The 57,671-nt window shown below is 38.0% G+C and carries 52 protein-coding genes and 3 pseudogenes (1 of these 55 running past the window's edge); 49 read left to right on the forward strand and 6 right to left on the reverse strand.

Going from position 1 to position 57,671, the window contains the following annotated elements:
• The first annotated feature begins 683 nt into the window (after positions 1–683).
• The 4 genes from ACIFOT_RS15600 (at position 684) to ACIFOT_RS15615 (ending at position 4,965) form a co-directional block, all read left to right on the forward strand.
• Positions 684–2,771, forward strand: a complete 2,088-nt coding sequence (locus ACIFOT_RS15600; RefSeq protein WP_430066076.1) for a beta-glucosidase — start codon at positions 684–686, stop codon at positions 2,769–2,771.
• Between the two features lie 64 nt (positions 2,772–2,835).
• Positions 2,836–3,357 carry a sugar phosphate isomerase/epimerase family protein gene (locus ACIFOT_RS15605; RefSeq protein WP_430066078.1) on the forward strand — a complete coding sequence of 174 codons (522 nt, stop codon included), beginning with the start codon at positions 2,836–2,838 and terminating at the stop codon, positions 3,355–3,357.
• A gap of 19 nt (positions 3,358–3,376) precedes the next feature.
• Positions 3,377–3,547 (forward strand): VOC family protein, encoded by a 171-nt coding sequence (locus tag ACIFOT_RS15610; RefSeq protein WP_430066080.1) that lies wholly within the window; start codon positions 3,377–3,379, stop codon positions 3,545–3,547.
• 149 nt (positions 3,548–3,696) lie between these two features.
• A complete protein-coding gene (locus tag ACIFOT_RS15615; RefSeq protein WP_430066082.1) occupies positions 3,697–4,965 on the forward strand; it encodes a Gfo/Idh/MocA family protein in 1,269 nt (422 codons plus the stop codon).
• Positions 4,966–5,181: 216 nt separating this feature from the next.
• Here the strand turns inward: ACIFOT_RS15615 and ACIFOT_RS15620 are convergent.
• Positions 5,182–5,259: pseudogene (locus ACIFOT_RS15620) on the reverse strand (IS3 family transposase); the annotation flags it as partial.
• A 166-nt stretch (positions 5,260–5,425) separates the two neighbouring features.
• On the opposite strand from ACIFOT_RS15620, the gene ACIFOT_RS15625 reads away from it, so the two are divergent.
• The 12 genes and pseudogenes from ACIFOT_RS15625 (at position 5,426) to ACIFOT_RS15680 (ending at position 16,957) form a co-directional block, all read left to right on the forward strand.
• Positions 5,426–5,839, forward strand: coding sequence for an alcohol dehydrogenase catalytic domain-containing protein (locus ACIFOT_RS15625; RefSeq protein ID WP_430066084.1), 414 nt, complete (start codon positions 5,426–5,428; stop codon positions 5,837–5,839).
• A gap of 13 nt (positions 5,840–5,852) precedes the next feature.
• Complete coding sequence (locus ACIFOT_RS15630; RefSeq protein ID WP_430066086.1) at positions 5,853–6,386, forward strand: zinc-binding dehydrogenase; 534 nt, start codon at positions 5,853–5,855, stop codon at positions 6,384–6,386.
• A 232-nt stretch (positions 6,387–6,618) separates the two neighbouring features.
• Complete coding sequence (locus ACIFOT_RS15635; RefSeq protein WP_430066088.1) at positions 6,619–7,380, forward strand: alpha/beta fold hydrolase; 762 nt, start codon at positions 6,619–6,621, stop codon at positions 7,378–7,380.
• 1,247 nt (positions 7,381–8,627) lie between these two features.
• The gene (locus ACIFOT_RS15640) at positions 8,628–8,894 is read left to right on the forward strand and encodes a hypothetical protein (protein WP_430066090.1); all 267 of its coding nucleotides are present in this window, start codon (positions 8,628–8,630) and stop codon (positions 8,892–8,894) included.
• Between the two features lie 137 nt (positions 8,895–9,031).
• Positions 9,032–9,244 (forward strand): AMP-binding protein, encoded by a 213-nt coding sequence (locus tag ACIFOT_RS15645; protein ID WP_430066092.1) that lies wholly within the window; start codon positions 9,032–9,034, stop codon positions 9,242–9,244.
• A gap of 162 nt (positions 9,245–9,406) precedes the next feature.
• Positions 9,407–11,779: pseudogene (locus ACIFOT_RS15650) on the forward strand (cytochrome P450); the annotation flags it as partial.
• 61 nt (positions 11,780–11,840) lie between these two features.
• Positions 11,841–12,416 (forward strand): polyhydroxyalkanoate biosynthesis repressor PhaR, encoded by a 576-nt coding sequence (locus ACIFOT_RS15655; RefSeq protein ID WP_430066094.1) that lies wholly within the window; start codon positions 11,841–11,843, stop codon positions 12,414–12,416.
• Positions 12,417–12,431: 15 nt separating this feature from the next.
• Positions 12,432–13,502: an alpha/beta fold hydrolase gene (locus tag ACIFOT_RS15660; protein ID WP_430066096.1), complete on the forward strand. Its 1,071-nt coding sequence runs from the start codon at positions 12,432–12,434 to the stop codon at positions 13,500–13,502.
• Between the two features lie 93 nt (positions 13,503–13,595).
• On the forward strand, positions 13,596–15,128 hold the full coding sequence (locus ACIFOT_RS15665) for a class I adenylate-forming enzyme family protein (protein ID WP_430066098.1): 1,533 nt from the start codon (positions 13,596–13,598) through the stop codon (positions 15,126–15,128).
• Positions 15,129–15,217: 89 nt separating this feature from the next.
• The gene (locus ACIFOT_RS15670) at positions 15,218–15,604 is read left to right on the forward strand and encodes a hypothetical protein (RefSeq protein ID WP_430066100.1); all 387 of its coding nucleotides are present in this window, start codon (positions 15,218–15,220) and stop codon (positions 15,602–15,604) included.
• A gap of 40 nt (positions 15,605–15,644) precedes the next feature.
• The gene (locus tag ACIFOT_RS15675) at positions 15,645–16,226 is read left to right on the forward strand and encodes a polyhydroxyalkanoate biosynthesis repressor PhaR (protein WP_430066102.1); all 582 of its coding nucleotides are present in this window, start codon (positions 15,645–15,647) and stop codon (positions 16,224–16,226) included.
• 149 nt (positions 16,227–16,375) lie between these two features.
• The gene (locus ACIFOT_RS15680) at positions 16,376–16,957 is read left to right on the forward strand and encodes a hypothetical protein (protein ID WP_430066104.1); all 582 of its coding nucleotides are present in this window, start codon (positions 16,376–16,378) and stop codon (positions 16,955–16,957) included.
• Positions 16,958–17,014: 57 nt separating this feature from the next.
• Here ACIFOT_RS15680 and ACIFOT_RS15685 read toward each other — a convergent pair whose 3' ends face one another.
• Complete coding sequence (locus ACIFOT_RS15685; protein WP_430066106.1) at positions 17,015–17,800, reverse strand: alpha/beta fold hydrolase; 786 nt, start codon at positions 17,798–17,800, stop codon at positions 17,015–17,017.
• 498 nt (positions 17,801–18,298) lie between these two features.
• Here ACIFOT_RS15685 and ACIFOT_RS15690 point away from each other — a divergent pair, with 498 nt between their 5' ends.
• The 3 genes from ACIFOT_RS15690 to ACIFOT_RS15700 all read left to right on the forward strand — a co-directional run bounded on the left by ACIFOT_RS15690 (position 18,299) and on the right by ACIFOT_RS15700 (position 21,096).
• The gene (locus ACIFOT_RS15690) at positions 18,299–19,102 is read left to right on the forward strand and encodes an enoyl-CoA hydratase-related protein (RefSeq protein WP_430066108.1); all 804 of its coding nucleotides are present in this window, start codon (positions 18,299–18,301) and stop codon (positions 19,100–19,102) included.
• A 17-nt stretch (positions 19,103–19,119) separates the two neighbouring features.
• Entirely contained in the window at positions 19,120–20,262 is a 1,143-nt protein-coding gene (locus ACIFOT_RS15695; protein ID WP_430066110.1) for an acyl-CoA dehydrogenase family protein, read from the forward strand.
• A 75-nt stretch (positions 20,263–20,337) separates the two neighbouring features.
• On the forward strand, positions 20,338–21,096 hold the full coding sequence (locus ACIFOT_RS15700; RefSeq protein WP_430066112.1) for an SDR family NAD(P)-dependent oxidoreductase: 759 nt from the start codon (positions 20,338–20,340) through the stop codon (positions 21,094–21,096).
• Positions 21,097–21,147: 51 nt separating this feature from the next.
• Here ACIFOT_RS15700 and ACIFOT_RS15705 read toward each other — a convergent pair whose 3' ends face one another.
• Positions 21,148–22,620, reverse strand: coding sequence for a sigma-54 interaction domain-containing protein (locus ACIFOT_RS15705; protein WP_430066114.1), 1,473 nt, complete (start codon positions 22,618–22,620; stop codon positions 21,148–21,150).
• A gap of 299 nt (positions 22,621–22,919) precedes the next feature.
• Positions 22,920–23,807 carry a LysR family transcriptional regulator gene (locus ACIFOT_RS15710; protein ID WP_430066116.1) on the reverse strand — a complete coding sequence of 296 codons (888 nt, stop codon included), beginning with the start codon at positions 23,805–23,807 and terminating at the stop codon, positions 22,920–22,922.
• Between the two features lie 484 nt (positions 23,808–24,291).
• Here ACIFOT_RS15710 and ACIFOT_RS15715 point away from each other — a divergent pair, with 484 nt between their 5' ends.
• The 16 genes from ACIFOT_RS15715 to ACIFOT_RS15790 all read left to right on the forward strand — a co-directional run bounded on the left by ACIFOT_RS15715 (position 24,292) and on the right by ACIFOT_RS15790 (position 40,782).
• Positions 24,292–25,068 (forward strand): enoyl-CoA hydratase/isomerase family protein, encoded by a 777-nt coding sequence (locus ACIFOT_RS15715; RefSeq protein WP_430066118.1) that lies wholly within the window; start codon positions 24,292–24,294, stop codon positions 25,066–25,068.
• Between the two features lie 61 nt (positions 25,069–25,129).
• On the forward strand, positions 25,130–26,272 hold the full coding sequence (locus ACIFOT_RS15720) for a CaiB/BaiF CoA transferase family protein (RefSeq protein WP_430066120.1): 1,143 nt from the start codon (positions 25,130–25,132) through the stop codon (positions 26,270–26,272).
• Positions 26,273–26,393: 121 nt separating this feature from the next.
• Positions 26,394–27,425: a phosphotransferase family protein gene (locus ACIFOT_RS15725; RefSeq protein WP_430066121.1), complete on the forward strand. Its 1,032-nt coding sequence runs from the start codon at positions 26,394–26,396 to the stop codon at positions 27,423–27,425.
• Between the two features lie 10 nt (positions 27,426–27,435).
• The gene (locus tag ACIFOT_RS15730) at positions 27,436–27,879 is read left to right on the forward strand and encodes a hypothetical protein (protein ID WP_430066123.1); all 444 of its coding nucleotides are present in this window, start codon (positions 27,436–27,438) and stop codon (positions 27,877–27,879) included.
• Between the two features lie 66 nt (positions 27,880–27,945).
• Entirely contained in the window at positions 27,946–29,166 is a 1,221-nt protein-coding gene (locus ACIFOT_RS15735) for an acyl-CoA dehydrogenase family protein (protein WP_430066125.1), read from the forward strand.
• 185 nt (positions 29,167–29,351) lie between these two features.
• Entirely contained in the window at positions 29,352–30,878 is a 1,527-nt protein-coding gene (locus ACIFOT_RS15740) for a class I adenylate-forming enzyme family protein (RefSeq protein WP_430066127.1), read from the forward strand.
• A 176-nt stretch (positions 30,879–31,054) separates the two neighbouring features.
• Positions 31,055–31,921: a branched-chain amino acid ABC transporter permease gene (locus ACIFOT_RS15745; protein WP_430066129.1), complete on the forward strand. Its 867-nt coding sequence runs from the start codon at positions 31,055–31,057 to the stop codon at positions 31,919–31,921.
• A gap of 12 nt (positions 31,922–31,933) precedes the next feature.
• Positions 31,934–32,902: a branched-chain amino acid ABC transporter permease gene (locus tag ACIFOT_RS15750; protein ID WP_430066201.1), complete on the forward strand. Its 969-nt coding sequence runs from the start codon at positions 31,934–31,936 to the stop codon at positions 32,900–32,902.
• A 21-nt stretch (positions 32,903–32,923) separates the two neighbouring features.
• A complete protein-coding gene (locus ACIFOT_RS15755) occupies positions 32,924–33,691 on the forward strand; it encodes an ABC transporter ATP-binding protein (protein ID WP_430066131.1) in 768 nt (255 codons plus the stop codon).
• Positions 33,684–34,385, forward strand: a complete 702-nt coding sequence (locus ACIFOT_RS15760; protein ID WP_430066133.1) for an ABC transporter ATP-binding protein — start codon at positions 33,684–33,686, stop codon at positions 34,383–34,385. Before ACIFOT_RS15755 ends, ACIFOT_RS15760 begins: the two co-directional genes overlap by 8 nt.
• A 53-nt stretch (positions 34,386–34,438) precedes the next feature.
• The gene (locus ACIFOT_RS15765) at positions 34,439–35,704 is read left to right on the forward strand and encodes an ABC transporter substrate-binding protein (RefSeq protein ID WP_430066135.1); all 1,266 of its coding nucleotides are present in this window, start codon (positions 34,439–34,441) and stop codon (positions 35,702–35,704) included.
• Positions 35,705–35,774: 70 nt separating this feature from the next.
• Complete coding sequence (locus tag ACIFOT_RS15770; protein ID WP_430066137.1) at positions 35,775–37,301, forward strand: class I adenylate-forming enzyme family protein; 1,527 nt, start codon at positions 35,775–35,777, stop codon at positions 37,299–37,301.
• A gap of 125 nt (positions 37,302–37,426) precedes the next feature.
• Positions 37,427–37,636 carry a hypothetical protein gene (locus ACIFOT_RS15775; protein WP_430066139.1) on the forward strand — a complete coding sequence of 70 codons (210 nt, stop codon included), beginning with the start codon at positions 37,427–37,429 and terminating at the stop codon, positions 37,634–37,636.
• Positions 37,637–38,017: 381 nt separating this feature from the next.
• Positions 38,018–39,157, forward strand: coding sequence for a thiolase family protein (locus ACIFOT_RS15780; protein ID WP_430066141.1), 1,140 nt, complete (start codon positions 38,018–38,020; stop codon positions 39,155–39,157).
• Positions 39,158–39,197: 40 nt separating this feature from the next.
• Positions 39,198–39,968 carry a 3-hydroxyacyl-CoA dehydrogenase gene (locus tag ACIFOT_RS15785; RefSeq protein ID WP_430066143.1) on the forward strand — a complete coding sequence of 257 codons (771 nt, stop codon included), beginning with the start codon at positions 39,198–39,200 and terminating at the stop codon, positions 39,966–39,968.
• Between the two features lie 37 nt (positions 39,969–40,005).
• Entirely contained in the window at positions 40,006–40,782 is a 777-nt protein-coding gene (locus ACIFOT_RS15790; RefSeq protein WP_430066145.1) for an enoyl-CoA hydratase/isomerase family protein, read from the forward strand.
• 304 nt (positions 40,783–41,086) lie between these two features.
• Here the strand turns inward: ACIFOT_RS15790 and ACIFOT_RS15795 are convergent, their stop codons facing one another.
• Both ACIFOT_RS15795 and ACIFOT_RS15800 read right to left on the reverse strand, forming a co-directional pair.
• A complete protein-coding gene (locus tag ACIFOT_RS15795) occupies positions 41,087–41,968 on the reverse strand; it encodes a LysR family transcriptional regulator (protein ID WP_430066147.1) in 882 nt (293 codons plus the stop codon).
• A gap of 18 nt (positions 41,969–41,986) precedes the next feature.
• Entirely contained in the window at positions 41,987–42,853 is an 867-nt protein-coding gene (locus ACIFOT_RS15800) for a LysR family transcriptional regulator (protein ID WP_430066149.1), read from the reverse strand.
• Positions 42,854–43,010: 157 nt separating this feature from the next.
• Between ACIFOT_RS15800 and ACIFOT_RS15805 the strand changes: the two genes are divergently transcribed.
• From ACIFOT_RS15805 to ACIFOT_RS15870, 14 genes and pseudogenes are all read left to right on the forward strand, one after another.
• Complete coding sequence (locus ACIFOT_RS15805; protein WP_430066151.1) at positions 43,011–44,225, forward strand: CaiB/BaiF CoA transferase family protein; 1,215 nt, start codon at positions 43,011–43,013, stop codon at positions 44,223–44,225.
• 25 nt (positions 44,226–44,250) lie between these two features.
• Positions 44,251–45,849, forward strand: coding sequence for a UGSC family (seleno)protein (locus ACIFOT_RS15810; RefSeq protein WP_430066153.1), 1,599 nt, complete (start codon positions 44,251–44,253; stop codon positions 45,847–45,849).
• A 74-nt stretch (positions 45,850–45,923) separates the two neighbouring features.
• Positions 45,924–47,051: an MFS transporter gene (locus ACIFOT_RS15815; RefSeq protein WP_430066155.1), complete on the forward strand. Its 1,128-nt coding sequence runs from the start codon at positions 45,924–45,926 to the stop codon at positions 47,049–47,051.
• Positions 47,052–47,188: 137 nt separating this feature from the next.
• Positions 47,189–47,428 (forward strand): hypothetical protein, encoded by a 240-nt coding sequence (locus ACIFOT_RS15820; RefSeq protein WP_430066157.1) that lies wholly within the window; start codon positions 47,189–47,191, stop codon positions 47,426–47,428.
• 14 nt (positions 47,429–47,442) lie between these two features.
• Positions 47,443–48,612 carry a CaiB/BaiF CoA transferase family protein gene (locus ACIFOT_RS15825; RefSeq protein WP_430066159.1) on the forward strand — a complete coding sequence of 390 codons (1,170 nt, stop codon included), beginning with the start codon at positions 47,443–47,445 and terminating at the stop codon, positions 48,610–48,612.
• 38 nt (positions 48,613–48,650) lie between these two features.
• Complete coding sequence (locus tag ACIFOT_RS15830; RefSeq protein WP_430066161.1) at positions 48,651–49,427, forward strand: enoyl-CoA hydratase/isomerase family protein; 777 nt, start codon at positions 48,651–48,653, stop codon at positions 49,425–49,427.
• 31 nt (positions 49,428–49,458) lie between these two features.
• Positions 49,459–49,941 (forward strand): annotated as a pseudogene (locus ACIFOT_RS15835) (NAD(P)/FAD-dependent oxidoreductase); the annotation flags it as partial.
• Between the two features lie 157 nt (positions 49,942–50,098).
• On the forward strand, positions 50,099–51,673 hold the full coding sequence (locus ACIFOT_RS15840; RefSeq protein WP_430066163.1) for a long-chain-fatty-acid--CoA ligase: 1,575 nt from the start codon (positions 50,099–50,101) through the stop codon (positions 51,671–51,673).
• A 476-nt stretch (positions 51,674–52,149) separates the two neighbouring features.
• A complete protein-coding gene (locus ACIFOT_RS15845) occupies positions 52,150–53,724 on the forward strand; it encodes a long-chain-fatty-acid--CoA ligase (protein WP_430066165.1) in 1,575 nt (524 codons plus the stop codon).
• A 69-nt stretch (positions 53,725–53,793) separates the two neighbouring features.
• Positions 53,794–54,369, forward strand: coding sequence for a hypothetical protein (locus ACIFOT_RS15850; protein WP_430066166.1), 576 nt, complete (start codon positions 53,794–53,796; stop codon positions 54,367–54,369).
• A 24-nt stretch (positions 54,370–54,393) separates the two neighbouring features.
• A complete protein-coding gene (locus ACIFOT_RS15855; protein WP_430066168.1) occupies positions 54,394–55,458 on the forward strand; it encodes an alpha/beta fold hydrolase in 1,065 nt (354 codons plus the stop codon).
• Positions 55,459–55,722: 264 nt separating this feature from the next.
• Positions 55,723–56,913: an acyl-CoA dehydrogenase family protein gene (locus ACIFOT_RS15860; RefSeq protein WP_430066170.1), complete on the forward strand. Its 1,191-nt coding sequence runs from the start codon at positions 55,723–55,725 to the stop codon at positions 56,911–56,913.
• Positions 56,914–56,968: 55 nt separating this feature from the next.
• Positions 56,969–57,430, forward strand: a complete 462-nt coding sequence (locus tag ACIFOT_RS15865; RefSeq protein ID WP_430066172.1) for an FAS1-like dehydratase domain-containing protein — start codon at positions 56,969–56,971, stop codon at positions 57,428–57,430.
• A 27-nt stretch (positions 57,431–57,457) separates the two neighbouring features.
• A protein-coding gene (locus tag ACIFOT_RS15870; RefSeq protein ID WP_430066174.1) for a MaoC/PaaZ C-terminal domain-containing protein crosses the window boundary here: on the forward strand, positions 57,458–57,671 show its 5' portion. It continues 197 nt past the right edge of the window; the window shows 214 of its 411 coding nt (coding positions 1–214); it begins with the start codon at positions 57,458–57,460; the stop codon falls past the right edge of the window.

The following is a 57,671-nucleotide window of genomic DNA, read 5'->3' on the forward strand; positions in this document are numbered from 1 at the left end:
TAAATATAGCTATTTTCGCACAGATTGTTATTTTCGAATAAGTTTATCACCCGTATACCTAGAAATTAGTAAATGAACCTTATTACGTTCCAAATCCAACAAAATTTATGAAAAGAGCCATAAATATATAACCCTTTATATTACGACAGGAGATGGAGTTCTCCTGTCGTGTTTTTTTCTAAAATAGAGATTTTGTATAATAAAGAAGTTCCTGCAACTATATTTGATATGTTGCCAAATACACTATGCTTACGTTTTAGAAGCAACTCTTGCGCACGACCCTTCCGCTTGCGGCGAATTATTCCTGTTTGAGAGGCGAGAGATAATAAAAATGGAATAGAAAATGTCACTTAACTAAGCATGCATTAGTTGAAGAAAAAACAATTATAGGTGAGATTTTGATGAATTCTTATATTAGTTAATTGAGGGAAAATTCACAATTCTAAGTAAAGTTTGTTTATCCTTTATACAAAGTAAACAGCTTTCCTATTATCAAATTCACTGAAAATTAACCGAAAGTTAAGTATTATTAAGGATAATTCAACGATGAAGTTCTCATAATTCGTTGACAACGTTTACACGCGTATATAAACTTAGTTTAAAGGTTAAACAAAGAAATGGTTTTGCGATATAACTTTAAATGAAGATTCGGAATTAAAAAGGACTACCAGGAGGGATATATTGTGAAAGTCAACAAGCAATATCGATTATCTTATACAGCCAAGGCTCAAGAAATAGTCGACAAGATGTCATTAGAAGAAAAAGTTTTTTTAATGAGCGGGAATATCACGAATGAAGAATTAGTTAAAGGTGCTAAAGAACATCATTACAATTATAAACCATATCCAGCAGGTGGAAATAAACGCTTTGGGGTACCTGCAATGAAATTTGTTGATGGACCACGCGGTGCTGTTAGTGGAAATAGCAGCACTTGCTTTCCGGTTTCAATGGCAAGAGGAGCGACCTTTGATAAAGATCTTGAAGAACGTATTGGAAATGCGATTGGTAAAGAAGTTAGAGCACATGGTGGAAATTATTTCGGCGGGGTATGTATTAACCTTCCTCGGAATCCTGGCTGGGGAAGAAGTCAAGAGGTTTATGGTGAAGATTCCTTCCATTTGGGTGTAATGGGGTCTGCTTTGGTTAAAGGAGTTCAAGAAGAAAATGTTATTGCTTGCCTGAAACACTATGCGTTTAATAGTATGGAAAACTCACGTTTTAAAGTGAATGTGAAAGCAACTGATAAACGTACTGAACGTGAAGTATACTTAGCTCATTTTGAAGATTGTGTCAAGGCAGGCGCCGCAAGTATCATGAGCTCTTACAACGCATATGAAGGTACTCCTTGTGGACATCATGATTATTTGTTAAATGAGGTCTTAAAAAAAGAGTGGGACTTTGATGGCTTTGTTTCTAGTGACTTTGTTTTGGGTGTTAAAGACACAGTTGATGCAGCGAATGGCGGTCAAGATGTTGAAATGTGTACCACTATGTTTTTCGGTGATAAATTAGTTCAAGCTGTTCAAGAAGGAAAAGTTAGTGAGGATAAAATTAATGAAGCTGCATTAAGAATTGTTCGTACGTTACTGGCATTTACGGAAGCAGATGATAAAGAATACAGTGAAGATTTGATTGGCAGCAAAGAACATATAGCATTAGCTCTTGAGGCAGCACATAAAGCAATGACATTGATAAAGAATGATAAAAATGTGTTGCCATTCTCTAAAGAAAAGAGTAAAAAAGTTGCGGTTATTGGAAAACTGGCGAATCAAGCAAATATTGGGGACCACGGATCAAGTCGTGTGCGTTCAGAATATGTGATAACCCCACTTCAAGGAATTCAAAAAGTTATGCCAAATGCGGAAATTGTTTTTGAAGAGGGTTCAGATTTAGATAAAGCTAAAGAAGTGGCGAAAGCTGCAGATGCTGTAGTGTTTGTTGTTGGATTTAACCATAATGACGAAGGTGAGTACGTTAAATTGGATGATCATCCTGATCCTGAGATTTCAGCAATTGGTGCAGAGTCAGATACTTGGGGTGGAGACCGTATACAATCACTAGGTTTGCATCCAGATGAAGTCGATTTAATTAAGGCAGTTGGTCCAATTAACCAAAATTCTGCTGTTGTTTTAATCGGTGGAAACATGATTATGCTTGAAGATTGGAAAGATGAAGTATCTTCGATCTTAATGGCTTATTATCCAGGTATGGAAGGCGGGACGGCAATTGCTGAAACCCTATTTGGTGATGTAAACCCAGGTGGAAAATTACCATTCGTAGTTCCGACTAAAGAAGAACATCTTCCACAAATTGATTGGGAAGCCAAAGAAATTACTTATGATTACTATCATGGCTATGCCAAATTAGATAAAGATGGAATCGAACCATCCTTACCATATGGCTTCGGTTTATCTTACACAACATTTAATTTATCAAATGCGACCTTTGATGTCATTGAAGACAAAGTGGTAGCAACAGTGGATGTTGAAAATACTGGTGACCGTGAAGGTGACGAAGTTGTGCAACTATACATTGGCTTCAGCGATTCTAAAGTTGATCGTCCAATCAAATCATTACGTGGATTTGAACGTGTAACTCTTCAGCCAGGCGAAAAACAAACGGTTAGCGTTTCCTGTCCAATCGAAAAATTAAGATGGTTCAACCCTGACACAAACCAATGGGAACTAGAATTTATGGATTATGAAGTGTATATCGGAAATAGCAGTGCAAGCAAAGATTTAATTAAAGGTAAGGTAAGTGATGGCGCTTAATTAAGCTGAAAGCTGTCAATCGATTGTTTTCCCGATAGCATTTATTTCTGGGTGGGAAGATACCTTGAAAACAGCAGAACAACTAAATGGTATCGGCAAACAGTGTAAAGGTGCGGGACTAGATTGTTATTATCATAACCATGTACATGAGTTTAAGAGAATTGGAGAATCAACTTTATTTGACCTGTTAATAGAAAATACAGATCCTGAGTTTGTGAAATTTGAGCTAGACCTTATTTGGGTGATGAGAGCTGGATATGATCCACTTTCCGTGCTTGAAAAACTAGGGAATCGCTGTGACATGATTCATCAAAAGGATTTAGGGACACATGTTGATCCTGTCAACATTAGTGCTGCACTAAAGGAAAATTACAAAGAAGATACGATGAAACTATATAGAGAAATTGTAAAGTCGAATGATTTTGTCAATCTTGGTACAGGAATCGTGAATTTTGAAGAAACATATAAGAAGCTAAATTTATTAGGAAGTGTCCGCTTTGCCATTGTTGAAAATGAAGGACAGCAGGGAAATAAGTTCACTAATATTGCAAGTGATTTAAAAGTCATGGAGCAATACATTCAATGACTAAAAAAAATTAAGGGTAATGAATAATGCTTTTACAGTTGAAAACATTGAGGACGAAATCAACAGACTGAAGTCTTTTGGAGTAACCTTTGATTCAGAAGAGTACTTTACTCTGTCTAACGGAACGAAGTTAATTTTCTTTAAAGGGCCAGAAGGAGAAAAGCTTGAGCTATTTCAGCCCGGAGTTTAACGATTGATCAAAAGGGGCCCGTTCTTTTTGAACTGCACCACTATCGGGCCATATATGACAGTCTTCAAAAATGCTTGAGACCAGCGTGCCAGGTCTGGTGGGTTCGATTCCTATGCAGTCCCGACAACAAAACTAGGAGGGTGTATTTTATGTCATTTTCAGAAAATACAAGATTAAGCGAATTACTAAAAAGTGAAGCTGCAAAAGCTGTTTTGGAAAAACATTTTCCAGGTTTTACGTCAAATCCTGGATTGGAATTAGCTAAAGGATTTTCTCTTAAAGTGATGTCACATTTTCCACAATTCAACATTACACCTGACCAACTCACAGCATGTGTAAATGACCTGGCAAAAATAGAAGAACAAGGAATAGAGACTATAACCGTTAATAGTGTACAAAATTACAAAAGGGAAGGTTTTAAAAATGCTTTGAGATGGGGTATTATCGGTCCCGGGAGCATTGCAAAACAATTAGCGGAAGCAATAAATGGGACTGAGGGCTCAGAGGTTTACGCAGTTGCATCAAGCTCATTGGACAGGGCAAGGATTTTTTCGGAGAATTTTCATGTTCAAAAAATTTATGGTTCATATGAGGAGTTAGTCGAGGACCCTGCTGTGGATATTGTTTATATAGCTAATCTCCATTCCCAGCATTTTGAATCAGCTAAGCTGGCACTCAATAAAGAAAAAGCAGTGTTATGTGAAAAGCCTCTTACGTTAAATGCAGATCAAGCTGAAGAGTTGATATCCATTGCAAGAGAAAAAAATGTATTTTTAATGGAGGCAATGTGGATGAAATTTAACCCAACTTTAAACAAGCTAAAGGAATTAATAAATGAAGGCAGTATAGGCAGGATGGAAAAAATAGAGGCTGATTTTTCAGTAGAGTTTGCCCCTGATTCATTCCGTAGATTACCTGAGTTCGGAGGAGGTGCCCTTTTGGATCTTGGAATCTATCCAATAACCTTTGCAAATTGGATTACGGGAAGATTCCCGGATACTATCACATCAAATTGTATGCTGACAACAACAGGAGTAGATGGAGTGGTTTCAGTCACATTCCAGTGGAACACTGGAGAGAAGGCAGATTTGAGCTTTGGAATTGATCGCTTTGGAACGATGAGTGCAAAGGTTACAGGGACCGACGGTTATATTGATGTAAATTCCCCCTTTCATGGCGCACAAGTGATTTATCTTCATACTTCTCAGGGTGTGAAGGAAATTTCCATTCCCTTCAGGATAAACGGTTTTGAATATGAGGTAGAAGAGGTCATGCGCTGTCTTGATATGGGGGAGAAAGAAAGTCCTATAATGCCGCTTGAAGAAACCCTTAAAACCATGAAGCTTATGGATGGACTGCGTTCTCAGTGGGGAGTGATTTTTCCAGGTGAAAATGCGATAACTAGTATCAAGCTCTGAGAAAGAGTTTATCCGTGAAGATGTTAAATTGAAAGGAAGCATAAGTTAACTCGACAGATTCGGTCTGTCGGGTTTCTTCTAGTTAAAAGGGTTAGCAGGTTATAAAGAAGCTGTAAATATTGATCGGCCTGAACAGCCCATTTTCAGTTTATAGGTGAGTGAAAAATAATCCCCACCTGTTAAACTGAAGTGAACTCAAAAAGTTAGACTATAATATTATGCAGCAATCAAGGATTGAACTCTGTATGGCATAGGGCTCAATCCTTTTAGTTTTGCTTTGATTCGTGTGTGATTGTTGATCCGAGTTTAAATTAACTACCATCCCTTAATTGTTGCTTAATCCTCTATTTAGTAAGTATCAATATATATTAACCTCATATTTGTATTATACTGGTCAGGGGATAACGCGACTATTTATCCAAATTTACTATAAATGGATGCAGATAAAGGGGTAGAAGAAATGAAAGCATGGTTGTTTGAAAATGTGGGAGAAAAAATGAAGCAGGTTGACCAGCCTAATCCGAAAGCTAAACCCGGCTGGGTTGTCATCAATGTTGGGGCTGCCGGAATGTGTCATTCGGACGTTGGAATAGTGGATGGTACAATGAGTTATGCTCTTGACCATAGACCCATAGTGCTTGGTCACGAAGTTGCTGCTACTGTTGCAGAGATAGGTGAAGGTGTCATCGGATTTAAGGTCGGCGACCGAGTTGGTGTTTCTCTTAGAGAAGGTCATGATGAGGATGATGTCGGATTAGGTGCCGGGACCGCAAAAGGCCCATGTGGCGGCAGCGCACCTGGTCTTCATGTAGACGGAGGTTACGCAGAGCAAATGTTGGTTCGCGCATCCCCGTCTTATTCCGCTTCCAGATAGTGTATCATTCGAGATGGGAGCCGTTGCTACAGACGCTATTACCACCGCTTACAGTGCGGTTATGACAGCAGGGGAAGTAAAGGCTGGTAATGTAGTAGGCATAATAGGACTCGGTGGTCTGGGCATGAATGGACTTCGTACTGCTGCCTTTGCTGGGACTACAGTATATGGTGTTGATATTAATGAAGAACTATTTGATGAAGCCATCAAAAATGGCGCTGCGGGTTGTTTCAAAGATGTTTCAGAACTTAGCTCTTTGAAACCATCCGTTATTATCGATTTTGCCGGATTTGGCACTACAACAGCCGATGCTATCAAAGCTGTTGCCAAATACGGACGCGTTGTTCAAGTCGGCCTCGGAAAAATTGAGTCTACAATCAGTACAAATCTACTCGTTACTAAAAAAATCCAATTAGTAGGATCGTCGGGCGGGACTCAGGAAGATCTTAAAAGAGTTTACGAATTGATTACCGAAGGAATCTACACGCCGGAGCTCACTGAATTTCCTTTTGACAAATTAGACGAAGTATTGGAACAAGTTGTTTAAAGTGCATAGAATTTCTCTCTAAGATTTAACTGGTGCTTAACGATAGGTAACTAGCATATATTTTACACTATTATCGGCAAAAGTTAAAATAAAGTAAATATTATGAATTTAAATCAATTTGTAATTACAAAATTTCATTTTTGACTATTGTTTTTCATGTTCAAATAGGGCTGCAATTTTTAAGATGTTGGTAAATTTAATTTTTTGTTGCAATAAAAAGGGAGGGAAATTTATGCATTATTTGGATATAGGACAAGGTGACGCATTAGTTTTTATTCATGGATTTACAAGTAACAAAGAATCCTGGACGTGCCAATTTGATTTATCTCAAAAGTATCGATTGATCATACCTGATTTAAGAGGTCATGGGGAATCAGAAGTATATGATAGTATTTCATTGCAGCAATTTGCTAAGGATGTTCTTGCTATTTTAGATCATTTAAAGATTGAAAAAGCTCATTTTTGCGGACTTTCCATGGGGGGATTAGTTGTTCAAGAAATCTATAAACAACAGCCGCATCGCGTTAAATCCCTCATATTATCAAATACCTTCTCTAAATTGAGTACAAAACTAAATTTCTTGTTTACATGGGTATTTAGACTGAGGTTGAAAAAATATTTAAAATTGACTCATGAGGAACGACTGACGGCAACTGCTAAAAGACTATTATATAATGCTGAAAATGAAGAAATAGTGAATCATACGAAGAAAGCCATTACATTTAAGGCTAAAGGATTTGAGAATACATTTAAAGCGCTTTCGAAAGGTTTTAATTACTACGATGTTTTGTCCGCTGTACAAGTTCCTGTGTTAATTATTGGAAGTAAAAATGATCGGCAAGCGCCAATTAGGTACACAAAGAGATTTTATAAACAAGCTAACAAATCACAAACAGAGCTTTTCTTATTTGAAGAAGCTGGTCATATGCCAAATATTGAATATCAAGATAAATACAATCAATTACTCTTAGAGTTTTTGTCTCGTGTCAGTTAACTACTTAAATTGGGTACCCTAGTATAGTAAATAGAATGTAATTCTCCGAATTCAATGAGAAAAGGAAACCCCCACTTCAAATCCCCTAAGGATGGAGGAGGGGTTACTTACTTAATGGGGATTTTTTAATTTAGTGGAAATATTTAACTTAACAGAACCCGTTATGATGTAATGTTGTTAATCCCCACTTTCTTGACATTACCTATATTTTTAATAAATAATCCTCGTATTTTTCTATATTTTTATATAAGCCTGAACGACTAATCCCCAAGAGCCACGAATAAGGATTGTAAAAGAACCCTTTGCAGCTTTTTTTGCGCTTTTATTTATTTTTTATATATATTGATTCTTGCTTACAAAATCTCCTCATGTGAAGCGTGAAAATCCAGCAGTATATATTAATCTTGTATTACGTTCATCTTTTTCGAGCTTTTTGAATAATTGCCAGACTTTGTGAAGTTGCCGGAAATTATCGTTTTCAATAGCGGTAAAAAGAATTGTTTTTATTTACTAACCGTTTTAAGCTCTAGGGCCATTTTCTCAATTTCAGATGTATCTTGAAACAAAACAAGGCAATAATTCCGTCTTTTGATCCTAATGTCTTATAATAAGATATTTGAGTCATTGATTGATAGTTTCCAATTTTTATCCGCTTCAAAAATACCGAATCAGAAAAGGTGAAATCATTATCGGGAATCATTTCTTCTATATTTTGGTTTAATAGTTTGCCCTCATGAATTCCAATCATTTCGACAAAACGACCGTAAACAAAAACCACACTTTTTTTGATTCATCGGTCATAATTACTCCCAATTGAGAAGTTTGTAAGCTAATTTCTAACTGTTCTTGATATGAACGTGTGGTACTAAATAGCGTATAGATTAAATTTTTTTTGACCCACTGGTCTTTTTTGTTCGTCTATTATTAACTCAAAGTTAATAATAATTGAATATCATGTAGTATACATTAATATACTGAAAAAAATATAATAAAAATATAAATTTTCAAATTAATCACATTTAACAAAAATTAAGAAAATTTGTAAGCGATTACGAGAAAGGAAGGTGATTATGTTAGTAACGAAGGGATTAAGCCATGCGCACGTAATTTTCCCAAAATACGGCTATTGTCGACGGTCACCATGTACTTACTTATGCAGAATTGGCCACTCGAACAGAGAAACTAAAGGGCTCCTTGATTCATCACCAAGATAAAAAAAGGTGATCGAGATGCCCTACTCATGTTAAATGATTTCGTTACTTAGAAATTATGTATGGAGTAATGGTGTCTGGTGCTATCATCGTTCCGCGCTTAATACACGGCTCAGTCATGCAGAAATAACCGATATGTTAAATGTTGCAGGAGCAGAAGATTTATTTATACATAAGGAATTTTTAACAGGGAGAACTAGAGGGATTGAAAATAGCAATATTCATTCTTATGAACATCTCCTAAAAACACAGCCAGATAATGACTTATCTACTGTAGATTTACATGAAGAGGATGCTTTATAAACCTTAAATTCAAAATATATTAATATAACTTCGGTTGTTCAAGGTAAAAAAGTGTTGCTTGACTACTTTCATAGTTTACTATGGTTAAGTATTTAACGCAGTGAGCAAAATCACACTTTTGTAAAGAGGATTATCTAGTGAAAGCATTGATAGAAAAGTATGAGGAGGTAAATCTCAAAAGGATGGTTCTAGTGGCAGGACTCTTTTACACAGGAGGAACTAAAGGCCGCTCTAAGGGAGTAATGCTTTCCCATAAAAATCTTGTCTCGAATGCTTATCACGCGCTAATAAATACACAATATACAGAAAATGATACGTATTTACATGCTGGATCGATGTTGACATTTTGATTATTGTCAAAATTTTGATTCAATGTAGAAATTTCTTCATGCTGCTACCTAGCATGCCATTCGGTCCATAGCAAAAAATGAGATGAAGATCATATGAAGCGTAGAAAGCGAGTCAACCTCGCTGATATACATTAAGAATATTAAAAACAGAGGAGAATATTTATGGAAAACTTGAAGTCTATCCCACAGCCCAAAACGTTTGGTCCGCTTGGCAACTTGCCTTTAATTGACAAGGAACAGCCCACCGCATCTCTTTGTAAGATCGCAGAAGAGTACGGTCCGATTTTTCGTTTTGTGTACGGTGGTGGAGGCTCAACTCTTTATCTTTCTAGCCAAGATTTAGTAGCCGAGGCTTGTGATGAATCAAAATTTGAAAAGAGCCTTGCAGGTACTTTATATAAGTCACGAGATGTAGCTGGAGATGGATTACTTACCAGTAAGCAACATGAACCTAACTGGCAAAAAGCTCATAACATCCTGATGCCTGCATTTAGTCAAAACGCGATGAAAGGGTACCATTCTATGATGGTGGATATAGCCTTGCAGATGGTCGAAAAATGGGCACGACTAAACGCGAATGAAAGTATTAATGTACCAGAAGATATGACTAAGCTTACTCTTGATACCATTGGTTTATGCGGTTTTAACTATCGAATGAACAATTTCTATAAAGAAACAATGGATCCTTTTGTTACTCACATAATTAATGCTTTGGAAGAGATTATGCTTCAAACTTCACGTCTTCCGATTCAAAATAAATTAATGTGGAATACAAGACGACAGTACGAGAATGACATTCAATCAATGAATTCCTTAGTAGACAAACTGATTGCCGAGCGGAAAGAAAGTGGAGATCAGGGTGAAACCGATTTGCTCGGACTAATGCTGAATGCTAAGGACCCGGAAACAAGGGAGAAACTTTCTGATGAAAATATTCGATATCAAATCATCACCTTCTTGATTGCAGGGCATGAAACAACAAGTGGTTTATTATCCTTTACTCTTTACCTGCTATTAAAGCACCCTGAGGTACTTAAAAAAGCTTATGAAGAAGTGGACCAAATCTTAACAAGTCCGATTCCAACCTATAAACAAGTGAAGGAACTCAAATATATTCGAATGATATTAAATGAATCGCTGCGTTTATATCCTCCGATTCCATCCATAATCCTTTCTGCTAAGGAAGATACGGTCCTTGGAGGTAAATATGCGGTTAAAAAGAAGCAGCCTGTCGCGGTTCTTATACCTTTGCTTCATAAAGATAAAGAGGCATGGGGTATGGATGCGGAGGAGTTTCTTCCTGAGAGGTTTGAAGATGAAAGTAAAATTCCTTACGATGCCTATAAACCATTTGGCAATGGGGTCCGGGCTTGTTTGGGGATGCAGTTCGCACTCCACGAAGCTACCTTAGCGATAGGCATGATTCTTCAAAGGTTTAAGTTAATGGATCATACGAACTACCAGATGAAAATAAAACAAACTTTGACAATGAAACCCGATCAATTTACGATGCAAGTTCAATTAAGAGACAACAAAATTGTAGATTCTCTTACTGCAGATTTGGAAGAAAAGAATCCTTTCGATTTGAATAAGGTAAACCGAGTTCAGAATTCTACCCTAATAGGAGTAAACAATCGCCCGCTACTTGTCCTTTATGGCTCTAATTTGGGGACATCAGAAGGGGTTGCTAAGGATCTTGCGGAAAGGGCTGCCATGTACGGTATCAGGAGTGAAGTGGCGACACTTGATGAAAGGATTGGCAATTTACCAACAGAAGGGGCCGTATTGATTGTTACCTCTTCCTATAATGGAAAAGCGCCAAAAAATGCACGAAAGTTCGTGAAATGGCTGGAGGAGCTTGAACCAGGCAGCCTTAATGGCGTTCATTATGCGGTTTTTGGCTGTGGGGATCGCAACTGGGAAAAAACCTATCAAGATGTACCAAAATTCATTGATGAACAGCTAGCTGTTAAAGGAGCTACTAGGTTTTCGGATCGTGGTGAGGCTGATGTGAGTGAAGATCTTGGAATGCAGCTTGAAGCTTGGAAAAAAAGCATGTTGTTTGATGCCATGGAAGCTTTTGGGTTAACACGAATTGATAAAGATGAGTTGAAACAAAGTACACTTACAATTCGATATGTTAATCCTGCAGGTGATTTGCTTGGAGTATCATCCGGTAATAGCAGAGAGAATGTCAACCGTGTTTTACGTCGCTATTCTTTGAATGGTAATGATTTAGTGATTTTAAGTGGGAATCATTCATCCTTTCTTTCTTCAGATTATCCAATAAGCCTTTACGAGCTTCTTACTGATCGGGTAGATCTACAGGCAGTGGTAACTCAAAGTCAATTACGTGAACTTGCGGACTTAACGGTTTGTCCTCCGCATAAGAGAGAATTAGAATTTATGCTGCAGGAAGGGGTTTACGAAGAAGAGATAGTGAAGAAAAATATTTCGATACTGGACCTTCTTGAAAAATACGAAGCATGTGAAATGACATTTGAAAGATATCTAGAGCTATTACCTCCATTAAAAATAATGGCAGAAATGGTTTAAAAATATAAAAGCATTATTAAACAGGCTAGGGGGACTATCCATGAATAAGCAAAAGACATTCGATCCGTATAATGAATTTACGAAATTAAGTACTCAATGGGAAAAAGAGTTGAATGACATGTTTCGATTAAATTCAAATAATGAAGGATTTCTTCGATTTGCTATAGCTTCTTCTGATTCCGACACTCTATATAAAGAGTATTTTAATAAATACCAAGAGATAATCAGCAGTCAATTAAACTTACCCACTAAAAACGATGTTGCTAATATAGCAGCATTATCCGTTCAAACAGAAGAAAAGATTGATTCTCTAGAAGAGCAAATCTGGAAATTACAACATTCCGTTCAATCCACTAATAAAGAAATAGAAGCCATTGAAGACGTTGCTCAAGAAATAGTGAAACTAACAAAACAGCTAAAATCAGATGTTTCGAAAACAAAAGTAGAATCATCTGATACAAAAGTGCTGCGAAAAGAATTACAAGAAATGAAAAAAGAATTAGAGGGAATTCATCAATTAAAAGAAGAGCTTTCTATTCTTATAGAAATGATGAACGAAAAAAATGCTCAACAAACAAATAGAGAACCGGAATTGTCCTTAAACAATTCTAAATAATAAGGAGGAACAGTTATGTTAACCAATATCTTAAAAAATACTATACCATCATACGATTTAGAAAAAGAACGGGACCGATGGAATCAATTTCTAACCATTAGAAATCAACCAAAGCCAAAAATTAATCAAACCCCAAAGCAAGCGGTTTGGAAAAAAAATAAAGCAACTTTATGGTACTATCCAGCAGTTGAAAAAAAGTATGATATTCCCATCTTCTTTGTTTTTTCCTTAATGAATCGCGCCTATATTTTAGATTTAGCGCCTGGGACAAGCACGATCGAAAGCTTAGTAAATGAAGGCTACGATGTATATTTATTAGATTGGGGTATTCCCGGCCACGAAGATAAAGACTTAAATCTGGAAGATTATGTTGAAAACTACATAAAAAAAGGTGTTCAACGAGCATTACGGCATTCGGGTGCCAAAGAAATTTCCTTGGTCGGGTATTGTCTAGGCGGAGTGCTGGCGTCTCTTTATGCGTCGATTGCAGAAGAACCGATCAAAAATTTAGTTGCGATAACGATTCCTATTGATTATAGTGTCAGCGTAGCTCCTGACAGTTGGTCAAAAGCATTCAAAAATGGATCTTTAAATTTAGATCGCTTCATTGATGTTAATGGCTTAGTTCCTGCAAAATTCATCGAAACGATGGTTAAAGGTATCGTTGGTCCAATAGCATTTACCTCAAAGGTTTCATTGTTAAACAACGCACACAATAAGGGTTTTGTAGAAAAATGGCGGCTCATGGACCATTGGTTATACGACCAAATTCCAGTCTCTGGTGGAGCTTTCCGTCAATTATTTAATGATATTGTCAAGGATAATAAGATTGTGAAAGGTGAATTTACGGTTCATGGTAAAAATGCAGATTTAAGTAATATTAAAGCTAACCTGCTAGTAATTACCTCTAAAAATGATACGCTCGTTCGGGAGGAACAAACTCGTCCAATAATGGAATTGGTTTCAAGTGAAGATAAAACCTATCAGTTGCTAGAGGCTGGACATATAAATATAGCATTAACGGGTAAGCTTGCCGGTGAATTAATACCTTGGTTAGCAACTCGTTCTGACCTTAGACAAGGATAATGGTAATAGAAGAAAATTTTTTTTCAGAAAGGCTACAAAAATCATCGTGAATCTATAGGTAAACAAAACATTCATTAAATTGGGGGAATCATCATGAATATTGGATCAACTCTAGCAACACATGCACGCTGTACTCCGGAAAAAATCGCAGTTTATTATAAGGATAATAGTTATACATTTGACCGGTTAAATCGTGAAGTAAACCGTCTCACCCATTCTTTGATTGCTGAAGGCGTTAACAAGGGTGACAAGGTAGCAATCATGATGAAAAATTCAGATATGTATATGATTGTATTCTACGCCGTTATGAAAGCTGGCGGAGTAGCAGTTCCGGTAAATTATCGTCTAACACCACGAGAAGTAGCATTTATTTTGGATAATTCAGATTCAAAAGTTGTGTTTTTTGATGACGAATACGCGGAAATCATTCATCAAGCTATCCAAGGAAACCAAAAGATTTCCTCTTCCATTTCAGTTGGAATACGAACAGAAGAAGGTCAAAAGAGATTAGATGAAGTGATGACAAACAATGAATTCGACCCATCCGTTTCCGTTGAGGAAAGTGATGTTGCCGAAATAATATACACTTCAGGTACAACTGGCAAACCAAAAGGAGTAGTAATCGATCATCACCGTCTTCTCCATGTCGCGATCGGTGGGGGGGTTAATTTAGGACTTAACCATCAAGATAATTTAATACACCTTGCACCGCTTATTCATGCAGCCCAATTAAACTGCTTTATGGTCGGAGGAACTTTTTATGGTTGTACTCAAGTCATCCATGAATCATTTGAGCCTGTAGAGGTGCTAAAGGCGATTGAAAAGTATAAAATCACACTCTTTTTTGGAGTCCCGACAATGTACAACTTCCTTCTTCAAGTTGAGGATAAAGAAAAATATGATTTATCTTCTGTAACTCGATGTGGTTACGGGGCTGCACCGATGCCTGTTCCCCTACTTGAGAAGGCAATGGAATTGTTTAATACCGACCAATTTTTTAATATGCTCGGACAAACGGAAGGAGGGCCAAATGGGATTATCCTTTATCCAGAAGATCACAAAACAAAAATGGGTGCCAGCGGCAAATCCAGATTTATGATGGAAGCCAGAGTCGTTGATCAGCAAGGAAGAGACGTTGCACATGGAGAAGTTGGTGAACTTATTCTTCGTGGAGAAACAGTTATGAAGGGGTATTATAAAAATCCGGAGGCAACGGCGGAAACACTTCGTGATGGCTGGTTGTATACGGGTGATCTTTGCACCATTGATGAAGATGGATATATCACGCTTGTTGATCGCAGCAAGGACATGATTATCAGCGGAGGGGTCAATATTTATTCAACTGAAGTGGAACAGGTTCTTTATATGCACCCAGATATCCTTGAGGCAGCTGTCATTGGTGTGCCTGATGGTGTGTGGGGAGAAAAGGTGACGGCCGTCATCGTTCCTAAAAACGGCAAAAAAATTAACCAAGAAGAAATTATTGCATTTTGCCGAAATGAATTGGCTGGATATAAAATTCCTCGTTTGGTAATTGAATTCCAGATACTCCCAAGAAATGCATCAGGGAAAGTGTTGAAATATCAATTGAGGGACGAAATTAAAGCGGTTACATCAATTAAATAAAACACATTTATTATTTCAGATTGTTGATATAAGGCATTCCGAGTTACCCATTCGGGTGCCTTTTGCCCATAAATTATTTAAGGAATTGTATGAAATTTGAGCACTATTACAAACAACTTGAAGAGAAGCTTAATAGAAAAATAAAACAGTTATTTAATTGCCATCAATTTATTGTAATCGTAAAAATGATGTTAAGTTTACATCTGAGGCGGGTCCGAAATCAAAGAATTCTTGTGAACAATTGGTTGGATTCCAAAGACTATGCCAATAAAGAAGAGATTGCTAATGTAGCAAAGAATTATATTTCTAATGAAGCGAAGGTAGACGAATTAGATGACTTACTTTTTAGCATGACAAAAAAATGGAACAAACAAAAAAAATCACTTATTACCATAAATGAAGTTCTGAATGAGTTAAAAACTTTAATAGAACAGGAATGCACTAAAGAAGAAAATAATATCCATCAAAAGAATTGATTAATTTCCTTTCATATAAATAAATCTAGGGGGACTAACAATGCCAGAGAACAAAACATATGATCCGTATGATATGTTTACTAAATTTAGTACACAATGGGAAAAACAACTGAATGAGCTATTTCGTACAGGAACTAATAATCGTGATTTTCTTCGATTCGCTAGAATTTCTTCGGATTCGAATACATTATATCAAGAGATGTTTAAAAAATATCAAGAGACTGTTGAAAGTCAATTTAATTTACCAACAAAAAATGATCTAGTAAATATAGCGAAATTATCCATTCAAACGGAAGAAAAACTTGATTTAATGGAGGAAGAAATTTGGAAATTACAAGATTCATTCCACTCTTCTAGTAAGGAAATCGAAGGAATAGGAAAAGTTTCGCGTGACATTATTAACCTGGCAAAAGAGCTAAAAACAGATATTTCTAAAACAAAAATAGACCAAGCTGAAATAAAAGAACTACATTCTGAGTTCCAAGAAATAAAAAAAGGATTAGCTGACTTAAAGGTATTAAAAGAGGAGATCTCGAAACTACCAGAAATATTGGCGGTTAATAAAAATAAGAAAAATCAGCAAAAAAAAGAATTACAATTAACTAATTCTACAAAAAAATAAGGATGAATTTGGTTGCCAAAAAAGGAGGTGAAATGGAGAGCACCTATGATTTTAGTGGACAACCTGTCTTCATTTATTATGCACCAATTCTTCTAAGCTATTAAAAAAATAGCTGTGTGACCTATTTTATAAAATTTGGAGGTAGTACAATGTCAGAAAACTATGGAAACGAAAAAAATTTATCGAGTTTAGAACTATTATGGAACCAAGCTTTTCAAAAATTAGAGGCATGGGTAGAACAAGAAACAAAACGAGAGGATCTTCATCTTCAAACTGCTAGACAATTTGCAGATAAAGTGAAAGTAAATAATAGCAATATAAAGGAAATTACAAATCAATTTTCAAAAGAACTTCGACAATGGGAAAAGACTTCAAGAGAAGAATTATTTACAGCGACAACACCATTAATGGCTCTATTTCCACTTAAATCTTATGAAGAAATTAATAATAATCTTGATCAACTATGGAATAAATCCACAGAATCAGCTGCCAAACCATTCAATCAACTCTTCAATTGTAGATATGGGGATAATATAGTTGCCAATTTAGAAAAATTTATTGAGTTTAGAAGATATAATAGAAATTTATATGTGACAAATTTAAAAGAAAAAGCTTCTTTTTTCCAAACGAATCAACTAGCTTTTCTTAAAACAGTGAATAATCAAGTGAAAAATGTGCTCTTTCCATTTCATAATTATATGGAACGAGCTAAAGTGAAACTCAAAGCTTAATACCAGGAAAAATAAAGGAGGAAGGCGATGATCTTCCTCCTATAATTCGTTATAAACTCAAAGGATAGGATGTTTTCTTAAAAAATCACGCAATGTTTGATTAAATTCTTGTGGATATTCAATCTTTGCAATATGACCGGAATTTTTAAATATTGCTAGCTCAGAGTTTGGGATTAGTTGGTGCATTTGAACCTGAATACGTAGGGGGAGTAATACATCATATTGACAGCCAACAATAAGTGTAGGTACCTTTATCTTTGGTAATAATTCTCGATTATCAATTTTCATACAGGCTTCTGCAACTTGATCGAATGTTTCTCTGTTTGAACTCAATACTTTACCAAACAGCGCTTCCGTGTTTTCTTTGCTACAAGAATAAAGAGACATTCTTGCTTGTATATTTTGTAGTTGACCAGAAGTAAAAAAGCTGTTTCGTGCTTTACGAAATAGGTTAGCGAATTTCCCTAGTTTATTTACTATAAAGTAATAATGAAAAGTGCTCACTAATAGTAAGGATTGGCATCTTTCTGGGGCTTGACGATAAATTTCTTGAGCAACTGTTCCTCCCATTGATAAACCACAGATGTGGGCATTCTCAATATTTAGCTCATCAAGTAATGATAATATATCCTTTGCATAATTTGGAATTGAAATTCCATCCGTTGTAGGATTAGCACCATGTCCTCTTAAATCAGGAATAATTAGATCATACTCCTTAGCTAACTCAAATTGTTTGAACCAGCCCTCTTTTCTTTCACCTGCTCCATGAATTAATACTAGTGGCTCCCCGCTTCCCATACGTAAATATGGCATTGAATTTTTCCTGCAAATAGATTCTACCAAACTCAGGTACCTCCCATAATAGAAATAGTTGATTTTATATCCGTATTCCCAAGAGGCAAACATTGCGAAAATTGAACTGGATGTAAAATGATTTATAACAAGAAAAAGTTTTAATCGACATCAAAAAATTATGATGCTGAGTGATTTAATTATAAAATCGGCAAGAGTAGAAATTTGTCAATTTACTAGCCAAATTCATAATAATCGTTCGACTTTTCTCGCTATTAATCTCCGAAAAATTTTTAGAAATTCGATTATCTATATTCAACTATTAATATGGACAATAATAAAAATTCTTTCTTATCTCATATGTACAAATTACTAGACGGTTTCTAATTTCCTAGACACATAAAAATGAATTGTACAGAAAAATAGACACCCTTCTTCCTTTTTTGAATATTAAAACAATTATCCCCCTAAGGGAATGATATTTTGGCATGGTTCTTGCAACTGAAATGAGTGTATTCATTTTTATCTGTGTAAAGGAGGAAGGAATCTATGAAAACAATTTGCCTTGAACAAAATGGTCCAATATTTGAAATCGTATTAAATCGTCCGGAAAAAAGAAATGCAATTGACCACACCATGATTATGGAAATTGATGCTGCTCTTCGGACAGCCGAACAGGACTTAAATGTACGGGTTGTACTTTTTCGTGCTGAAAGCCAAGTATTTTCGGCTGGACATGATTTATCCGGAACAGCTGAAAGGCCCCTTGCTGAAGAGCGTTTGGATCAAGAGTTAGAAGAATACTATAAAAAAACACTATATATTCGTGATTATTCCAAACCTACCATAGCGGTTGTTCAGGGGGCTTGTATTGCCGCAGGTCTTATGATTTCACAAGCATGTGACTTGGTAATTGCTACTCCTAATGCTTACTTTTCCAATCCTGTAGCCCGAATGGGAGGAGTAGCTGCAGAGGTGTTGTTTGAGCCATGGGATATGGGTATTCGAAGAGCAAAACAGTTTTTATTTACAGGCGATCCTTTGCCTGCTCACGTTGCGATGCAGTTTGGGATGGTTAATGAAGTGGTAGATTCAGAGAAAGCTTTAGACCGAGCACGGGAGCTAGCCGCTAAAATCGCAGCGATTCCGCCTATTACTTTAAGATTACTTAAGAAGTCACTCAATCATACTCAAGATATCATGGGAGCTCGCGAATCCTTCGAGTATCATTTCATCATGCATGAATTGGGACATACGACAGAGGAATCGCAGCGTCTTTTATATGATGCACGTAAAGACAAAAATAATCTAAAGCAGTTTTTAAAGCAAAGAGACGAAAAATATGTTAAGTAATGAAAGGTTGGGAAACGATGTTCGATAAATACATACAACATGAACATAACATTTTCCGTGATTCGCTTCGTAAATTTTTAAATAAAGAAGCATTACCCCATTTTGAACAATGGGAAAAGGAAGGTCTAGTACCACGAGAATTTTGGAGAAAAATGGGTGACAATGGTTTTCTATGTTCGTGGGTAGACGAAAAATATGGTGGATTAAGTACCGATTTTCTATATTCAGCTATTTTAGCTGAGGAGTTAGAGCGTATAGGCACTGGACTATGTGGGATATCTTTGCACGACGGCATTGTTGTACCATATTTGTCTACCTATGGATCGGAAGAACAGAAGCATCGCTGGTTATCAGGCTGTATTAGTGGGGATCTCATCACTGCAGTAGCGATGACAGAGCCAGGGACAGGATCAGATCTTTCAGCTATTAAAACAACAGCGATAAAAGACGGTGATGAATATGTTATTAATGGGGAAAAAATCTTTATTTCAAATGGAATTCATTCTGATGTAATCATTGTTGCGTGTAAAACCAATCCAAAAGCGGTCCCGGCTCATAAAGGAATAAGTCTTATCGTAGTAGAACGGGATACTCCAGGTTTTAAACGTGGGAAAAAGTTAGACAAAATAGGATTTCACTCACAAGATACTGCCGAATTAATATTTGAAGACGCGCGTGTCCCAGTCGCCAATTTATTAGGTGAAGAGGGACAAGGTTTTTATTACTTAATGAATAAATTGCAGCAGGAGCGGCTGGTCATTACGATTCAAGCAATAACAGCTGCAGAAGAAATGCTAAAGACGACGGTTGATTATGTGAAAAGCCGAAAAGCATTTGGAAAATCCATCAGCCAATTTCAAAATACAGAATTTAAAATTGCTGAAATGGCCACCGAAATTGAGATTGGTCGAAACTTCGTAGACCAATTGATTATTAGTCACTTGAAAGGAAAGAAAGTAGTGACCAAGGTTTCAATGGCAAAATGGTGGATGTCCGAAATGGCTCAGCGAGTAGCCAAGCAGTGCTTACAATTGCATGGAGGGTATGGTTTTATTGAAGAGTATCCGATAGCGAGAAGATACCGTGATATTACAGTGCTTTCTATCGTAGCTGGAACGAATGAAATTATGAAGACCATCATTGCCAAAAGTGTGCTTTAGCTAAAAAACAAGGAATTGTTTGCATCTAATATGTGAAGATAGCTATTTAATAACTCATATAAAGGGGAAATTATTATGTTATTAAATAATAAAGTGGCTGTTATTACAGGCGGTGCTTCAGGTATTGGCAGGGCGACAGCTCTAAAATATACAAACGAGGGTGCAAAAGTTGTTGTTGCTGACTACAATGAAGAGGGTGCGAACGAAACAGTAGAACTCATAAGATCATTTGGTGGGGAAGCAGTGACTTATAAGGTTGATGTGTCAAAATTTGGTGAAGTCAAAGCACTGGTTGATTTTGCTGTAGACACATATAAAACGATTGACATCATGTTTAATAATGCCGGAATTAGTAGAGCGAATCTCATTAACGAACTAAATGAAGAGCTTTACCATCAGACTCTTGGTGTAAATCAACATGGGGTAGCGTATGGCATAGCAGCCGCAAGTAATAAAATGATTGGACTTGGTGTAAAAGGCGTCATCATTAATACTGCGTCGGTGTATGGAATTATGGCATCTCGTGGTTTTTTTCCTTATCACGTCTCTAAAGGTGCCGTTGTGATGATGACTAAATCTGCTGCACTTGACCTTGCACCTTATGGAATTCGTGTCATAGGTGTTGCTCCTGGTTTTGTAAGCACACCACTGATTAAGGGGATAAGAGAAGTTGAGCAGCATAAAAATTATCATATGAGAAAAGAATTTATTACACCTGAAGAAATTGCAGATACTGTATGTATTTTAGCGATGAAAGAAGCTAATGTGGTAAATGGAAGCGTTGTTATGCTGGATGATGGGCTAACAAGCTTTAAAGGACATTTAAGCAAATGAATGGGAGAGGCCCTTATGCATCACGTGCATAAGGGTTTTTAATAATCATTCTCATAGTTTTATATTAAGGGATTTTAATTTATTGTAAAATTGAGCACGGCTAATTCCTAAGATTTTTGCTGCAGCTGTACGGTTCCCTTTTGCAAGTTGAATGGCAGCTTGAAATGCTTCTTTTTCCACATCGCTTACCATTTTTTTATAATTGACTGTGGCATTCTGTTCGCTTTCTTGTTCTTCCATTATATCCTTGGGTGTTGATAATTCTTTTCCAGGATCCTTCTTGATACCTGTGTTTATATTTTTTATATAATCTGGGAGATGCCTAGATTCTAAGACTGTTCCATTCATACAATTCATTGCACGTTCAATTACGTTTTCCAACTCTCTTACATTTCCAGGCCACTGGTAAGTTAATAGAAGGGAGAAAGCATCCTGACTGATTGTAATAGGCTTTACCCCCATAAAATGACTAAACTTTTTGGAAATTGAGCTGGCAAGCAGGGGAATATCTTCGGTACGATTACGTAAGGGTGGAATTTTAAGCGGAATGACGTGAAGGCGATAAAATAGGTCTTTGCGAAACTCCCCGGACGCTACCATTTGTTCAAGGTTTTTGTTTGTTGCCGCTATAATACGTACGTTTACTTGAACGGTTTTATTTTCACCAATCCGCTCAAATTCCTTATCTTGTAAGACACGGAGTAGTTTTACCTGTATGGATAAAGGCATGTCCCCAATTTCATCAAGGAACAATGTGCCATTGTTGGCCTCCTCAAACTTACCTTTTTTTCCTCCCCGCCTGGCACCAGTAAATGCCCCCTCTGCATATCCAAAAAACTCTGATTCCCATAGTTCAAAAGGTATAGCTGCACAATTAATTTTTACAAACCGCCCGCTCCTCCATGAAGCATTATGAATTCCTTGAGCAAAAAGCTCTTTACCTGTCCCGCTTTCACCTAAAAGAAGAATGTTAGAATAGCCTGGCGCCGCTTGACGGGCCATATATTTAAGCCGGTTCATTTCTTCATTCTTTGACAGAATATCGTCGATGTCAAACTTTGATCCGCTAATTTTTCCTGGTGGGTCAACGGCTAAGGCTCCAGAATGCATATGTTTGTGAAGTGAATTTAAAGAGTTGATTACTACCCTATATTCACTTTCAATTGCACGGGTAATTTCTGCTTGACCGAGAATTCCCAAAACACGATTGTCCTGTGAAATAACGACGGCATGAGCAGTATTACGCTTCTTTAAGTACCTGCCTGCTTCACTTATACTTACATTTTCGGAAATGGTCACGACATCATGAATTAGATATGTTTCAATCAAAGTGTTTATAGAACAATCATTTAATAATGCTCGGTAAAGGGAATAGCGGCTGAAGGCACCAAGAAGTTTATTGTTGCCATCAACAACGGGAAGGAGACCGATTTTTTCATTTTCGAAAACCTGGATTGCCTCACGTAAAGTGCTTTTTAAAGAGAGCGCTTTAATTTCACGAGTCATTTCTTCTCGAACGAACATCAAATCACTCCTTGTTTTGTATCTTAAAATAAGATATTTTTTAATAGGTTTATAGTTTGAATTTAAATAATTGTATAAAAATTAACTTGTATTGAATAGTGAATTATATTTTGCTTGTGTTAACTAAATATTAAACATACAACGGGATGATAGAAGTGAATCTCATTTTGGGTGATTTTTGAACATTAAATAATTTATTTCCTTTTAAAATGCAAAACTTTAATAACTTACAAAAGCAGCCATGGATTATAAAAATCTTGGCTGCTTTTATATTTAATCAATGTAAGGTTTTATTTTTTTCATTCCCAAAAATCTTGTACATATTTTAAAAATTTGCGGGCAAAGGGCGAAGGCAGTCTTTCATTAACATAAATGGCACTAATTGGTTTAGGAAGTTCACAATTTTTCAATGGAACAATAATGATATCTCCGTTTAGCACATCGGCATCATTTTTAAAAATTTCTTCAAAAGCAAATGCATTTCCTACTCCGTCTTTAATTGCTTTTCTAATGATTTCTATATTGTTGGTTCGGATTACTACTCGATTTTTAGAAAAATAGGTTTTCAGTAAGGCATTAGTATATTCTCCCTTAATATATGAAACAAAACATTCGTTTTGTAAATCTTCTGGGGTTACAAACTCATGGAAAGCAAATGGAGAATTTTTTCCGACGCATATGCAAGGACTTCCTTTACCCAATTTTTCATATATTATGTTTATTTCATCTTTTAAGTCTGTTTTGGCTGCTGGAAATAAACCGATATCACAATTTCCATTTTTTACATCCTTCAATATCTGATTAGTTGCCATTTCGTGGATTTCAATGATTGCTTCTGGAAATTCGATGTGAAGTTTTATTAAAGAGTTATAGGCACTATAAGTCAAACCAGGCACACATGATATCTTCAACTTGGTTTTAGCTAATCCTTCTTGATATTTTGCTTCTTCCATTAGCTCATCAATTTTTGAAATCACTTCGAATGCTTTTTTGATTACGGCTTTCCCTTGGTGAGTCGGTACCATTCCCGTTTTTGAACGCTTGAAAATTTGAATACCAAGTTCTTTTTCTAACTTCGAAATGGATTTGCTGATGGCAGGTGGAGAAACGTGAAGCTTTTCTGCAGCAGTTATAATCGAGCCTTGTTTTCCTATTTCTGCAATGTACTGAAGTTGCTCAAAATGCATAAAATTCCCTCCAAGAATTAACTCGTATTCAACAATAGGTGTCTATCATGTATTTTACATTAATATTAGTAAAAGTTAAAATAAAATAAATATTATGAATTTTCATAAAAAAATTTTTTTCAAAAAAGGGGGAATTTATTTGGCAAAAACATTAACAGTAAAAACAAATCATTCTGGCAAAGGGTATTAGGAAGAAGAGCATCACATATTCAGAAAAGCTTTTGCAAAATTTTTGGAAAAAGAGGCTGTCCCGTTTGGAGACCAATGGGAATAAGACCAGTTAATCCTCTAGCATTTAGGAGAAAATTAGGTGAACAAGGGTATTTATGCCCTTGGCCCATGCGACCGAGGTATGGCGAGTAATGATATATGATACAGGAAAGATAAGTAAGGATTTATAGCAATTTATTGATAATAGAGACGGAAAATTCTAAAAAGTATTTCTTAAATGAAACATAAGGAAAAAATTAGGAGGAATCCTTTTATGGCTGTAGTTAATACCCGTTTGAAGGACGGGGTATTCGAAATCGAATTAAATCGCCCAGAAGCGCTTAACTCCTTAAATGATGAATTAGCTTTAGGGTTGCAAGAAGCAGTATTCGAGGCGAGGGATAACTCATCTGTTCGAACTGTTTTAATTTACGGAATTGGCAGAGGGTTCTGTGCTGGGGGAGATTTGAAACAATTATCGAATTCCACTGGTGCGATTGAAAATAAGGAATTCCTGCAGAAATGTCATCAATCGGTTTTAGGGATTTATAATTTGGAAAAGCCAGTGATAGCAGCAGTACACGGATCAGCGGTAGGAGCGGGTTGTAATTTAGCATTAGCCTGTGACATCGTCATTGCGGAAGAAAATGCAGTATTCTCAGAAGTGTTTGCGAAAGTTGGTGCAATACCAGATTTTGGTGGACTTTATTTTCTCCCCCAAAAAATTGGCATGCATAAAGCAGCTGAATTAATTTTTACAGGAAAAAATTTAAGTGCTCAAGAAGCTTTGGACTATGGGTTAATAAATGAAGTTGTATCAGATGGACAGGCTTTAGAAAAAGGCAGGGAATTAGCAATGTTATTGGCAAATGGACCAACAAAAACATTCGGAATAGCAAAACGGATCCTGCATCAAGCACCTCATTTATCACTAGAAAATGTTTTAGATTTAGAGGCATTAGGTCAATCTGTCATTTTTCAAACTCGGGATTTAAAAGAAGGAATAGAGGCATTTATCGAAAAACGAATTCCGAAATTTGAGGGTTATTAAATTCAGGATGATAACCTTAGTAGATTGATAGATAACAAATTGTGAGAATGGAGAGAAGTTTATGACATTACTAAAAGGGTTGAAAATTTTAGATTTTTCTACGTTGCTTCCTGGTCCCTATGCAACGATGATGCTAGCAGACCTTGGAGCTGAAGTTTTGCATGTGGAATCAGCTACTAGGCCGGATATGCTCAGAGAAGTGTTACCACTCGATGGAAAAGATTCTGTCAATCATGGTTATATCAATCGCTCTAAAAAGTCGATTACCCTAGATTTAAAAAAGGCGGATGCCATTGAGATCGTGAAAAAATTAGTTGCAGAATACGACATTGTATTAGAGCAATTTCGTCCAGGTGTAATGGAACGCTTAAGATTAGGCTATGACGTCTTAAAAGAGGTAAACCCCAAATTAATTTACTGTTCGATCACAGGTTTTGGACAAACCGGGCCGTACCGTCATCGCCCAGGACATGATAACAACTATTTGTCCATTTCTGGTATAGCAAGTTATTCGGGTCGTCAAAAAGGGGGGCCTGCGCCTGCGGGAATTCAAATTGCGGATGTTGCTGGCGGCTCCTTACATGGGGTTATTGGAATATTGTCTGCTGTCATCTATCGAGATCGTACAGGTGAAGGACAATGGATTGATATCAGTATGACTGATTGTAGTTTTGCCCTGAATGCTACGGTTGCACCGAGTTATTTGATGGCAGGTATTAACCCTAAGCTTGAGAGGACGATGCTAAATGGAGGTACCTTTTATGACTATTATGAAACAAAAGATGGCCGATATTTTTCTGTCGGAAGTCTGGAGCCGCAATTCCGTAAACTTCTTTGTGAGGGTATAGGACGTCCAGACTTGATTGAACTTAGCTTTAGTGAGAAGCAGGAGGATATTCATGCTTTTAAAAATGAAGTTAAGAACGCTTTTCTTTCAAAAACATTTGCAGAGTGGCAAAAGGTCTTTGCTGAAATTGAAGCCTGTGTAGAACCAGTCCTTACCTTTGCCGAGGCCTGTGAGCACCCGCAAATTGAGGGTCGCGGAATGATTGTAGAAGTTCCGAGGCCAAATGGGGGCTATCAAAAACAAATCGCCTGCCCGATTAAGTCAACTGTCTTTAAACCCGAGTATAAACATATCGGAGTGGAACTTGGCGAGAATAACGAAGAAATACTAAAACCCCTTGAACAACGGCAAATATAAAACATATACAAATGGATTTAAGTAACGGCTCAAACACTTTTTATTAAAGGAGGTGTTTTGACAAAATACTAGACTTGGGAACACTCAATCCTTAGAGCTATCGAAATGGAGGTATTTGAATTTGATCCATTCATTGGATTCGCTCCAAGATTCTTTATGTCATTATCTTCAAAAAAAGCTTTTTTCCGGAAAACAAGTGGTAATCGAGGATTTTCAACAAGCTTCTGCGGGCTGGTCCGATGATACATTTATCTTATCTCTTAAGATTGGCCAACAACGTAAGGGGTTAGTCATAAGAAAATTAAAAAAAACTGGTTTATTGGCAGTGGAACGAAATCTCTCAAAGCAATATCAGCTCCTGAAAATACTAGGGGAGTCATCGGATTTACCGGTTCCTAAGGTCTATTTGCTTGAAGAAGACCCGAACATTATCGGCGGTGAATTTATGGTCATGGAAAAGATTGAAGGAGTTAGTTATGTTCCATGGTCAAAGGAAGGACAAGCTTTTTTATTAAAGGCTTCCAGCGAAAAAGAGATTCCCAAACAATTTGCCGATTACTTAATTTCTTTACACACCTTAAATTTACAACAAATTGGATTGGATGAGGTATTTGAAGTTCCGAGTGATGGGACAGGGTATATTGACCGAATACTGGCAGAAATAACAGAACAGTATTTAAAATATAAAATTATTTACGATCCGGTTATGACGGATGCCCTTGAATGGCTTAAGAAACATCGGCCAGTTGCGCAAAGACTTTCGCTTCTTCATGGTGACTACCGGACGGGCAACATGCTTTATAAGGACAAACGGATTACGGGGATCTTAGATTGGGAACTGGCTGAAATTGGTGATCCGCTTATGGATGTTGCTTATATTTGTGCAAAAGCCAACCGGATGGAATCTCCGCTGCTATGTTATTTGTTGGATAAAGATTGGTTTCTTGATTATTACTCAGAAAAAACAGGATTAACAGTAAATCAAAAGACGTTACATTATTTTGAAGTTTTGCATCAAGTACGGTTTCTATTAATTTCTCTTTCTGCTGCTCATATGTTTGTGAACAAAAATACCTCTGACCTGAGGATGGGTAGACAAGGATTCAGATGGACGTTAATGCGGAATTTGCTTGCTGAAACGATTGGATATTGAGGTGAAGGAAATGCTGGATAAGTCATGTACCTTTCAAGCAATTATACAGGTGCTTAAGAATGACATCCTTCCTTTCATTACAAATGATGTGGCAAAGGAACAGGCTGTGGCTCTACTGTCATTATTAAAGAATCTGGATGCTAATACGATTCAAAATGAAGAAATTTTTAAAAAGGTTAATTGCCATTTGCTCGAGCAATTAGAGATCAGCCTTAACCAATTAAATGAATTAACAGCTGGTTCCTTCAAAGCTGATCTGGTGAAATTTCAAGAGAACTTAACTAGTATTCTACAAAAATCTCAAAGTGAGCGGTATAAATGGGAATCCGTTAATCAATTATTTTCAGAGTTCATTCAGTTTGTATATCAAAATCCCGAGCTTAATTATTATATTGATGATTTAAGAAAGATTGTGAGAAATCAAATTGATATGGAATTGACCATCGTTCATTAAGCCATTAATTAGAAAAAGCTGATGTAATTTTAAAGAAAAATAATTTATTTTGGAGGTGTCTTGAAAATGAAGGTTACGGGCATTCAAACTTATGATAGAACGATTTCACCTGAATTAAAGGAATTGAGGCAAAGGGTCAAAAAATTTATTGATGAAAAAGTGATTCCGGCCGAAAGCATTTTTGAGAAGGGCGGACCAGAGTCAGATCAGATTATTTTGGAGCTGCAGGCACTTGCTAAGAAAGAAAATCTTTGGGCGCCTGGACTGCCAAAGGATATTGGCGGCGGCGGGTTATCGTTTAAGGAATATGCGCTCATCAATGAGTTGGTAGGCGTGTCGGATTTAGCATGGTTTGCCCTTGGGACTTTCACCACACAGGATGCAATTATGCTAAATCTTTATGGAACTACCGAACTAAAAGAAAAGTGGCTGCTTCCGATGGTCCGCGGCGAAATCTATCAATCTGCTGCACTTACAGAGCCGGAGGTGGCAGGATCGGATCCCACGTTAATTCAAACCACCGCCGTTTTAGAAGGTGATGAATGGGTTATCAATGGACACAAATGGTTTATTACAGGGGCAAACCGGGCCGCCTTTTCAACTGTTTTTTGTGTAACCGATCCCGATGCACCTCGACATCGCAGAGCTTCGATGATTATTGTACCTACCGATACACCCGGATATGAAATCATCAGGAATGTTCCGACAATGGCGAAATCTTTTGGTGGATCCCACTGTGAAATAAAGTTAACGAATGTCCGTGTTCCGAAAGAAAATCTGCTGGGAAAGCGAGGCGAAGGTTTCTTAATTGCCCAAAAACGACTCGGTCCAGGCAGAATTTTTCATAGTATGAGGTGGCTTGGGCAGGCCCAAAGGGCTTTTGATTTAATGTGTCAACGAGCCTTAACGAGATACTCTCACGGCTCGTTACTTTCTGAAAAACAAATGATACAAAAATTTATTGCGGATTCGGCAACTGAAATTCAAGCGGCTCGATTGATGACACTTGAAGCGGCTAAAAAAATCGACCAAGGGGACGATGCTCGAGTAGAAATTGCCATGATTAAAGTATTTGGTGCAAAAGTCCTTCATGACGTCATCGATCGGTCCATCCAAGTACACGGGGCACTGGGGGTTTCAGGTGATACTCCATTAGAAAACATGTATCGGAAAGCCCGTTATGCTCGGATATACGACGGACCCGATGAGGTCCATACCGTTTCTATTGCACGAAATATATTAAAAAAATATCAAGAAGGTGAAACCTGGAGCCCTGATGGATATTAGTAGTAAAATTCATATTATTAAATAGCGTAGAGGTATAACAGAAAGTTGTAGGGTTAGGTAAAAAATCACTAATGAATTCTCAAAAAATAAAGACAGTTTATTAAAAAGTACATTAATTCGGAAGCCATAGCCTTAAATTTTATAGGGCTATGGCGATTTCAATATAAAAGAAAGGGAGATGATAAATGAATATTGGAAATTTGCATGAACGCTTACCACTGTATGCGAAAAACAAGCCAAATGAAGTAGCTGTTGTTTACGGTGAAACAACAAGAACATTTCAGGAACTGTCTGATAGGGTACATGCGTTAGCTAATTCACTCATTGAAGCAGGGGTAAAAAAAGGTGCTCACGTTGTATTATACATGAGAAACCGAATAGAAATGCTGGAGGTTTTTTATGCGCTATCAGCAGCTGGTGCGGTTGCAGTACCTATTAATTATATGATTGAAGGGAATGATTTACGCACATTAGTGAACAGTTCGGATGCTACTCATGCGATCGTAGAGGTGGAAAAGCTAGAAGCCTTTGAAACGATTTTAGACGTACTTCACACAGTTAACTCAAGTACGATGATCATCATCGGTGGAACTCCTTCAACTTCAACATACTTCGATTATGAGGTCCTTATTCACAACGGATCAACAGAGCCTCCTAACATTGAAGTAACAGGGAAAGACGTCGCGGCAATGATCTATTCCTCAGGTACTACTTCTCTGCCAAAAGGGATTATATTTACACATGAAACAATGATTTACAGGATATTAATTGGGGCAAATGAATGGAAATTAAATTACAGTGATAACATATTGATTTCTGTTCCAATGTATCATAGTTCTGGACATTTATTTTCATTTTTTTTAGGTTTGGTTGGCACTCAACTTGTCATTACTAGAGACTTTGATCCGAAAAGTACATTAACCTTGATTCAGAATGAAAAGGTAACTTCAGCGTTTTTTGTACCTACACAATATGTAATGATGCTCTCGGTCCCAGATTTCGAAAAATTCGATTTATCTTCATTACATTTGTTGCTTTCTGCAGGAGCTCCACTTGCTGAGTCTATTAAAAAGCGAATTATCGAGAAGTTTCAGACTAATTTATCAGAATTTTTCGGTTGTTCAGAAAGCTATTTGTTTACTAATCTTCGTCCTAATGATGTCATCCGTAAAACAAGTAGTATTGGTCAGCAGAGTGAGGTGTTTCAAGTAAGACTTGTTGATGATGATGGCATGGATGTAGGTATTGGGGAAGCAGGTGAGTTTGCAGTTCGGGGAACTGCTTTATTTACTGAGTATTATAAGCTGCCGGAAGAGATGGAAAAATCATTTTTACCTGGCGGTTGGTTCAAGACTGGGGATATGGGCAAAGAGGATGATGAAGGATTCTACTACTTGCTGGACCGCAAAAAAGATATGATTATTAGCGGTGGTGTAAATATTTATCCAAAGGATATTGAAGAAGTCCTATATACTCATCCTGCTGTAATAGACGCAGCGGTTATTGGCATCGCTGATGAGAAGTGGGGGGAATTAGTAAAAGCAGTTGTCGTATTAAAGCCGGAGTCAGAAAATGACGAAAATCAATTGTTAGACTATTGCAATGCAAGATTAGCTAAATATCAGAACATAAAAGTTCTTGAGGTAGTTACTTCCCTCCCGAGAAACCCATCTGGAAAAATACTGAAAAGAGAACTTCGATTAAGAGGTTAATACTGAAACAAATGATATCTGAAATAAGCTATTCCAACATATTACAAACAATCCTCGCTTGTAATAGTGGGATTGTTTGCTTTGATAGTATCAAATCTCCAATATTTCCGAAGGGAATAGAAAATGATGATTTGCTTTTCGGTGGTGCAGATATAAAAAAGGATGGTGAATAATTTTTGCAAATCATTGTAAGCGGTTTAATTTTTGGCTGTATATATGCATTAGGTGCCTTAGGCCTTGTATTAATTTTTAAAACAACCGAGGTTGCTAACTTTGCACACGGGGAAATGGCAATGATCACAACATTTGTAAGCTACATCTTTTTAACAAGCTACGGTTTACCTTATCTGCTCTCTCTCGTTTTATCACTTCTATTTGCAATTATATTTGGAATGTTTGTCTACATTGTGTTTATGAAACGGATACAGTCTGCCCCGCATTTAAATCAAGTTGTACTCACCTTAGGGTTATTCATGGTTTTTAACGGATTTGCTGGGATACTTTGGGGATACGATACCGTTTCTTATCCTGAGGCACTGACTGGAAGTCCATTTCAAATAAGCGGTATTTTTATTTCATCCAACGAAATTTTTATGGTTGGATTAACGGTTCTTCTTATGCTTGTGTTTTTTATATTATTCCGCTACACAAAAATTGGTTTAGCTATGCGTTCCGCTTCACAGGATCGAATAGCCTCAGAACTTATGGGGGTAAAGGTTACGGGAGTTTTTATGGGGGCATGGGCCATTGGATCGGCTATGGGTGGTATTGCCGGGATAATGACTGCACCCATTACATTTTTGAGTCCAAACATGATGGGGGAAGTATTAATTATTGCTTTTGCGGGGGCAGTACTTGGTGGGTTTAATAGTTTACCTGGAGCTGTCGTTGGTGGTTTGATCGTTGGAGTTTTCCAAAATCTCATCAGTTTCTATATTTCACCAGAATTGAAAATCGTTTTTGTGTTTTTGTTAATCGTTTTGGTTCTGTATGTGAGACCTCAAGGTATTTTTGGTGGCTCAAAAATAGTTAAGAAAGTGTGATGAAAATTGAAAATGCTGTTAACAAATAAGAAATCATGGGTATTCATACTCGTACTTGCGTTGCTCGCCTGCCCTTTTGTCGTTGGACAATCCGTCTATTTGGTTTCCATTTTCGTCATGATCTGTGTTTATGCTATAACAGCGATGGCGTTGGACCTTTTAATCGGATTTGGCGGGCAGGTTTCAATCGGTCATGCAGGCTTATTATCGTTGGGTGGTTATTCTGCTGCCATTCTATCATCAAAATTTGGATTACCATTTTTACTTGTACTTCCATTGTCCGGAGTGATAACAGGTTTGATCGGTTTGCTAATCGGCCTGCCAGCCATTCGCTTAAGCGGGAATTTTCTTGCCGTCGTTACATTAGGTTTTGGATTGTCTATTCCTCAAATTGCCCTGAACTGGGATTCACTTACTGGAGGATACTCAGGTCTGCCATTATTCCGACCTGCATGGATATCTAATGACATTCAATTTATCTATGTCATTATCATTTTAACAATATTAATCACATGGGTTATTCACAACATTTTGAAAAGTAGATTGGGCAGAGCATTTGTTGCCATTCGCGAAAGTGAAATTGCTTCTCAAGCTACGGGGATTAACCTGCCATTTTACAAAACTTTAATGTTTGTCATTAGTGCATTTTTTACAGGACTTGCAGGTGGTCTTTATGGATACTGGATTGGGTTTGTCAGCCCCAATGATTTTACATTATTTACTTCATTTTTATTACTAGGGATGATTGTTGTTGGCGGCCTTGCCTCCATTCCAGGAGCCATTATTGGGGCAAGTGTATTTACGGTTCTTCCTGAGTTTACAAAATCATTTATTGGACTGACCAATATCATCATTGGTGTTGCCATTGTACTAATCATCCTATTTCGCCCTCATGGGTTAATGTCCTTGCTAGAATTAATGAAATTAAAAAAAACGAGTGAAAAGACCATCTTTGAAAAGGAAGTTTCAATTTCTGACTAAAACCAGGAGGTACTGCTAGAGATGCTAACCTTTAAAGATGTAACAGTGAATTTTGCAGGGGTAACCGCGGTAAAAGATCTATCTTTTAATGTGCCAGAAGGTAGTATTTATTCGATCATTGGTCCAAACGGAGCCGGAAAAACAACCGTATTTAACTGTATTAGCCGTTTTTATTCACCCGCATCCGGAACAATTGAATTTAATAGAAATGATATTTTAAAGCTAAAACCTCATCAAGTCATTCAAAAAGGAATTGCGAGAAGCTTTCAGAATGTCGAGCTGTTTGCAAAAATGACGGTACTTGATAATTTATTGACTGGCCTGCATCCAACATTAAAGAAGAATTTATTTTCTATTGCATTCAATTTACCTCCTATAAAACGAACAGAAAAAGAATCAATAAAAAAAGCTTTTGAAGTAATGGATTTGCTTTCTATAACTGATTTAGCTTATGAAAAAGTTATCAATCTCCCTTTTGGATACCAAAAGATGGTCGATATCGGCAGAGCCATCATTTCTTCGCCAAAACTAATTTTACTAGATGAACCGGTAGCTGGGATGAATCCAGTTGAAACGAAGAAAATTAGTGAACTTATTATCAGATTAAAGGAAGAAATGAATTACACGGTTCTATTAATTGAACATGATATGTCTCTGGTGATGGAGGTTTCAGATTCCGTTACGGTTATGAGTTTTGGTCAAAAAATTGCGGAAGGTGTTCCGAAAGACATTCAGAAAAATCCGGTTGTTATCGAGGCGTACCTGGGTGGGGTGGAAGATAGTGCTTAAATTATCTAATGTTCATGTCTACTATGGTCATGTTCATGCATTAAGAGGAATATCGATAACGGTTGAAGATGGGAAAATTGTTTCATTACTAGGTTCAAATGGTGCCGGAAAATCGACAACCCTGAAGTTTATTTCTAGATTAATTCATCCGAAAAATGGCAGCTATGAAATGGATGGAAAATCGATGTTGAAAAAGAGTCCCGGCAATGTGGTAAAAAGCGGCATTATTCACTGTCCTGAAAACAGGAGGGTATTTCCTCTATTCACGGTTGAGGAAAATTTAAGAATGGGAGCCTATAGTAGAAAGGACAAAAATATAATGGAAGATTTAGAAAAGGTACTTTCTTATTTTCCGAGACTAAAGGAGAGGATCAAACAAAAAGCAGGAACACTAAGCGGAGGCGAACAGCAAATGCTTGCGATTGGAAGATCCTTAATGGGAAAACCAAGGATTCTATTATTAGATGAACCTTCTCTCGGACTTGCTCCAATCCTCGTAAAGGAGATCTTCGCAATAATTAAAAGAATTAACCAAGATGGAACGTCTATTTTATTGGTCGAACAAAATGCGAATATGGCACTGAGTATTTCTGATTATGCCTATGTATTGGAAAACGGGAATATCGCGTTGGAAGGAAACTCAAAGGACTTAAGAAATAATGATGAGGTTCGCCGTTTATATCTTGGAGGCTAAGATATAAAGTGGTTTAAAATTTTTAAAAATTCAGTTAATAGGGAGGTTTTATTATGGGATTCAAAAAGGGGTATGTATTGTTTTTCTTTGTGATTTTGGTCTTGCTTTTATTTACTGGTTGTAGTAGCGAAAAAACGGGCTCTAACAATACATCCAATGGGCAAAAAGCTGAGAAACTAGCTCAAGGAGTTACAAAAAATGAAATATTAGTCGGTTTCTCTGGCCCTCAATCAGGTCCTTTAGCTGTCTATGATATATTACGTAAAGGTATGGATACCTATTTTCAGTACATTAATGAAAATGGCGGGGTAAATGGCCGTAAAATAAAGCTAATTGCTTATGACGATCAATATCAGCCTACTAAGGCAGTGCAGAATGCTAAGAAACTTGTCGAAATCGATAAAGTATTTGCTCTCTTAGGTAATGTAGGCTCTACTAATAATCTTGCTACAAAGAACTACTATGTAGAAAAGGGAATTCCAGTCATAATGCCGTGTGCGGCATTAAAAGAATTTGTTAACCCGCCAATTAAAAATTGGATGGGAGCATGCAATATGAATTATGAAGTCGAGGCACAAATCATGTTGGATTATGCGGTAAAAGAATTAGGTGCGAAAAAAATTGCAATTGCCTATCAAAACGATGATTACGGGAAAGCTCCTTATAATAAGATTAAAGACATCATTAAAGACTATCCAGAAGTTGAAATTGTAGCAGAAGTTAATTACCTTCCTGCTGACACAGATTTCACCTCTCAGGCACAAAAACTCGAACAAGCAAATCCGGATACAATTTTTAATTTTGGTGTAATGAGCCCTATCGTGAACTTAAAAAAAGCCATGTATAAAATCGGCTTTGACGAGCCTAATTACATTGTTCCTTCAGTTAGCGGCGCTGACACACGAACGTTTGAATTAGCTGGTAATGATGTCTGGGAAGGAACCTATAGTGGAAGCATTTATGTAAGTAGTGATGACGTGAATAATGAAAAAGCCAAACTATTACAAGAAAGATTTAAGATATCATATCCAAATGAATCAGTTACTACTGTGGTGGAATCTGGTTGGTCAATTGCTCAAGTATTTGTGGAGGCTTTAAGGGTGACAGGAGACAATTTGACATGGGAAAACTTCCTAAAATCATTTTATACATTTGATAAATGGAAGGGATCCAAGTATATTGGTATTTCTTTTTCAGAGAAAAACCATTACGGGGTTACAAGTATGTACATGACTGTTGCTAAGGATGGTAAATTACAACAAATTTCTGACATACTCTCATACGAACCAGAAACCGGAAAAATTTCCGTTTCGAAATAAAAGAGGTGTTTTAACAGAATAATAGACTTGGGAAATGCATGTTCTAATTTAAAAGAAAGGAAGATGTATAATGGAACTTGGGAATTTACATGAACGATTACCAGTTTTTGCGAAGAACAAACCAAATGAAACAGCTGTTATTTTTGGCGATACAAAAAGGACATTTAAGGAACTGTCTGACAGAGTCAATGCATTAGCCAATTCACTTATTGAAGCAGGGGTAAAAAAAGGTAATCATGTTGTATTGTACATGAAAAACCGAATCGAAATGCTGGAAGCTTTTTATGCGCTTTCAGCAGCCGGTGCGGTTGCAGTCCCTATTAATTACATGATAGAAGGTAATGATTTACGCACACTAGTGAATGGTTCAGATGCTACTCATGCCCTCGTAGAGGTGGAAAAACTAGAAGCCTACGAAACGGTTTTAGACGTTCTTCACACTATTAACTCAAGTTCGACGATTCTCATCGGTGGAACTCCTTCAACTTCAACCTATTTGGATTATGAGAGCCTTATAGAGAACGGATCAACGGAGCCTCCTAACGTTGAAGTGACTGGGAAAGACGTCGCGGCAATGCTCTATTCATCCGGCACTACTTCTTTGCCAAAAGGAATCGTGTTTACACAAGAAACAATGGTTTACCGGTCATTTATTAGCGCAACTGAATTTAAAATTAATCACAGTGATACGTATTTGATTTCTGTTCCAATGTATCACGCTGTTGGACATTGTTTTTCATTTTTATTAGGTTTATTTGGAACAAAACTTGTCATCACAAGAGATTTTGATCCGAAACATACATTAAGCTTGATTCAGGATGAAAAGGTTACCGGAGCGTTTTTTGTACCGACACAATACGTGATGATGCTGCAGGTTCCAGATTTTGAAAAATTCGATTTATCATCATTGAAATTGTTGCTTTCTGCCGGAGCACCACTTGCTGAGGCTGTTAAAAAGCGAATTATCAAGAAGTTTCAGACGGATTTATCTGAATATTTTGGCTGCTCAGAAACTAGTGCCTTTATTTTTCTTCGTCCTGATGATGTGATTCGTAAAACAAGCAGTATTGGCCAGCAGTTTGAGTTATTTCAAATTCGACTAATTGATGATGAAGGCAAGGATGTAGGTGTTGGGGAAGAAGGTGAGTTTGCTGTTCGGGGAGCTGGTTTATTTAATGGCTATTATAAGCTGCAGGAAGAAATGGAAAAATCATTTTTGCCAGGCGGATGGTTCAAGACTGGCGATATGGGTAAAGTGGATGATGAAGGATTCTACTACTTGCTAGACCGTAAAAAAGATATGATTATTAGCGGTGGTGTAAATATTTATCCGAAAGATATTGAAGAAGTCCTATATACACATCCTGCTGTAATAGACGCTGCGGTTATTGGCATCGCTGATGAGAAGTGGGGGGAAGCAGTTAAAGCAGTTGTCGTATTAAAGCCTGAGTCAGAAGTTGATGAAAAGCAATTGATTGATTATTGCAATGTAAGACTAGCTAAATTTCAGAACATTAAAGTGCTTGAAGTTGCTACTTCCCTCCCAAGAAACCCATCTGGAAAAATATTAAAGAGAGAACTACGGTTAAGAGGTTAATTCAAAAACTACCTTAGCGCTTAATTCTATAGGCCTAAGGTAGTTTTTTTATTTGGTTTTTATTATTCTATAACACTTTCATGATTGGAATATACAAAAGTGTCAAAGTTGTATGAGATCACATCATGGAGGGTACGGGCATTCAAACTTATGATGGAACGATTTCACCTGAATTAAAGGACTTGAGGCAAAGTGTCAAAAAATTTATTGATGAAAAAGTCATTCCGGCCGAAAGCATTTTTGAGAAGGGCTGGTGTATCGAAAAGCCCGTTATGCTCGGATATACGACGGACCCGATGAGGTCCATACCGTTTCCATTATACGAAATATATTAAAAAAATATGAAACCTGGAGCCCTGATGTATATTAGTAGTAAAAATAGACCGTAAGGCAACTCCCTCATAATTTTAACTGATGGTTAATATTAGTTGAATATAATGTATTTTACATTAATGCACCGAAAAAATAAAATGAAATAAATACTATTATTTGTATTATCTGAATTTTCTGTTTGACGCTTTGAGAATTTATCAACAAAAAGAGAAAAGTAATTCTAATTGTTTTTTGAGCATTTAATTATTTTCATCTTATTAAACTATTTAGTTTGGAAGTAACCTTGTTGATTCTCACTAGGCACAGTAGAGGCAATTAGTTTCTGTATGCGCTTACTGATTTTCAAATATACAAAATATTTAAAAGATTGGAAGGGGAATACGATGCGTGAAGTAGTAATAGTCGAAGCAGTTAGAACGCCAATTGGGAAACATAAAGGAGCCTTGAGCGCTGTTCATCCCCAGGAGTTAGCTGCTTATACGTTAAAAGAGCTTATTAAAAGAACAGGGATTTCTCCAAGTCTGGTTGAAGATGTCATTTTCGGTGTCGGCATGCAAGTTGGAAAACAAGGATTTGACCTTGCCAGGGTTGCTGCGTTAATCGCAGATTTTCCAATTGAAGTACCTGGAGTTGTCGTAGAACGACAATGTGGATCAGGCCAGCAAGCCATACATTTTGCGGCCCAAGCAATACTAAGTGGTGATATGGACGTTGTCATTGCCGGCGGTGTTGAAAACATGTCACATGTGATGCCGCTAGCCATTGCAGATCATAGTGAAGAGTACTTTAAAAGATATGAAGTACTCCACCAAGGTGTTTCGGCAGAACGAGTTTCTGATAAATGGGGTCTTAGCCGTACGCAATTAGATGAATTTTCTCTAGAAAGTCATAGAAGAGCTGTCCACGCACAAAAAGAAGGCCGATTTGAGCGAGAAATCACTCCAATCGAAGTGACGCTTCCAGATGGTACAACATCCATTTTTGCTGCTGATGAAGGTCCAAGGGAAAATACTAGTTTAGAAAAATTAGCAACACTTAAACCTGTTTTCCAAGAAGGCGGAAAGATTCATGCAGGAAATTCCAGTCAAATCAGTGATGGTGCAGCAGCAATATTAATTATGTCCCGTGATAAAGCTGAAGAGCTCGGGTTAAAACCACGTGCTCGTATTATTTCAAGAAGTGTTGTTGGTTCTGATCCAACGTTAATGTTGACAGGTCCAATTGAAGCATCGAAAAGGGTTTTAGAAAAATCAGGACTAACCATCGAAGATATGGATTTATATGAAGTGAATGAAGCATTTGCGCCAGTTCCAATGGTTTGGGCACAAGAGCTTGGTGCCGACTGGAACAAGTTGAATGTAAACGGTGGAGCGGTTGCTCTTGGACATCCAATTGGCTGTACAGGTGCTCGTATCATGACAACATTACTTCATGAACTCGAACGCTCAGGTGGTAAATATGGCTTGATGTCGATTTGTGAAGGTCACGGACAAGCAAATGCAACCATTATTGAAAGATTGTAATTTTTATAACTATAAATATATTTATTAAGGAGTGTCTGAAATGGAATTGAAAAACGGTGTAGTAGTTGTTACAGGTGGAGCATCAGGTCTTGGCGAAGCCACAGTAAGAAATACAGTAGCAAATGGTGGGAAGGCCCTTATTATTGACCTAAACGATGATAGAGGAAACAATTTAGTGGAAGAACTCGGATCAGATAATGTGCTATATGTTAAAACAAACGTTGCAGATGAGTCGAATGTTCAATCTGCACTGGATCAAGCAGTTGAAAAATTCGGTAAAATCACTGCGGCGATCAACTGTGCTGGTATCGGGCCTGCTCAAAAAACGTATGGTAAAAATGGTCCCCATACACTTGAGCATTTTACAAAAATTATTAATGTAAACTTAGTTGGTTCTTTTAATGTGATTCGTTTAGTAGCTGAAAAGATGGCTCAAAACGAACCAAATGAAAGCGGCGAAAGAGGCGTCATCGTCAACACTGCTTCTGTTGCAGCATTTGATGGACAAATTGGTCAAGCTGCATACAGTGCATCGAAAGGCGGCATTGTGGGTATGACCCTTCCAATTGCCCGTGATCTATCAAGCTATGGAATCCGTGTTTTAACGATTGCACCAGGAATATTTAAAACGCCAATCCTTGATGGTGCTCCTGAGGAACTATTAAATTCACTTGGTGCCATGATTCCATTCCCTAAGCGCTTAGGTCGTCCTAGTGAATACGCTCACCTTGTTCAAACCATTATTGAAAATCCGATGTTAAATGGAGAAGTCATTCGCTTAGATGGCGCTATCCGCATGCAGCCAAAATAATAGAATAAAAGACAAATTCTTTCAGAGGTGATATTAGATGGCACTAATTAAAGTAGAAAAGCAAGACAGAATAGCCATTGTCATTATTGACAATCCGCCAATGAATACATTGAGTACAGCCGTAGTTCAAGAGCTAGGCGAAACCTTCGCAACCTTAAACGATGACAATGAGGTATGGGCTATTATTGTAACAGGTGCAGGGGAAAAGGCATTCATGGCCGGAGGAGACATAAAAGGCTTCCCTGAAAAAATCGGAAATCCGAATTTAATCCCAAGTTTTTTATATACACATGAAGTGTTCAATAGCATTGATTTCTCTCCAAAACCTACGATTGCCGTGTTAAATGGGTATACTCTTGGCGGTGGATGCGAACTTGCTCTAACATGTGATATTCGCATTGCAGAGGAGCAGGCATTAATCGGAGTGCCTGAATGTACACTTGGTTTATTGCCCGGGGCAGGCGGTACACAGCGTTTGCCGCGACTGATTGGCGAAGGGAAAGCAAAGGAATTATTGTATACGGGTGAACATCTTAGCGCCGAGGAGGCCTTGCGAATCGGTTTAGTAAATAGAGTAGTACCAAAGGGAGAAGGTCTGCAAGCTGGTCTTCAGCTGGCTAAAAAAATCTGCAAAAACTCTCCAACTGCAGTGAGGAATATTAAAAAAGCGGTAGATGAAGGCCTTGAATTACCTTTGCAGAATGCGCTTGAAAGAGAAGCAGAATTGTTCCAAGAGCTGTTCCTTACAGAGGATGTGAAAGAAGGAGTACAAGCATTTTTGGAAAAAAGACGCCCTCAGTTTCTAGGAAAATAATTAAACACTAACAGAATCTACTAAGAATGATAAAAAAGGATTGGCGAATCTACTGCCAATCCTTTTTTGATACTACGTCAAGATAATAGACACAGATTTCTACCGCGCTTTCGCTTGGTGGCCTTCATAAAAAGGCTTAAATAAAGAACGATTTAAACTTTTTTATGAAGGTGAAATTAGGCTGCGGAAATTCCATACATTCTTTCAAATTCATTCGGCGTATAGTATCCCAACGACGATTGGATACACTTATAATTGTAGAAGAAATCGATGTATATCCGTTACCCACACATATTCGTAATTTTCACTTAAAAACTCTGACAATTTGTGACCTAAATTCATCTATTTTTTCAGAGAAATAGCGATTTTGATGGGTTGCAAGATAGATAATCCTAGAAGGAGAAGGATTCTTTAATGTAATAACCTTAAAGATAAAACCATCCTGTGAAAAAATAGTAAGAGACGATCTTGGAACGATAGCGATACCTAAACCTGCGGAAACGAAACGCGGAATGGAACGTCCATCAATCTCGAAGGCAAACTTAGGGGTAAAGCCAGCTTGATTACAAAAAAACAGTATTTGTTTTTGCAGGGCATAACTTGATGGATTTGAGATTAATGGCTCATCGGCTAAATGCTTAAAATCAATCTCGTCCAAATCCTTAAAACGATGTTCAATGGAAGTAATTAATACTAGTTCTTCACAATAAATGGGCTCAAATGATAATAAATTGGATGGCCTAGTGGTGGAGGTTAGACCGATATGAATGTCGTAGGATAATAATGCTTTTTCAATATGAGCTCCGTGCATTTCTTTGATATTAATTTGCTGCATCGGATATTTCTTTTTAAAACCAAGAAATAGGTTAAAGAGCCAGGGCGTACAGGTGGAGATGCTCCCAATGCGAATTTCGCCTAAACCGTCTTCTTTTATATCATCTATTTCTTTGTACGCATTCGAAATTTGCTGCAAAATTTGCAATGTATGTGTATATAAAACTTCCCCAGGCTCAGTTAACAATACATCCCTCGCACTTCTATCTATTAATTTACATCCAAGTTCCTGTTCCAAAGCTTTCATTTGAATACTCAGGGAAGGCTGAGAAATCTGTAATTCCTCTGCAGCCTTTGTGATGTTTCTATGTCGTACAATCGATTCAAAATACCTTAATAACCGTATGTCCATTCTCTTTGCGCCCTCCTATTAAACCTTGAAAAACTCAGCGATTTGTAGTTTGTAGTCGTGAATTGCTGAAGGCAGGTAACGATTTTGATGAGTTGCAATATAGATATTCCTAAAAGGTGCAGGATTTTTTAGTGAAATAAACTTAACTCCTTGATGTTTAATAAGCTCGTTATTAATAGAAGATTTAGGTACTATGGCGATACCTAATCCTTCCTCTATAAATCGAAACATAGCAAGACTATCAAGCTCGAAAGCTACCTTTGGGGTAAAACCCGCCTGTTCGCAGAAATGTAGTATATGCTGCCGCATGGAATAACCCGGATATAAAATGAATGGCTCATCGGCTAAATCAATAAAATCAATCTCTTTCAAGTCCTTAAACCGATGGTGAGCGGAGGTAACTAACAATAATTCTTCATGATAGATGGTTTCAAAGAATAACAAGTCTGTTTCCGTGGCGATAGAAGTAACACCAATATGAATGTCGTATGATTTCAATGAAGCTACGATGTCTTCTACCTCCATTTCCTTAATATTTATTCGAACATGAGGATATTTTTTTTGGAATTCAAGCGTTGTGTCAAAGAGCCAGGAGGTACAAGTAGGTATGCTCCCAATAGAGATTTCCCCTAATCCCACACTTTTCACTTTTTCCATTTCTTCGTAAGCGTTTGTAAATAGATGAAGGATTTGAACGGAATGCTTATATAAAATTTCTCCAGACTTTGTTAATGTAACCCCCCTAGGGCTTCTCTCTAGTAATTTACAACCTAATTCTTGCTCTAAAATTTTGATTTGTCCGCTTAGTGAAGGTTGAGAGATATGTAATTCCATTGCAGCCTTGGTTATGTTTTTATGACGGACGATGGTTTCAAAGTACTTCAAAAGACGAATCTCCATTTTCTTCATCTCTTTCTATCATAGGTTCAAACTATGGGTTCATAAATAACGCGTATTGGTACTTATAATGAATATAATATATATTCAAAATATAATCTATATTCAGATTGATTATTATTTCAAATAAGTAGGAGGGGGTCTAATGAGTGGTCCGTTATCGGGAATACGGGTATTGGATTTAACTTCGGTATTAATGGGTCCATATTGCACGATGTTATTAGGAGATTTGGGTGCAGAAGTAATCAAAGTAGAAACACACCAAGGGGATAATTCTCGTTACAGTGGAATGGAGAGAAATCCCGGAATGGGTGGATCGTTTCTGTATATTAACCGAAGCAAGAAAAGCATTGTCCTGGATTTAAAAACGAAGACTGGAAGCGATGCACTTCTTAAATTGGCTCAAAAGGCAGATGTGTTTCTTCATACGATGCGGCCGGACGCGATCGAAAAACTGGGTCTTTCATATGATGCAGTCAAGCAGTCTAATCCGGAAATCATCTATTGCGGCGCGTACGGATTTAGTAAAGATGGGCCCTATCATACCAAGCCAGCCTATGATGATATTATTCAAGCAGCGTCCGGACTCGTTGCTGCACAAACCGCATTATCAGGGCAGCCTCAATATATGGCGACAGTTCTGGCTGATAAGTCAGCGGGACTTATGGTGTTCGGTGCAATCCTATCAGCTCTCTATTACCGGGAGAGGACAGGAGAGGGACAAAACATTGAAGTTCCGATGTTTGAGACGATGGTTTCCTATACCATGGTCGAGCACATGCGAGGCATGACGTTTGATCCTCCTGTCGGCCCTGCGCTTTATAACAGAGTCATATCCAAGAACCGAAAACCTTACCGGACACTCGACGGCTATATTAGCGTCATCGTCTACAATGACAAACAGTGGCGGGCATTTTTTAATCTTGTTGGACAACCTGAGTTAATCCAGGATGAGCGCTTTAAAGATTTTGGAGCGCGAATGAATTATATTGATCAGCTTTACGGCATGGTGGAAGAAATGATGGCTACAAAGTCAACCACGGAATGGCTGGAGTTATTGGAGAAAGCGGATATCGCTGCAATGCCGGTTTATCAGCCCGAGGATCTGCTAAATGATCCCCATCTGAAAGAGATTGGTTTTTTCAAAAAAGTCACTCATCCGACTGAGGGTAATATGTTTGAAGTTGGCATACCAGTACGATTTTCCAATTCGCCTGCCAAAGTAGCGAGACACGCACCGCGGCTTGGTGAGAACAGCGTTGAAATCCTCACGGAATTGGGCTACAGTCCACAGGACATTAAACAGATGCTGGCGCAGGGAGTTACCTTGGATGGAACTATGATCAATGCCAATACTTGATAAAAATCAATTGGAGGAATAAACTATGAGAATTTTTAATCCTGTTGGTGAAGAAAAAAGAGTTAAATCGTCGTTAGTCCCACGATTGCACACCTTAAATGGAAAGAAGATTGCCTTATTAGGTAACATCAAGCTGAATGCAAAAGAACTTTTGGTTAGGACTGGAGAGTTACTAAAGGAAAAAGAAAACGTATTAAAAGTAAGACTTTATGAAAAAGATAGTCCGAGCTTTGGAGCACCAGAAAGTATGCTTTCTGAAATCGCTGCAAATTTTGATGCCGCAGTCGTAGCGTTGGGTGATTGAGGGTCATGTACATCGTGGTGTATCCACGATAGCATGGAATTGGAAAAAAGAGGTTTGCCGACCGTTACCTTTGTTTCAGAGGTATTTATCGATTTGGCAGTATATGAATCGGAGGCCAAAGGTTTTAAAGGAATTCCAATTGCGGAAGTTCCCTTTCCGATGGGCAGTGTAAGTGAAAAAGAGGCTTACATACGTGCCGAGGCAGTTTTTGCTTCAATTATTAGTGGATTGACAATTGACCCAATTGTTGACGATCAACTTCAGGCGGAAGATGAAGGGGATCACCTTCTTTTTATTTCTGAGGATTTTGATAGCGTAAATGATTATTTTCTTCAGCAAGGCTGGACAGATGGTCTGCCTATTGTACCGCCGACTGAAGAGCGAGTAAGAAAAATGCTTGCTTTAAGTATGCTCGACCCAAATGAAGTACTTGGGTTTATGGGGCCGCGCTGGCGGAAAGTTACCGTGGAAAAAGTGGCTGTGAATGCTGTAATGGCTGGATGTGCTCCAGAGTATTTTCCGCTGCTGTTAGCTGCTGTAGAAGCGATGTTGGAACCTGCTTTCAATTTATATGGGGTACAGGCTACCACGAATCCTGCAGGTCCGATGTTAATCATCAATGGACCGGTTGTAAAAAAACTGGATATTAATGCGGGTATCGGTTTGTTTGGGCCAGGTTGGAGAGCAAATTCCACAATTGGCAGAGCAGTTCGATTAATGCTTTATAACCTTGGCGGTGGACGTCCAGGGATCGGGGATATGTCTACTTTAGGGAATCCTGTCAAATATTCCGCCTGCTATGGGGAATTAGAAGAAAAAAGTCCATGGGAACCGTTGCATGTTGAATTAGGTTTTGCTGTAGAGGAAAGCACAGTAACGGTTGTATCCGGTACTGCCCCGCTAAATGTCATTTATCTGGGGGATAGTGGAGAAATACTGCTCGATTACTTGGCAAAAGCAATGACAACAAAAGGGAGCAATTTCTGGTTGTTTGATATGCAGCCTGTCGTTGTTATATCCCCTGTTCATGCACAAATCCTGGAGCGGGATGGATTCGATAAACAAAGTATAAAGCAAGATTTGTATAAAAGGGCACAAGTCCCTGTATCGAATTATGATCGAACCACAAGAAAAACAGTCTTAGAATTGAAGCCTAAATACCTAGTTAAAGAGAATGGCGAGGAATTCCTAAAAATTGCACAAAGACCTGAAGATATCATGATATTCGTTGCTGGCGGTGATGGCGAGCATAGTGCAGTTATTGGAACTTTTCATACCTCTAGGGCAATCACTAGAAAAATAGACACTTCAATTTTCTAATAATTAAGGGGGTCCTTATTCTGCGCACCACTAGATATTCTTGGATTATATTAATCTTTCTTGTTACTGCTGGTATGATCAACCAAATAGATAAAGTTGTCATTGGGCTGGTTTCCGTTCCTCTGATGAAGGAGCTGCATTTAAGTCCATCACAGTGGGGAATTGTCGGAAGCTCGTTCTTTTGGTTCTTTATCCTATCCTCGATTATTCTCGGAGGAATGGCTGATACAAAAAATACAAAAAAAATATTTGCTTGGATGACACTGACATGGCTGGCCGTTCAATTCGTCACACCTGTTGTTTCTAGTCTGTCCCTCTTGGTGATGACAAGAATGATTTTGGGAGCAGGTGAAGGTCCAACTTCTGCAGTATCAGCAGCTATTGTCGGAAAATGGTTCCCAAAACAAAGACATGGTATTGGTGCTAGTGCTATTCTGTTTGGGGCAACAATCGGGCCTGCAATCGCGTCACCCTTATTAATCTCTATAATTGATCGATATGGCTGGAAATCCGCTTTTATCTCAATGGGTATTATAGGTCTGATTTGGTTAGTTTTTTGGCTGATTTTGGGTAAGGAAAGACCCCAAGAAATGGGGCTTTCCTCCATCCCTCAAGAGGCACTGCAGTCATCCACCCTTCCTAAGGTTTCTTGGAGACAGTTTCTTCCACATGTTTTTACTAGAAATTTTATTTTTATTGTTTTGTGCGGCGGCTGTGCCTATTGGATAGCCACCATTCTAGCGTTTTGGTATCCAGCCTATTTTTCCACAGTTAAGCATTTTAATGGTCAAACCTTAAAACTAGCAGTCTCATTACCCTTCCTATTTGCTGCTATTTGCCAAGTGGGCTTCGCCCTCGTTTCCGATTGGCTTTATCGCAAAACTGGCGATATTCGAAAAGCACGAGTAAATCTTGCAGGCTTAACGATGCTGCTATCCGCTATTTGTCTATACTTTGGCAGTGTCATAAATTCGAGTGTTCCCTCTATTGTGTTCTTTACACTTGCTCCAGGTTTGGGGATTGTTATACTCTCTTTAGCACCTGCCATGTTGATGGAGTTTTTTTCTCCCGAAAACATCGGAAAAGCCCAAGGGACCTATATTGCGCTTTCAAATTTCGCAAGTGTGATTGCCCCCCTAGTATTCGGCTACTTCATCCAATATGCTGCAAATGAGGCCATGGGATATCGTTATGCGTTTTAATGCTCTTCCTTGATTATGGTAATTTTCGGCATCTTGTTTTGGGTTGGAGTAAGGGCTGTTAAGCAAACGCAAACATCGATAAAAGCGGAAGAAGAAGCGAGTATTTAAGATTCCTATTTTCTAAAGGAGTGAAATTTATGATGAAAAAAGTAATAGAAGCATTACAACCTTTGAAAGAGGCTTTAAATGCTGATGGAACAGATTTGAAGATCGAAGCCTCAGAAAGGAATATTAAGCTGGAAATCATCGTGACCGAAAAAACATGTGTAGAATGCTTATTGCCTGAAAAATTAATCACCAATATCATCCAGAAAAAATTAGCGGATAGCGGCATCACGTACGACTCATTCGAACTCATTTACCCTGAGGTAGGATAAAGGAGGTATGAAAGATGGATGCGTTAACGGGAATTCGCGTACTTGATTTAACCAGACTGCTTCCGGGCCCTTATTGCACACAGCTCCTGGGGGATTTAGGTGCTGAAATTATTAAAGTGGAGGAAAAGGGGAGCGGCGATTACATTCGTGAATTAAATCCTGGTACTTTCTATGCAGTAAATCGGAACAAGAAAAGTTTGACATTAGATTTGAAACAGGAAGTTGGACGTCAAATATTACTGGATCTTGCAGCCAATAGTGATGTCGTGATTGAGAGCTTCCGCCCTGGGGTAGTGGAGCGATTGGGTATCGATTATCAATCTGTAAAGAAAGTGAATCCAGGCATCGTCTACTGCTCGATTTCTGGGTATGGGCAGGATGGTCCTTACCGCCTTGAACCGGCACATGATCTTAACTGCCTTGCCATGTCTGGGGCACTGAGCATCCCGGGTCAGCTTGGGTATCCACCGGTTCGAAGCGGCCTTCCTGTGGCGGATTTAGCCACATCGATGTTTGCAGCCTTCAGCATTGTCTCGGCCTTGCTGTTTAATCGAGAAACCGGAAAAGGGCAATACATTGACGTTTCGATGTCTGATTCCGTGTTCGCTTGGTCAAGCACTCGTTTTGGCAGTTACTTCCTTGATGGCCATCTGCCTGAAACGGATGATGCTCATCACCTGCATGCCACAAATGAAGTCTATACGGCAAATGACGGAAAGAGATTAGCCATTGCTGCCATCGAAGATCAATTTTGGCAGGGATTATGTCACAGTATTGATCGGGTTGATCTCCTTACCAACCCCGATTTTACGAGCGTAGAATTGAGATTGATGCACAAGCAAGCTTTACGATCCCTGTTGCAGGAGACATTCCTTCGTCATTCTCGGGATGAATGGATTGACTTGCTCAAAACCAACAAGGTTCCAGCTACTCCGGTAAACGATATTATGGAAGCAAGTGCTGACCCTCAATTGAAGGCAAGAAGCATGATCCAAAGTGTTTTTGTCCCACAGCTAAACAGAGATATCCAACAGGCCGCTTTTCCTGCGAAATTGTCCGAGACACCGGCAGTAATTAAGAATCCGCCGCCGGAAGTAGGAGAGCATACTTATGAGATTTTGAATACGATTTTAAAACTCAAAGAGAATCAAATTGCTCACATGGAACAAATAGGAGTGATTTAGGTCAGAGTAAATACCGGGTTAAATGAGGAGATGGTTGAATGTCAGACATCTTGTTTCAAAAAGAAGGGAATATTGCTGTCATATCGTTAAATCGACCGGAGGTGATGAATGCATTTACCCATGAAATGATCAAACAATGGGCAGATGCGCTCGAAGAATACCGTAAGGATGATTCTATTGATGTTGTGGTATTAACGGGGGCAGGTAAAAAAGGCTTTTGCACCGGGGTGGATTTAAAAGATCTGGACCTGGGACAGCCCAATGCTTTAGTTCGCAAAAACGATTTGTGGGAAGGTGTCCATCGTATTGCGCTGACGCTGGAGAATCTCGACAAGCCGATGATCTGTGCGGTTAATGGTACAGCAGTCGGGGCGGGCATGGACATGGCGCTCATGTGTGACATCCGGTTTGCTTCTGAAAACGCCCGTTTTTCAGAAGGATACATCAAGGTGGGACTTGTTCCTGGAGATGGTGGTGCCTACTACCTTCCTCGAATCGTTGGGATGGCAAAGGCACTGGAATTGCTGTGGACAGGAGATTTCGTCCATGCCCAGGAAGCGAAGGAACTAGGTATCGTCAATCAGGTGTACAGTCCTGAGGAACTGCTGCCGAAAACAATGGAATTTGCAGAACGTCTTGCAAAATCCCCGAAGATTGCCCTCCGCATGATCAAGCGTGCGGCTTACCAGTCTGCTAACATTGATTTGCGGACATCACTTGATTTGATTTCCTCACACTTTTCCATTGTGAGGGATTCTGAGGATCATAAACAGGCCGTGGCAGCCATGCTGGACAAGAGCAGGAGGAGGGAATGATCCATCATTCTATTATTATCGGTACGGGGCCGGCGGCGGTGACTCAGCGATGGAAGAAGCTATTTTCCTGACTAAGTTTGCAGCTGAAGTTTGTGTGGTGCATCGCAGAAATAAGTTGCGGGCGTCTAAAATCATGCAAACACGTGCGGAAAAAAATCCAAGGATTAGATGGAAACTAAATTGTACTCCGTTAGAAGTGATGGCAGATGATAAGGTTACAGGGTTGAAAGTTTTAAATAATGATACTAGAACAGAGGAACTCATCGACACAGATGGAATTTTTGTGGCAATCGGTCACCAACCAAACACTGCCTTTTTAAATGGACAGATTGAAACGGATGAAACAGGGTACATCAAAGTAAAGCCGGGAACTACAGAAACCAGTATCCCGGGGGTTTTTGCCTGCGGAGATGTTCAAGACCATTATTACCGCCAAGCCATTTCTGCGGCAGGGTCAGGCTGTATGGCTGCTTTGGAATGTGAAAGGTTCATTGAAGGGAATGCTATGGGATGAGCCCATATCAAAGCTTGGAGTTAGACTTGAGCACATACTCGTCCATGAACCATATCTTCCATTCATATTTAATCACGGTTTATTTATAGATTTATTTTTATAGGTATGAGTCTCCAAACTTTATGGAGACTCTTTGATTATTTGTCAGGGGGAAAGAATGATGATTTTAACTAAAGGATTGATTTATACTGCAAAAATTAGGCCTTCCCATACAGCCATATTAGAAAATGGGCACGCGTTTACGTATAGCCAGCTTGCCGAGCGAACAGCAAGGTTAAAAAAAGTATTAAAAGAAATGGGTGTCCGAAAAGGGGACCGGGTTGGACTCTTAATGCTCAATAATTTCCGTTACATAGAAATTTTTTTCGCATGTACAGCGATAGGAGCTATTTACGTACCACTAAATTACCGTTTTTCTATAGATGAACTCGAATATGTGATGAATGATTCAGGAATAAAGGTATTGTTTTTACATCGAGAATTTTTGCCGTTGGTTCAGTCATTAGGTGTAAATACGCCTTCAATTGAAAAGTATATTTTGGCAGAAGATATGGAAATCGAGTCAGAACTGGTTTCCTATGAAAATATGATCGCAAAGGAAAATGGAACTTCATTTGAACTTGATTATGATGATGTGACTGAAGAAGACCTGGCAGGTATTTTCTATACGGGAGGAACGACTGGCCGTTCCAAAGGTGTCATGTTCACTCACAGGAATATTTTTAGTAATTACTTTCAAACCATCAATCATGTTGGATTTACCCATGAGACAAACTTTTTGCACAGTGCTCCGATGTTTCACCTTGCGACTGGTGCCTCTGCTATCAATCTAGTAATGGTTGGAGGAACACAAACTATTATTAGGAGTTTCACTCCAAAAATATTTTTTGAAACAGTAGAAACATTTAAAGTGACCATGGCCATGCTGGTTCCTACCATGCTCAATATGGTTTTAAACGATCTAGGGTTTCATCAGCATGATATCAGCTCATTAAATCGAATTGGTTATGGTGCTTCTCCAATGTCACTTGCCTTATTACAAAAAGCGATGAGAATGCTGCCTGATGTTCAATTTGCACAAGGATTTGGCATGACGGAAGCCTGCGGGGTCGCGTATTTAAGCTATGAGGATCATAAGTTGTTTGCAAATGAAAAAGACGAAAGAAAATTAAGGTCTTGTGGCCGAGCCATTCTAGGAGTCGAGCTAAAGGTAGTAGATGAAAATGGTAATTCTATGAAGACTGGTCAAATAGGTGAAATAGTAATAAAGGGCCGAAATATTATGAAAGGCTATTGGAAATTACCTGAAGAGACCGCAAAAGTTATAAAGGACGGCTGGTATCATACAGGTGACATGGCCACAATTGATGATGATCATTACATTTATATTGTTGACAGAAAGAAAGACATGATCATTTCCGGCGGTGAGAATGTGTATTCCCAAGAAGTCGAAGATGTCATCTACAAACTTCCGGATGTTCTGGAGACAGCGCTAATAGGGATACCCGATGAAAAGTGGGGTGAGGCGGTCACGGCCATTGTTGTCAAAAAGGCGAATAGCACACTTACGGAAAAAGAGATAATTGAATTCATAAGACCAAGATTGGCAAATTACAAAGTTCCTAAATTTGTTAAGTTTGTAGATGAACTTCCGAAAACTGCCTCAGGAAAGATTTTAAAACGGACCTTACGTGAGCAATATTGGCAAGGAAGCTCACGTATGGTGAACTAGAAGCTTTTGAAAGAGGGGGAATGGTCTTGAAATGTATCTATATGTAGACGCTTTTGTTTTTATTAGTGTTTACATATGGATACACTCCTCCGTTTATGGTCCAAAATATCCTGTATTTTAAGAGGGGATTTTTTTGGCATGGTTCTTGCATAAATAATACGCGTAGTATCATTATTTTGATTTGGAAAACTTTATAGCAGGTGTTGGTGAAGGGGTGAATGTGGACAAGAATTTGCGTTTAATCAATCTAGTGATATTGTCTTTACTTCATTTGGCGGAATCTGTGGCATTAGTGTGGGAAGAAGTTTGGGGAAAGAATAGTCTGTATGCTATAGGGAACCACAACATGAAATAAACAGCTTTCTACAGATTTAAACAATTGGATGTATTTTAATTTGAATGTTCGGAATATTTTCTGTTATTACTATTTTCTTTCAAAGCATAATTTAAATTTACTAGAAATGGATGGTTGAAGAATGATTGTAACAAAGTTATTAATTCGCAATATTAAAATAAATCCAACCCAAACGGCTATTTTAGAAGATGAAAATAAATTTTCTTATCTTGAGTTCGGTGAACGGGTAGCAAAACTAAAGATAGCGTTAGTAGAAATGGGTGTCCAAAAAGGGGATCGAGTGGGACTATTAATGCTAAATGATTTCCGGGTAATGGAAATCTTCTACGCCTGTACAGCAATTGGAGCAATCCATGTCCCTCTTAATTTCCGTTATTCTACAGAGGAACTTGAATTTGTACTAAATGATAGCGGTATCAAATTTTTATTTTTACACAAGGAGTATAGTAATCTAGTTCCTTTACTGCGTGAAAAGACTCCGTGTGTGCAGCAATATATTTTGGCGGAAAATCATTCAATTAATTCAGAACTTAAAAACTATGAAAATCTCATTAAAAATCAGTGTGCAACAGCACATGAACTTCATTTCGATGGTGTTCAGGAAAACGATGTGTGCGCACTTTTCTATACAGGCGGAACAACTGGACGAGCTAAAGGCGTCATAATTACTCATCGAAATTTTATGACTTACTTTTATACTACTCACTCGATACAGAATATAACCAAAGAATCAAGGGTGTTGCATACAGCTCCGATGTTTCATCTGGCAGGGTTTGGGCCGGCATTCACGACCCTTGCAACTGGCGGGACCAACACTACCGTGAGAACCTTCACGTTAGATTCTTTAGTAGAATCGATTAAAAAATATCAGCTGACTTTCGTATTGATGGTTCCTACCATGGTCAATATGATCATAAATGATCCAAAATTAAATATTGATGATTTAAGCTCACTAAGAAAAATTCAATATGGCGGTTCCCCAATGCCCCTTGATTTATTGCAAAAAACGATGGAATTGCTTCCTAATGTTGAGTTTCAACAAGGGTATGGAATGACAGAAGCGGCGCCAGCACTGACGATTTTAAACCATGAACATCATATCGTCGACGGTACGGAAAAGAGTATCAGAAGATTGAGATCGGCAGGACAAGTAGTTTACGGAGTGGAGCTTCGAATCGTAGACGAAAATGGGAAGGATGTAGGTCCTGAACAGGTTGGGGAAGTGATTTTCCGAGGTCCAAATATGACAAGTGGCTATTGGAATTTACCAGAAGAAACTGCTGCATCGATAAAAGATGGCTGGTTTCACACAGGTGATATGGCCATGATGGATGAAAATCATTTTATCTACATTGTCGATCGGAAAAAGGACATGATTATCACAGGCGGGGAAAATGTGTATTCCACTGAAGTGGAAAACGTACTCCATAAACATCCGGATGTATTAGAGGCTACAGTAATCGGTGTACCCGATGAGAAGTGGGGAGAAGCGGTTAAGGCGATTATCGTCAGAAAACCGGGATCTGCCGTAATAGAAAATGAGATTATCCAATTCGCAAGAGCTAGTTTATCAGGATTTAAATTACCGAAATCGATTGACTTTAGAGATGAGCTTCCTAAATCTACAGCCGGGAAAATATTGAAACGTAAATTGAAGGAAGAGTACTGGAATGGGACTTGGCGCCTTGTGAATTAGTCCAAGGTCAAATAAATAAAAAAGAATGAAGCTTTGCTTCTTTTTATTAGACAATGGAGGAAATAAAAAATGACAAAAAAGAAAGTAATCGAAGAGAATATTTCAAGTAAAGAATTATTATGGAAACATGCTTTTCAACAAGTGGATTCTTGGATTGAACGTGAAAATAGTCGTGAGGAAATTCTTCTTAAATCAGCAAAGCAGTTGGCGAAAAATGTAAAACAAAATCAAAATAACTTAATTGAAATCACACAACAATTTTCTAAAGAACTTCGCCATCTGGAAAAAACTTCAAGAGTAGAAGTATTAACTTCTACAACGGGCTTACAAGCATTAGTTCCCTTTAAATCCTATGAAGAAATTAATGATAGCTTTGATCATCTATGGAATAAAGCATCAGAATTCATAAACACTCCTTTTGAGAAATTAATGAATGTTAGTAATCCAGAAAATATTATTAACGGGTTAGAAAAATATATTGAATTCAGACGAAACAATAGAAATCTTTTTGTAAATAACATAAAAGGTACAGCAAATAGTATCCAATCTCACCAATTGGAACTCTTAAACACAGTGAGAAACCAAATAAAAAATGTGATCTTTCCATTCCATAGATATTTGGAACGGTCTACCAAGCTAGTATAATCACAAACACGAGGAGATATATATATGTTAACCAAAATCTTAAGTAATCATGGACCTGAAATCTATGATTTTGAAAAAGAGAAGCAGCGCTGGCAGGGATTTTTAAAGATTGTACATCAACCCAAGCCAAATTTTAATAATACGCCCAAGCAAGCAGTTTGGAAAAAAAATAAAGCAACACTATGGCATTATCCAGCAGTTGAAAAGAAATACAATATTCCAATCTTTTTTATTCCCTCGCTTATCGGAAAACCACATGTTTTTGATCTGGCACCAGGAACGAGTGTATTTGGGAATTTTGTAAATTCGGGTTACGATGTATATTTTTTAGACTTAGGTGTTCCTGGGTATGAAGATAAAGATATTAATATTGAAGATTACATTGAAGATTACATTAAAAAAGCAGTGCGTCGCACTTTACGACATTCAGGTGCAGATGAAATTTCAGTAGTAGGGTATTGTTTTGGGGGAATTCTAGCCTCTATTTACGCTTCCATTGCAGAGGAACCAATTAAAAACTTGGTGCTCATTACTGTTCCCCTTGATTTTGGCGTAACTATTTTACCAGAAGCATGGATGGATGCGATAAAAAATGATTCATTAAATTTGGATCGAATGATAGATGTCTATGGGTTAATTCCTGCAGACTATATCGACAAAATGTTTAAATCCTGTATGGGTCAATACGTAATACTTAGTCCATATGCAGCGCTGTTAAATCGTGCACATGATAAACGGTTTGTAGAAAAATGGCATCGAATTAATTATTGGACAAATGACCAGATTCCAATGTCTGGTGAAGCTCTACGTCAATTAAATAATGATTTTATTAAAGAAAATAAGCTGATAAGAGGCGAGTTTTCTGTTCGTGGAAAAAAAGCCAATCTAAAAAATATCAATGCAAGCTTATTAGTTGTTTCGGCAAAAAATGATACCATCGTCCTTGAAGAACAAAGCAGACCAATCATGGATCTGGTTTCAAGCGAAGATAAAACATATCAACTTGTTGAGGGAGGACATACTAATTTAGCGATCTCTGGTAAATTAGCTCATATTATTTCCCCTTGGCTGAGTCATCGTTCAGAATGATTGTATAAAAGAAGAATGATTGTTGGAAGAAAGTTTCTTTCACAATAACAAAAAGGAGGAGGGCAATAGCCTTGCTCCTTTTTGTTGTCCGAAATTGGAGACGAGTTGTGTTGTTGTATACATCGATGTCTTTCATTGGATACAACTTGAAGATACAAAATGACCAAGTGTAAGTGATGATGAATTTTTTATTTTTGGCATGATAATTGCAAATATATAGATGATTTAAAATTTTATAAATTTTATAAAAGGAGGGACTAGACTATGTCAACTGCATCAACAAATAAACCATCGATGGATTTTTTTAAGAAAAAGAATAAATTTTACACCCAAGAGCATGAAATGTTTCGTACATCGCTTCAAAAATTTCTTGAAAAAGAGGCTGTTCCATATTTTGAACAGTGGGAAGAAGAAGGAATCGTACCACGAGAATTCTATTACAAATTAGGGGAACAAGGATTTCTTTGCCCGCAAGTGGATCCAAAGTATGGCGGACTGGGACTTGATTTTGGTTTTAATTTTGTTTTGATGGAGGAACTGCTTCGAGTTGGCGGAGGCCTTGGGGGAGCAGCCTTACATAACGGTATCGTAGTGCCTTATTTAGAACATTTTGGTTCAGAGGAATTGAAACAGAAGTATTTGCCAAAATGTGTTTCTGGGGAAATCATTACTGCAGTAGCCATGACAGAACCAGGTTCAGGGTCCGATTTGGCTAGCATGTCTACTAGAGCCGTAAAAGATGGAGACCACTATATCATCAATGGAGCAAAAACCTTTATTACCAATGGTTTTAACGCTGAGTTAATTTTCCTGGCTGTTAAAACAGATCCCAATGCAGTACCAGCTCACAAAGGAATTAGTATTATTTTAGTTGATACTGATACCCCCGGGTTTTCCCGTGGACGCAAGTTGAAAAAATTGGGGAGACATAGTCAGGATACGGCTGAATTAATCTTTGAAGATGTACGGGTGCCGGTTTCTAATTTATTGGGAGAAGAAGGAAAGGGCTTCTATTATTTGATGAATAAATTACGGCAGGAACGATTAATGGTTGCGGGCTCAGCTGTAACTGTAGCTGAAGAGATGTTGAAGCAGACGATAAACTATGTGAAAGAAAGAAAAGCATTTGGAAAACCCATTAGTTCCTTTCAAAATACCCAATTTGAAATCGCGGAAATGGCTACGGAAATATCATTAGCCCGAACATTTGTCGAGGATCTATCCATTCGTCATTTTAAGGATGAGCCTGTTGATACGGAAGTAGCAATGGCCAAATGGTGGATTACCGATATGACAAGACGAATGTCCGCTCGCTGCTTACAGCTCCATGGCGGCTATGGATTCATGGAAGAATATGATATCGCTAGGCGTTATCGTGATTCCGCAGTTATGCCAATTGTTGCGGGTTCTAATGAGATTATGAAAACCATTATTGCAAAAAATATGGGCCTTTGATAGGGATATCGATCATTACTATTCTAAATATTTATAATGCAAAGAGGTGTTACAGATGAGTTCATCCAGTGTCAAAGATTTAGTTGGAGTTGAATTTAAACCATATCGTTTTGAAGTAGAAAAAGGTAAAATCCTGGAATTAGTTAAGGCAATAGGTGACCCAAATCCTATTTACCGCAGCCTTGAAGCAGCTCAGCAAGCAGGGTATGAAGGGATTCCGCTCCCGCTTACAGGTTTGCAGCCAATCGATAATTTTGGCGGATATGGCTTTGAGGAAAAAAAGGAAGTACTAAAAGGAATTAATCCTGCAAAAATTCTCCATGGTGAGCAAGAATATGAGTTCCTGGGTGAAATCTATGCGGGTGACACCCTGACTGTTACCAGTAAAGTAGTAGATGTAGTCGTTAAGACAGGTGGCAGTGGCAGCATGGATCTCATTACCTTTGAAAATCAATATACCAATCAATATGGAAAATTAGTTGCCTTTGCAAGAAATACTTTGGTACATCGCCATTAATAATTTGTGATTGAAAGGGGAAATACCATGTTTTTTGAAGAGCTAGAAGAAGGATTTTCGTTTCCAACCATTTATAAAGATGCAATTACTCGTTTACAGCTAGTAAAATTCGCGGGGGCATCTGGTGATTTTAACCCGCTCCATACGATTGAGGAGGTCGGGAAACAAGCAGGAACTGGAATTATCGCCCATGGGATGCTAATTATGGGAATGGCCTCACAGGGAGTCACCACTTGGATTC

It is taken from the genome of Neobacillus sp. NRS-1170, from assembly GCF_050468025.1.

What these genes read in the sequence shown, in the direction of transcription:
- ACIFOT_RS15805 (WP_430066151.1), top strand. Translation starts at nt 43,011, where the DNA reads ATGAGTGGTCCGTTATCGGGAATACGGGTATTGGATTTAACTTCGGTA.
- ACIFOT_RS15855 (WP_430066168.1), top strand. Translation starts at nt 54,394, where the DNA reads ATGTTAACCAAAATCTTAAGTAATCATGGACCTGAAATCTATGATTTT.
- ACIFOT_RS15610 (WP_430066080.1), top strand. Translation starts at nt 3,377, where the DNA reads ATGAATAATGCTTTTACAGTTGAAAACATTGAGGACGAAATCAACAGA.
- ACIFOT_RS15625 (WP_430066084.1), top strand. Translation starts at nt 5,426, where the DNA reads ATGAAAGCATGGTTGTTTGAAAATGTGGGAGAAAAAATGAAGCAGGTT.
- ACIFOT_RS15770 (WP_430066137.1), top strand. Translation starts at nt 35,775, where the DNA reads ATGGAACTTGGGAATTTACATGAACGATTACCAGTTTTTGCGAAGAAC.
- ACIFOT_RS15860 (WP_430066170.1), top strand. Translation starts at nt 55,723, where the DNA reads ATGTCAACTGCATCAACAAATAAACCATCGATGGATTTTTTTAAGAAA.
- ACIFOT_RS15865 (WP_430066172.1), top strand. Translation starts at nt 56,969, where the DNA reads ATGAGTTCATCCAGTGTCAAAGATTTAGTTGGAGTTGAATTTAAACCA.
- ACIFOT_RS15640 (WP_430066090.1), top strand. Translation starts at nt 8,628, where the DNA reads ATGATTTCGTTACTTAGAAATTATGTATGGAGTAATGGTGTCTGGTGC.
- ACIFOT_RS15680 (WP_430066104.1), top strand. Translation starts at nt 16,376, where the DNA reads ATGTCAGAAAACTATGGAAACGAAAAAAATTTATCGAGTTTAGAACTA.
- ACIFOT_RS15775 (WP_430066139.1), top strand. Translation starts at nt 37,427, where the DNA reads ATGGAGGGTACGGGCATTCAAACTTATGATGGAACGATTTCACCTGAA.
- ACIFOT_RS15660 (WP_430066096.1), top strand. Translation starts at nt 12,432, where the DNA reads ATGTTAACCAATATCTTAAAAAATACTATACCATCATACGATTTAGAA.
- ACIFOT_RS15825 (WP_430066159.1), top strand. Translation starts at nt 47,443, where the DNA reads ATGGATGCGTTAACGGGAATTCGCGTACTTGATTTAACCAGACTGCTT.
- ACIFOT_RS15695 (WP_430066110.1), top strand. Translation starts at nt 19,120, where the DNA reads ATGTTCGATAAATACATACAACATGAACATAACATTTTCCGTGATTCG.
- ACIFOT_RS15630 (WP_430066086.1), top strand. Translation starts at nt 5,853, where the DNA reads ATGGGAGCCGTTGCTACAGACGCTATTACCACCGCTTACAGTGCGGTT.
- ACIFOT_RS15815 (WP_430066155.1), top strand. Translation starts at nt 45,924, where the DNA reads ATGATCAACCAAATAGATAAAGTTGTCATTGGGCTGGTTTCCGTTCCT.
- ACIFOT_RS15795 (WP_430066147.1), bottom strand. Translation starts at nt 41,968, where the DNA reads ATGGACATACGGTTATTAAGGTATTTTGAATCGATTGTACGACATAGA.
- ACIFOT_RS15710 (WP_430066116.1), bottom strand. Translation starts at nt 23,807, where the DNA reads ATGCATTTTGAGCAACTTCAGTACATTGCAGAAATAGGAAAACAAGGC.
- ACIFOT_RS15755 (WP_430066131.1), top strand. Translation starts at nt 32,924, where the DNA reads ATGCTAACCTTTAAAGATGTAACAGTGAATTTTGCAGGGGTAACCGCG.
- ACIFOT_RS15790 (WP_430066145.1), top strand. Translation starts at nt 40,006, where the DNA reads ATGGCACTAATTAAAGTAGAAAAGCAAGACAGAATAGCCATTGTCATT.
- ACIFOT_RS15830 (WP_430066161.1), top strand. Translation starts at nt 48,651, where the DNA reads ATGTCAGACATCTTGTTTCAAAAAGAAGGGAATATTGCTGTCATATCG.
- ACIFOT_RS15785 (WP_430066143.1), top strand. Translation starts at nt 39,198, where the DNA reads ATGGAATTGAAAAACGGTGTAGTAGTTGTTACAGGTGGAGCATCAGGT.
- ACIFOT_RS15665 (WP_430066098.1), top strand. Translation starts at nt 13,596, where the DNA reads ATGAATATTGGATCAACTCTAGCAACACATGCACGCTGTACTCCGGAA.
- ACIFOT_RS15715 (WP_430066118.1), top strand. Translation starts at nt 24,292, where the DNA reads ATGGCTGTAGTTAATACCCGTTTGAAGGACGGGGTATTCGAAATCGAA.
- ACIFOT_RS15655 (WP_430066094.1), top strand. Translation starts at nt 11,841, where the DNA reads ATGAATAAGCAAAAGACATTCGATCCGTATAATGAATTTACGAAATTA.
- ACIFOT_RS15845 (WP_430066165.1), top strand. Translation starts at nt 52,150, where the DNA reads ATGATTGTAACAAAGTTATTAATTCGCAATATTAAAATAAATCCAACC.
- ACIFOT_RS15840 (WP_430066163.1), top strand. Translation starts at nt 50,099, where the DNA reads ATGATGATTTTAACTAAAGGATTGATTTATACTGCAAAAATTAGGCCT.
- ACIFOT_RS15850 (WP_430066166.1), top strand. Translation starts at nt 53,794, where the DNA reads ATGACAAAAAAGAAAGTAATCGAAGAGAATATTTCAAGTAAAGAATTA.
- ACIFOT_RS15820 (WP_430066157.1), top strand. Translation starts at nt 47,189, where the DNA reads ATGATGAAAAAAGTAATAGAAGCATTACAACCTTTGAAAGAGGCTTTA.
- ACIFOT_RS15635 (WP_430066088.1), top strand. Translation starts at nt 6,619, where the DNA reads ATGCATTATTTGGATATAGGACAAGGTGACGCATTAGTTTTTATTCAT.
- ACIFOT_RS15690 (WP_430066108.1), top strand. Translation starts at nt 18,299, where the DNA reads ATGAAAACAATTTGCCTTGAACAAAATGGTCCAATATTTGAAATCGTA.
- ACIFOT_RS15750 (WP_430066201.1), top strand. Translation starts at nt 31,934, where the DNA reads ATGCTGTTAACAAATAAGAAATCATGGGTATTCATACTCGTACTTGCG.
- ACIFOT_RS15735 (WP_430066125.1), top strand. Translation starts at nt 27,946, where the DNA reads ATGAAGGTTACGGGCATTCAAACTTATGATAGAACGATTTCACCTGAA.
- ACIFOT_RS15780 (WP_430066141.1), top strand. Translation starts at nt 38,018, where the DNA reads ATGCGTGAAGTAGTAATAGTCGAAGCAGTTAGAACGCCAATTGGGAAA.
- ACIFOT_RS15765 (WP_430066135.1), top strand. Translation starts at nt 34,439, where the DNA reads ATGGGATTCAAAAAGGGGTATGTATTGTTTTTCTTTGTGATTTTGGTC.
- ACIFOT_RS15700 (WP_430066112.1), top strand. Translation starts at nt 20,338, where the DNA reads ATGTTATTAAATAATAAAGTGGCTGTTATTACAGGCGGTGCTTCAGGT.
- ACIFOT_RS15705 (WP_430066114.1), bottom strand. Translation starts at nt 22,620, where the DNA reads ATGTTCGTTCGAGAAGAAATGACTCGTGAAATTAAAGCGCTCTCTTTA.
- ACIFOT_RS15670 (WP_430066100.1), top strand. Translation starts at nt 15,218, where the DNA reads ATGAAATTTGAGCACTATTACAAACAACTTGAAGAGAAGCTTAATAGA.
- ACIFOT_RS15675 (WP_430066102.1), top strand. Translation starts at nt 15,645, where the DNA reads ATGCCAGAGAACAAAACATATGATCCGTATGATATGTTTACTAAATTT.
- ACIFOT_RS15720 (WP_430066120.1), top strand. Translation starts at nt 25,130, where the DNA reads ATGACATTACTAAAAGGGTTGAAAATTTTAGATTTTTCTACGTTGCTT.
- ACIFOT_RS15740 (WP_430066127.1), top strand. Translation starts at nt 29,352, where the DNA reads ATGAATATTGGAAATTTGCATGAACGCTTACCACTGTATGCGAAAAAC.
- ACIFOT_RS15730 (WP_430066123.1), top strand. Translation starts at nt 27,436, where the DNA reads ATGCTGGATAAGTCATGTACCTTTCAAGCAATTATACAGGTGCTTAAG.
- ACIFOT_RS15615 (WP_430066082.1), top strand. Translation starts at nt 3,697, where the DNA reads ATGTCATTTTCAGAAAATACAAGATTAAGCGAATTACTAAAAAGTGAA.